The sequence below is a fragment of the Inquilinus ginsengisoli genome (genome assembly GCF_031453975.1).
Classification (GTDB): domain Bacteria; phylum Pseudomonadota; class Alphaproteobacteria; order DSM-16000; family Inquilinaceae; genus Inquilinus; species Inquilinus ginsengisoli_A.
In genome coordinates this window covers 682,238-739,908 of sequence record NZ_JAVDPW010000001.1, presented here as the reverse complement: position 1 = coordinate 739,908, position 57,671 = coordinate 682,238, and the positions used below count along the sequence as shown (strand labels likewise).

50 protein-coding genes (2 of these 50 running past the window's edge) are annotated in these 57,671 nt (G+C 67.3%); 19 read left to right on the top strand and 31 right to left on the bottom strand.

Annotated features, from left to right (window positions below; all coding sequences use genetic code 11):
* Window positions 1-418, bottom strand: the 5' portion of a protein-coding gene (locus E9232_RS03390; RefSeq protein WP_309792144.1) for a YbhB/YbcL family Raf kinase inhibitor-like protein. Its footprint begins 134 nt before the window's first position; only the first 418 of its 552 coding nucleotides appear in the window; the start codon lies at window positions 416-418; its stop codon lies beyond the left edge, outside the window.
* Between the two features lie 346 nt (window positions 419-764).
* Between E9232_RS03390 and ftsH the strand changes: the two genes are divergently transcribed.
* From ftsH to E9232_RS03370, 4 genes are all read left to right on the top strand, one after another.
* Entirely contained in the window at window positions 765-2,702 is a 1,938-nt protein-coding gene (gene ftsH, locus E9232_RS03385) for an ATP-dependent zinc metalloprotease FtsH (RefSeq protein ID WP_309792143.1), read from the top strand.
* A 12-nt stretch (window positions 2,703-2,714) separates the two neighbouring features.
* The gene (locus E9232_RS03380) at window positions 2,715-3,383 is read left to right on the top strand and encodes a BON domain-containing protein (RefSeq protein WP_309792142.1); all 669 of its coding nucleotides are present in this window, start codon (window positions 2,715-2,717) and stop codon (window positions 3,381-3,383) included.
* Between the two features lie 135 nt (window positions 3,384-3,518).
* The gene (locus E9232_RS03375) at window positions 3,519-4,013 is read left to right on the top strand and encodes an NUDIX hydrolase (RefSeq protein WP_309792141.1); all 495 of its coding nucleotides are present in this window, start codon (window positions 3,519-3,521) and stop codon (window positions 4,011-4,013) included.
* Window positions 4,000-4,857 (top strand): 3'(2'),5'-bisphosphate nucleotidase CysQ family protein, encoded by an 858-nt coding sequence (locus E9232_RS03370; RefSeq protein ID WP_309792140.1) that lies wholly within the window; start codon window positions 4,000-4,002, stop codon window positions 4,855-4,857. The genes E9232_RS03375 and E9232_RS03370 overlap by 14 nt, the downstream gene beginning before the upstream one ends.
* A 43-nt stretch (window positions 4,858-4,900) precedes the next feature.
* Here the strand turns inward: E9232_RS03370 and E9232_RS03365 are convergent, their stop codons facing one another.
* The 6 genes from E9232_RS03365 to E9232_RS03340 form a co-directional block, all read right to left on the bottom strand.
* The gene (locus E9232_RS03365; RefSeq protein ID WP_309792138.1) at window positions 4,901-5,233 is read right to left on the bottom strand and encodes a DUF1476 domain-containing protein; all 333 of its coding nucleotides are present in this window, start codon (window positions 5,231-5,233) and stop codon (window positions 4,901-4,903) included.
* 30 nt (window positions 5,234-5,263) lie between these two features.
* Window positions 5,264-6,124, bottom strand: a complete 861-nt coding sequence (locus tag E9232_RS03360) for a putative universal stress family protein (protein ID WP_309792137.1) — start codon at window positions 6,122-6,124, stop codon at window positions 5,264-5,266.
* A gap of 99 nt (window positions 6,125-6,223) precedes the next feature.
* Window positions 6,224-7,813, bottom strand: coding sequence for an MBL fold metallo-hydrolase (locus E9232_RS03355; RefSeq protein ID WP_309792136.1), 1,590 nt, complete (start codon window positions 7,811-7,813; stop codon window positions 6,224-6,226).
* 89 nt (window positions 7,814-7,902) lie between these two features.
* Window positions 7,903-8,556: a BON domain-containing protein gene (locus tag E9232_RS03350; protein WP_309792135.1), complete on the bottom strand. Its 654-nt coding sequence runs from the start codon at window positions 8,554-8,556 to the stop codon at window positions 7,903-7,905.
* 181 nt (window positions 8,557-8,737) lie between these two features.
* Window positions 8,738-9,586, bottom strand: coding sequence for a putative universal stress family protein (locus E9232_RS03345; RefSeq protein WP_309792134.1), 849 nt, complete (start codon window positions 9,584-9,586; stop codon window positions 8,738-8,740).
* A gap of 106 nt (window positions 9,587-9,692) precedes the next feature.
* Window positions 9,693-12,398 carry a bifunctional acetate--CoA ligase family protein/GNAT family N-acetyltransferase gene (locus E9232_RS03340; RefSeq protein ID WP_309792132.1) on the bottom strand — a complete coding sequence of 902 codons (2,706 nt, stop codon included), beginning with the start codon at window positions 12,396-12,398 and terminating at the stop codon, window positions 9,693-9,695.
* A gap of 214 nt (window positions 12,399-12,612) precedes the next feature.
* On the opposite strand from E9232_RS03340, the gene E9232_RS03335 reads away from it, so the two are divergent.
* Window positions 12,613-15,159 (top strand): cation-translocating P-type ATPase, encoded by a 2,547-nt coding sequence (locus E9232_RS03335; protein ID WP_309792131.1) that lies wholly within the window; start codon window positions 12,613-12,615, stop codon window positions 15,157-15,159.
* A 43-nt stretch (window positions 15,160-15,202) separates the two neighbouring features.
* On the opposite strand, the gene E9232_RS03330 is transcribed toward E9232_RS03335, so the two are convergent.
* From E9232_RS03330 to E9232_RS03305, 6 genes are all read right to left on the bottom strand, one after another.
* Entirely contained in the window at window positions 15,203-16,309 is a 1,107-nt protein-coding gene (locus E9232_RS03330; protein WP_309792129.1) for an ABC transporter permease, read from the bottom strand.
* Between the two features lie 3 nt (window positions 16,310-16,312).
* Window positions 16,313-17,434: an ABC transporter permease gene (locus E9232_RS03325; RefSeq protein WP_309792128.1), complete on the bottom strand. Its 1,122-nt coding sequence runs from the start codon at window positions 17,432-17,434 to the stop codon at window positions 16,313-16,315.
* The gene (locus tag E9232_RS03320; RefSeq protein WP_309792127.1) at window positions 17,434-19,152 is read right to left on the bottom strand and encodes an ATP-binding cassette domain-containing protein; all 1,719 of its coding nucleotides are present in this window, start codon (window positions 19,150-19,152) and stop codon (window positions 17,434-17,436) included. The genes E9232_RS03325 and E9232_RS03320 overlap by 1 nt, the downstream gene beginning before the upstream one ends.
* Window positions 19,149-20,162, bottom strand: a complete 1,014-nt coding sequence (locus E9232_RS03315; protein ID WP_309792126.1) for an HlyD family secretion protein — start codon at window positions 20,160-20,162, stop codon at window positions 19,149-19,151. Before E9232_RS03315 ends, E9232_RS03320 begins: the two co-directional genes overlap by 4 nt.
* Window positions 20,163-20,309: 147 nt before the next feature.
* On the bottom strand, window positions 20,310-22,841 hold the full coding sequence (mgtA, locus tag E9232_RS03310) for a magnesium-translocating P-type ATPase (protein WP_309792125.1): 2,532 nt from the start codon (window positions 22,839-22,841) through the stop codon (window positions 20,310-20,312).
* 33 nt (window positions 22,842-22,874) lie between these two features.
* Complete coding sequence (locus tag E9232_RS03305) at window positions 22,875-23,594, bottom strand: CBS domain-containing protein (RefSeq protein WP_309792124.1); 720 nt, start codon at window positions 23,592-23,594, stop codon at window positions 22,875-22,877.
* 154 nt (window positions 23,595-23,748) lie between these two features.
* Between E9232_RS03305 and E9232_RS03300 the strand changes: the two genes are divergently transcribed.
* Complete coding sequence (locus E9232_RS03300; RefSeq protein ID WP_309792123.1) at window positions 23,749-23,904, top strand: hypothetical protein; 156 nt, start codon at window positions 23,749-23,751, stop codon at window positions 23,902-23,904.
* A gap of 618 nt (window positions 23,905-24,522) precedes the next feature.
* Here the strand turns inward: E9232_RS03300 and E9232_RS03295 are convergent.
* Window positions 24,523-25,560, bottom strand: coding sequence for a zinc-dependent alcohol dehydrogenase family protein (locus E9232_RS03295; RefSeq protein ID WP_309792121.1), 1,038 nt, complete (start codon window positions 25,558-25,560; stop codon window positions 24,523-24,525).
* A gap of 425 nt (window positions 25,561-25,985) precedes the next feature.
* Between E9232_RS03295 and E9232_RS03290 the strand changes: the two genes are divergently transcribed.
* The 4 genes from E9232_RS03290 (at window position 25,986) to E9232_RS03275 (ending at window position 29,457) form a co-directional block, all read left to right on the top strand.
* The gene (locus tag E9232_RS03290; RefSeq protein WP_309792120.1) at window positions 25,986-27,509 is read left to right on the top strand and encodes a sensor histidine kinase; all 1,524 of its coding nucleotides are present in this window, start codon (window positions 25,986-25,988) and stop codon (window positions 27,507-27,509) included.
* Window positions 27,502-28,131 carry a response regulator FixJ gene (gene fixJ / locus E9232_RS03285; protein WP_309792118.1) on the top strand — a complete coding sequence of 210 codons (630 nt, stop codon included), beginning with the start codon at window positions 27,502-27,504 and terminating at the stop codon, window positions 28,129-28,131. Before E9232_RS03290 ends, fixJ begins: the two co-directional genes overlap by 8 nt.
* 58 nt (window positions 28,132-28,189) lie before the next feature.
* Entirely contained in the window at window positions 28,190-28,630 is a 441-nt protein-coding gene (locus E9232_RS03280; protein WP_309792116.1) for a response regulator transcription factor, read from the top strand.
* 191 nt (window positions 28,631-28,821) lie between these two features.
* Entirely contained in the window at window positions 28,822-29,457 is a 636-nt protein-coding gene (locus tag E9232_RS03275) for a helix-turn-helix domain-containing protein (protein ID WP_309792115.1), read from the top strand.
* A 46-nt stretch (window positions 29,458-29,503) separates the two neighbouring features.
* On the opposite strand, the gene E9232_RS03270 is transcribed toward E9232_RS03275, so the two are convergent.
* Window positions 29,504-29,953 carry a host attachment protein gene (locus E9232_RS03270; protein WP_309792114.1) on the bottom strand — a complete coding sequence of 150 codons (450 nt, stop codon included), beginning with the start codon at window positions 29,951-29,953 and terminating at the stop codon, window positions 29,504-29,506.
* Window positions 29,954-30,028: 75 nt separating this feature from the next.
* Here E9232_RS03270 and E9232_RS03265 point away from each other — a divergent pair, with 75 nt between their 5' ends.
* Together E9232_RS03265 and E9232_RS03260 are read left to right on the top strand one after the other, a co-directional pair.
* Window positions 30,029-30,949 carry a universal stress protein gene (locus E9232_RS03265; protein ID WP_309792113.1) on the top strand — a complete coding sequence of 307 codons (921 nt, stop codon included), beginning with the start codon at window positions 30,029-30,031 and terminating at the stop codon, window positions 30,947-30,949.
* Window positions 30,950-31,047: 98 nt separating this feature from the next.
* Window positions 31,048-33,438 carry a phosphoketolase family protein gene (locus E9232_RS03260; RefSeq protein ID WP_309792111.1) on the top strand — a complete coding sequence of 797 codons (2,391 nt, stop codon included), beginning with the start codon at window positions 31,048-31,050 and terminating at the stop codon, window positions 33,436-33,438.
* 552 nt (window positions 33,439-33,990) lie between these two features.
* Here E9232_RS03260 and uppS read toward each other — a convergent pair.
* From uppS to E9232_RS03245, 3 genes are all read right to left on the bottom strand, one after another.
* The gene (gene uppS, locus E9232_RS03255) at window positions 33,991-34,761 is read right to left on the bottom strand and encodes a polyprenyl diphosphate synthase (protein ID WP_309792109.1); all 771 of its coding nucleotides are present in this window, start codon (window positions 34,759-34,761) and stop codon (window positions 33,991-33,993) included.
* 357 nt (window positions 34,762-35,118) lie between these two features.
* The gene (locus tag E9232_RS03250; RefSeq protein WP_309792108.1) at window positions 35,119-35,676 is read right to left on the bottom strand and encodes a cytochrome b/b6 domain-containing protein; all 558 of its coding nucleotides are present in this window, start codon (window positions 35,674-35,676) and stop codon (window positions 35,119-35,121) included.
* Window positions 35,676-35,957 carry a PepSY domain-containing protein gene (locus E9232_RS03245; protein ID WP_309792106.1) on the bottom strand — a complete coding sequence of 94 codons (282 nt, stop codon included), beginning with the start codon at window positions 35,955-35,957 and terminating at the stop codon, window positions 35,676-35,678. The genes E9232_RS03250 and E9232_RS03245 overlap by 1 nt, the downstream gene beginning before the upstream one ends.
* Before the next feature lie 130 nt (window positions 35,958-36,087).
* On the opposite strand from E9232_RS03245, the gene E9232_RS03240 reads away from it, so the two are divergent.
* From E9232_RS03240 to E9232_RS03215, 6 genes are all read left to right on the top strand, one after another.
* Entirely contained in the window at window positions 36,088-36,384 is a 297-nt protein-coding gene (locus E9232_RS03240) for a PepSY domain-containing protein (protein WP_309792104.1), read from the top strand.
* Window positions 36,384-37,049: a response regulator transcription factor gene (locus E9232_RS03235; protein ID WP_309792103.1), complete on the top strand. Its 666-nt coding sequence runs from the start codon at window positions 36,384-36,386 to the stop codon at window positions 37,047-37,049. The genes E9232_RS03240 and E9232_RS03235 overlap by 1 nt, the downstream gene beginning before the upstream one ends.
* Window positions 37,046-38,404 (top strand): ATP-binding protein, encoded by a 1,359-nt coding sequence (locus E9232_RS03230; RefSeq protein ID WP_309792102.1) that lies wholly within the window; start codon window positions 37,046-37,048, stop codon window positions 38,402-38,404. The genes E9232_RS03235 and E9232_RS03230 overlap by 4 nt, the downstream gene beginning before the upstream one ends.
* A gap of 6 nt (window positions 38,405-38,410) precedes the next feature.
* On the top strand, window positions 38,411-39,436 hold the full coding sequence (locus tag E9232_RS03225; RefSeq protein ID WP_309792101.1) for a VIT1/CCC1 transporter family protein: 1,026 nt from the start codon (window positions 38,411-38,413) through the stop codon (window positions 39,434-39,436).
* A gap of 459 nt (window positions 39,437-39,895) precedes the next feature.
* Window positions 39,896-40,108 carry a ParB N-terminal domain-containing protein gene (locus E9232_RS03220; RefSeq protein WP_309792100.1) on the top strand — a complete coding sequence of 71 codons (213 nt, stop codon included), beginning with the start codon at window positions 39,896-39,898 and terminating at the stop codon, window positions 40,106-40,108.
* Between the two features lie 446 nt (window positions 40,109-40,554).
* Window positions 40,555-41,490: a LysR family transcriptional regulator gene (locus tag E9232_RS03215; RefSeq protein ID WP_309792098.1), complete on the top strand. Its 936-nt coding sequence runs from the start codon at window positions 40,555-40,557 to the stop codon at window positions 41,488-41,490.
* On the opposite strand, the gene E9232_RS03210 is transcribed toward E9232_RS03215, so the two are convergent.
* The 13 genes from E9232_RS03210 to E9232_RS03150 all read right to left on the bottom strand — a co-directional run bounded on the left by E9232_RS03210 (window position 41,385) and on the right by E9232_RS03150 (window position 56,735).
* Window positions 41,385-42,848 (bottom strand): MmgE/PrpD family protein, encoded by a 1,464-nt coding sequence (locus E9232_RS03210; RefSeq protein ID WP_309792097.1) that lies wholly within the window; start codon window positions 42,846-42,848, stop codon window positions 41,385-41,387. The two genes, E9232_RS03215 and E9232_RS03210, sit on opposite strands and share 106 nt — an antisense overlap.
* A 14-nt stretch (window positions 42,849-42,862) precedes the next feature.
* Window positions 42,863-43,915, bottom strand: coding sequence for a serine hydrolase domain-containing protein (locus tag E9232_RS03205; protein ID WP_309792096.1), 1,053 nt, complete (start codon window positions 43,913-43,915; stop codon window positions 42,863-42,865).
* Window positions 43,912-44,700, bottom strand: a complete 789-nt coding sequence (locus E9232_RS03200; protein WP_309792095.1) for an ABC transporter ATP-binding protein — start codon at window positions 44,698-44,700, stop codon at window positions 43,912-43,914. Before E9232_RS03200 ends, E9232_RS03205 begins: the two co-directional genes overlap by 4 nt.
* Entirely contained in the window at window positions 44,697-45,563 is an 867-nt protein-coding gene (locus E9232_RS03195; protein WP_309792094.1) for an ABC transporter ATP-binding protein, read from the bottom strand. Before E9232_RS03195 ends, E9232_RS03200 begins: the two co-directional genes overlap by 4 nt.
* Window positions 45,556-46,476 carry a nickel transporter permease gene (gene nikC, locus E9232_RS03190; RefSeq protein WP_309792093.1) on the bottom strand — a complete coding sequence of 307 codons (921 nt, stop codon included), beginning with the start codon at window positions 46,474-46,476 and terminating at the stop codon, window positions 45,556-45,558. Before nikC ends, E9232_RS03195 begins: the two co-directional genes overlap by 8 nt.
* Before the next feature lie 8 nt (window positions 46,477-46,484).
* Window positions 46,485-47,555, bottom strand: a complete 1,071-nt coding sequence (locus tag E9232_RS03185) for an ABC transporter permease (RefSeq protein WP_309792092.1) — start codon at window positions 47,553-47,555, stop codon at window positions 46,485-46,487.
* A 9-nt stretch (window positions 47,556-47,564) separates the two neighbouring features.
* Entirely contained in the window at window positions 47,565-49,199 is a 1,635-nt protein-coding gene (locus E9232_RS03180; protein ID WP_309792090.1) for an ABC transporter substrate-binding protein, read from the bottom strand.
* Between the two features lie 42 nt (window positions 49,200-49,241).
* Window positions 49,242-50,876, bottom strand: coding sequence for an ABC transporter substrate-binding protein (locus tag E9232_RS03175; protein ID WP_309792089.1), 1,635 nt, complete (start codon window positions 50,874-50,876; stop codon window positions 49,242-49,244).
* A 115-nt stretch (window positions 50,877-50,991) separates the two neighbouring features.
* Entirely contained in the window at window positions 50,992-52,419 is a 1,428-nt protein-coding gene (locus tag E9232_RS03170; protein ID WP_309792084.1) for a M20 family metallopeptidase, read from the bottom strand.
* A gap of 15 nt (window positions 52,420-52,434) precedes the next feature.
* Window positions 52,435-54,231: a S9 family peptidase gene (locus E9232_RS03165; RefSeq protein WP_309792083.1), complete on the bottom strand. Its 1,797-nt coding sequence runs from the start codon at window positions 54,229-54,231 to the stop codon at window positions 52,435-52,437.
* The gene (locus tag E9232_RS03160; protein ID WP_309792081.1) at window positions 54,228-54,527 is read right to left on the bottom strand and encodes an alpha/beta hydrolase family protein; all 300 of its coding nucleotides are present in this window, start codon (window positions 54,525-54,527) and stop codon (window positions 54,228-54,230) included. Before E9232_RS03160 ends, E9232_RS03165 begins: the two co-directional genes overlap by 4 nt.
* Before the next feature lie 1,318 nt (window positions 54,528-55,845).
* Window positions 55,846-56,088 (bottom strand): biotin/lipoyl-containing protein, encoded by a 243-nt coding sequence (locus tag E9232_RS03155; RefSeq protein WP_309792080.1) that lies wholly within the window; start codon window positions 56,086-56,088, stop codon window positions 55,846-55,848.
* Window positions 56,089-56,450: 362 nt separating this feature from the next.
* Window positions 56,451-56,735, bottom strand: coding sequence for a GNAT family N-acetyltransferase (locus E9232_RS03150; protein ID WP_309792079.1), 285 nt, complete (start codon window positions 56,733-56,735; stop codon window positions 56,451-56,453).
* A 419-nt stretch (window positions 56,736-57,154) separates the two neighbouring features.
* Between E9232_RS03150 and E9232_RS03145 the strand changes: the two genes are divergently transcribed.
* Window positions 57,155-57,671: the 5' portion of a DMT family transporter gene (locus E9232_RS03145; protein ID WP_309792078.1), read on the top strand. 539 nt of this gene lie beyond the right edge of the window; the window shows 517 of its 1,056 coding nt (coding positions 1-517); the start codon lies at window positions 57,155-57,157; its stop codon lies beyond the right edge, outside the window.

Sequence of the window (57,671 nt, the reverse complement as noted above, 5' to 3'; positions counted from 1 at the left end):
CCAGCCGTCGTGCGGCTCGCTCGACATCGCGGCAACTGGGTTCGCGTGATAGCGGAAGCCGCTCGACCTGGAGGGCGAACAGTCGGAAATGATAGTGGTGGGCCGATCGCGCCGGGCCCAGGCAGGGGCCACCATAGCCGAGATGGCCGAGGTCGTTCATGGCCTGACGCACACCCCGCACGGCATTCACCTGGGGCAGCCCTTCGCAGAGGGCCGCCTGTTCGCGCGGGATATCGTAGACCGCCCAGTGATGGCACGGATGTTCGGCCGCATCGGGATCAGCACAGACCAGCGCGAAGCTTCGTGTTTCCCGAGGCGCATCCCGCCAGGCCAATGGCGGCGAGAGATTTTCGCCATCGCGCGTGCACTCCAGCGGCATCTCGGCGCCATCCGAAAACCAGGCTGAACTGATCTGCATGTGAACCTCCCGGCCTGCCAGGCCGATACAGTGTGGGGCACCTCGACTGCGCGGCCGATCGTGACCTGCAGTTCCAAGGCATGAAATCGAGCCTTGGCGCGGCGCGATCGAGCACCCGGCCCGCGAGAACATCCCTGCCCGATCTTCCGCTGGCCGGGAGTAGCCTCGACCGCGCCGCAACTTGAACGGTATGGCCGGGCAGCCCCTCGCGCATTGACGCAGATCAAGCCTTCGATCGGGAGCCAGATGTCATCGCGGCCTTTTGCGCTGGATCAAGGCCGACTGGGCCCGCACCGGCGATGAGTCCCGGCGGCGAGATGCGCCGATGAGGGATCGGAGACGGGTTATGGAGATCAGGAAGGAACATCACATCAATTTCTGGTATATCATCGGCTCGGTCCTCGCGATCCTGCTGCTCCAGGATCTGCTGTTTCCTTCAGGCCGCAGCGAAGTCATCCCGTACAGCACCTTCCTGGAGCTCGTGCGCGATGGGAAGGTGGCCGATCTGGTTGTCGGCCCGGCGAGAATCTCAGGTGCCTATCGCGAGGCGCGCGCCGGGAAGCCGCAGGAATTCTCGACCATACGCGTGGAACCGGGAATCGCGGATGCACTCACCAAGGCCAATGTCGGCTTTTCCGGCGAGGCTGAACCCGGCCTTCTGCAGACGATTCTGGGCTGGTTGCTGCCCACGATCGGCTTCGTCGTCCTCTGGCTCATCCTGGTGCGCCCCTTCATCAGCGGCCAGGGCGCCGGCGGCCTGCTGTCGATCGGCAAGAGCAGGGCCAGGGTCTATGCGGAGCAGGATGTGGGAGTCCACTTTGCCGATGTCGCCGGTGTCGATGAGGCCAAGGAGGAGCTCAAGGAAGTTGTCGCCTTCCTGAAGGACCCGGCCGGCCACGGCCGACTGGGGGCTCGCGTACCGAAAGGTGTGTTGCTGGTCGGGCCACCCGGGACGGGCAAGACCCTGCTGGCCCGCGCCGTCGCCGGCGAGGCGGGAGTTCCTTTCTTCTCGATCTCGGGTTCCGAGTTCGTTGAGATGTTCGTCGGCGTCGGCGCCGCAAGGGTCCGGGACCTGTTCGACCAGGCGCGCCGGAACGCTCCCGCCATCGTCTTCATCGACGAGCTGGACGCACTCGGCCGTGCCCGGGGGGCATTCCTGCCCGGAGGAGGCGGCCATGACGAGAAGGAGCAGACGCTCAACCAGCTCCTCTCCGAGCTCGACGGCTTCGACTCGAGCGTCGGCGTCGTGCTTCTGGCAGCCACCAATCGACCGGAGATCCTGGACCCCGCGCTTCTTCGCGCCGGGCGGTTCGACCGGCAGATCCTGGTGGACCGCCCGGACAAGAAGGGCCGCGTCGACATCCTCCAGGTGCATCTGAGGAAAGTCAAAATCGCCTCCGACGTTCCGGTCGAGGCGGTTGCCGCGTTGACGCCAGGCTTCACCGGTGCCGACCTGGCCAATCTCGTCAACGAGGCCGCCCTTCTGGCAACGCGCCGCGGCGCCGCGTGCGTCACCTTCGACGACTTCACCCAGGCGATCGAGCGCATCGTCGCCGGGCTGGAGAAGCGTAACCGGCTGCTGAATCCGCACGAGCGGACCGTGGTCGCGCATCATGAGATGGGCCACGCCATCGCCGCCATGGCCCTACCCGGAATCGACCCCGTCCAGAAAGTCTCGATCATCCCGCGCGGTGTCACCGCCCTCGGCTACACGATGCAGCGGCCGATCGAGGACCGGTTCCTGATGGACCGGTCGGAACTGACCAACCGGATGACGGTCCTGCTCGGTGGCCGGGCCGCGGAGAGCTTGGTGTTCGGCGAGATCTCGACCGGAGCTGCCGATGATCTGGCCAAGGCAACGGACATCGCCCGGAGCATGGTCGCGCGCTTCGGAATGGACATCGGCTTGGGGCAGGTCGCCTACGAACCGGAGGCTCCATCATTCCTGTCCGGCCCGACCGTGCCGGAGTGGCAGCCCCGCCGCTACAGCGACGCGACGGCTGCAGCGATCGATACGGCGATCCGGGATCTCATCGATACAGCGTTCCGGCAAGCCACAACCATCCTGGTCGGGAATCGTGCCCTGCTCGTCACGGCCGCTGCCGAGCTTCTGGTCAAGGAGACGCTTGCGGGGGACAGCTTGCAGGCGATCGCAACCGCGGTCGTCAAGCCGCATGCGGACGAGCAGCCGCACGCGGATCTTAGCAACGCCGACCGCGGCTTGGTTCGGTTTGATCCGGATCACGGTCACCGGCCGCGCCGGGACGTCGTAACAGCAGCCTAAGGAGTGACGCCGATGGACATCGACAAGCAGTTGAAGCGGATGGTCATGGAGGAGCTCGACTACGAGCCGAGCGTTGACGCCACGGCGGTCGGCGTCTCGGTCACCGACGGTGTGGTCACGCTGTCCGGCCATGTCGCAAGCTACGCCCAGAAGCTGGCGGCCACCGATGCCGCCCAGCGGATCAAGGGAGTGAGCGCAGTCGTGCAGGACATCGTTGTCCGGCCGCCCGGCGACGCGAAGCCTTCCGACGAGGAGATCGGGATGCGGGCGGCGGCGGCCTTGAGGTGGCACAGCAGCCTTCCTGGCGACCGCATCCGCATCGCGGTCGGGCATGGTGTCGTTCGTCTGACCGGCGACCTCGACTGGCAGCACCAGAAGCGCGAAGCCGAGCACGTGGTGCAGGGGCTGAAGGGCGTCATCACCGTGATCAATGCCATTCACGTCAAGCCGGCGCACCACATGGCCTCGGTGCCGGAGGTGCGGAACGAGATCGAGGCTGCCCTGAAGCGGAGCGCCGGCATCGACGCCTCGCGCGTCATCGTGGCGGCGTCGGATGGGAGGATCACCCTGTCAGGCACCGTACGCGCGAGCTTCGAGCGCGATGTCGCCGAGATCGCGGCCTGGTCGGTTCCCGGCGTGATCGATGTCGAGAATCGCATCGCCCTGCAGCAGGCGCCATGACCACGGCAACCCCGGGCGCGTGGTGGCGCAGAGCGGGTCGATGAGGACATGCACCAGCTTCCAGCTCAAATGGGCTTGATGCAGTGTCTTGCGATCGGTGGCCTCGCCCGGCCACCTGCTGGAGCAGCCACGCGCATGGCCACGGAAAGTGCCGGGATCCTGATGCACAAGCGGCTGGGCGGACGGTTGCTCGTCCTGCTCGTGCATCCCGGCGGGCCGTTCTGGCGCCGTAAGGATCTCGGCGCCTGGTCGATCCCGAAGGGGGAACTGGCTGAGGGTGAGGGCGCCGAGGCCGCGGCCCGGCGTGAATTCTCCGAGGAGCTCGGCGTCGAGATCCCAGGGCCGTTGCGGCCGCTCGGCCGGATCCGCCAGCGCGGCGGCAAGCAGGTTTCGAGCTTCACGCTCGAGGGCGATCTTGACGTCGATCAGATCCGGAGCAGCGAGTTCCAGTTGGAATGGCCGCCGCACAGCGGGCGGATTCAGTCTTTCCCGGAAGTCGATCGGGCCGAATGGTTCGACCTGCCAACCGCCCGCGAGAAGATCCTGGCCAGCCAGCGTCCTCTGCTCGACCGCCTGGAGGAGATCAATGTCGCGAATCCTTTCGCCGGATCACTTGATGCCCATCAATGAGAACCTGCTCCCGGCCATCGAGCACCCGGTCTGCCCGGCCGAATTTTCGAGCCCGCGGTTCCTCGACGAGTTGACCGCCCTCGCCTCGCACGCTGCAACCACGATCCTCTCGTTTGATCGATCCCATATCGGTTGGCGAAGCAAACCTGATTCTTCCCCAGTGACCGCTGCCGATGAAGCGGCCGAGGACGTGATCCTTGCCGGGCTGTCGTGTCTTCTGCCGGGAATGCGGGTGGTGTCCGAGGAGCCGTGGGATCCCGCCGGGACGGATTCGGGCGAGGCAGATTTCATCCTCGTCGATCCCCTGGACGGCACCCGAGAGTACCTGGCCGGCCGGAGCGAGTTCACGGTGAACATCGGCCTCATCATCGGCCATGTCGCGACGGTCGGCGTGATCGCCGCGCCTGATCTGGGCAAGATCTGGCGGGGCGTCCTCGGCAAAGGAAGCGATCGGCTCCGTCTTTCGCCGGGCGCCGGCCCGACCCATGGAGGCACGCCCGTTCCGATCCGCACACGGAAGCCCCAGCCGGGGCGCGTCGTCGCCATGGTCAGCCGCTCGCATTTCGACCCCAGGACCGATGCCTTCCTCAGTTCGCGATCGGTGACCGGACGCGTTGCCTGTGGATCATCCCTGAAGTTCTGCCGAATTGCCGAAGGCCGAGCCGACCTCTATGCGCGGTTGGGACCCACATCGCAATGGGACATCGCCGCTGGCCACGCCATCCTGGCCGCGGCAGGGGGCGCAGTGACGACACCGGATAGCGGTCTTCTCAACTATGGGTTCGGGCCCGCCGGTTTTGCCGTCCCAGGCTTTGTCGCCTGGGGACATCAGCCCGCTGGATGAAGGGGAACCATTATCCAAACTAAGCGGATAGTCTGGCTTCTGCCTAGGCCTTATCGGTCTCGCCAACGAGCTGATGGCCGGCGAGCCGTTCCAGGTTATCCAGCTTGTGGTTCAGGCGATAGGTCGACAGCTTGATACCGTGGGCCAGGAGATCCTCCTGAACTTTGCGGACGACATCCCGTTTCTGTGGTTGTTCGACACCTATCGTCACGAGTTCTGCGGCATAGGCATCGGCTGCGGCTCCGACCAGGCCGATCAGTTCGGCCACCCACAAGCCGAGCAGGCGGTTCCGACGCGTCCGAATGCGGAACGCTAGATCCTGGTCGTGCCGGAAGGCCGCCTCGATCGCCTGTTCCCGCGATCCAAAAATCGTCATGGTCGTCTCCATCAGCGTCGTGGCGGCCGGTCAGCTCGACCACAGGACAAGCGTGCGCGCATCCCGCATCACCTCGCGCGTCGTGCCGCCGAAGATCCTCTCCCGCGTCCGGTCATGCGAGTAGGCACCCATGATGAGCAGATCGGCATGGGCCTCGTCCGCCGCCATGATCAAGGTTTCGCCGATGGTCAGGTCGTCCGCCTTGCGAACTTCCACATCCGCCCGAAGCCCATGGAGCGCGAGATAGGCCTGGAGCGGCTGGAGCGGGGGAGCCACACCGTCCTCCTGGACCGCGAGCAGCTTGATCTTCCAGCACCCCTTGAGAAGAGGGAGGGCGCCGGCGACCGCCCTCGCCGCCTGGGGACTGTTGTTCCAGGCGATCACGGCGGACGCGCAATGGTTCATGACATTCCGGCCGGGAACGAGGAGAACGGGCCGCCCTGTCGTCAACAGAGCGGTCTCGAAGATCCGGTCGGCGACCGAGGGTCGTCCCCGTTCCGCCTTCGCCACCACGATCAGGTCGGCGGCGTGGCCGGCTGGCCCAACGGCTTCGCCGAAGGGCAGCGGACACTCCGTCCAGCGGACGGGCCCCGGCGCCGCCGGGTCGTGGCTGTGCCGGCACCGGATCCGGTCCCGTTCGCGCCACTCCTCGAACCAGATCCGGGCGCGGTCGGCCGACGCACGCATCTCCTTGCTCAGGGTCTCAGTGAAATCCTCCGTCCATCCCGGCGCGAAGATTTCGCCGAAAAAGCGGTCGGACCAGTCTGCCGGCCGGCAGAAGTAGAGGCACTCGAGTTCCGCCTCATGCCGACGGGCGATCGCCGCCGCGACATCCAGCATATCGTCCCGCGGCATGCCCGCGAAGGGACACAGTATCTGGCGGATCGACATGGCAGGTCTTCTCCTGTTTGGGCGAGGTGTCGTGGTTCGCCGCTCTCCTCGATTCACCATCTCGCCCCAGCCGGAGCGTTGATCCAGATCAACCGGACCTCAGCTTTCGTCCAAGGCATTCCGGAGATGGCGGAGGACCGCGCTTCGGGCGCGATCGTGGTTGGCCGCCTCGAGGCGGGCATCGATGTCGAGCAGGAGCCGGGCGCGTTCATTGTGCCAATCGAGGCTCGATACAGCCTCCGGCAGGATCCGAGGCCGCTGGGACATGGGAATCAACTCGGGGCCACCGGGCTGCAGCCGATAACCGTCGTCAAGCTGTGGCAGCAGCACCGTCGGCGGCGGATCCACGCCTTCCACGACCCGTTCCTTCATGGCCGCCAGGGCCAGACGCTCCCCGTGCACGAGGAAGACAGCTTGGTGGATCGGTTGGCGATCGATGATCCAGCGGGCGAGTTCTGGCCCGTCGGCATGGCCGGAATAGTCTTCGATCATGCGGATCCGCGCGCGGACCTGGAAATCCTCGCCCTGGATTCGAACAGCTTTGGCGCCGTCCTGCAGCAATCGGCCAAGGGTCCCCTGGGCCTGAAAGCCAGTCAGGAGGATCGTGGCGGCCGGGTTCCAAAGGTGACGCTTCAGGTGATGCCGGATGCGCCCCGCGTCGCACATGCCGCTCGCGGCGATGACAATCCTGAATCCGTCGATGTCGTTGATCGCGCGGCTCTGGTCCGGCGTCTCGGCGAAGTGGATTTGCCTCGACTTCAGCGCCCGGGCGAAGTCTGGGCCGTCCTCCAGCGCCAGATGGTTGCGCAGGAAGACGTCAGTGGCCCGGATCGCGAGCGGCGAGTCGACATAGATCGGTGACTTCGGGACGATGCCCTGGTCCATGAGGCGCACCAAGTCGAGGATGAGCTCTTGCGTCCGCTCGACCGCGAAGGCAGGGATGATCAGCACGCCCTGGGGCGTCATGGCCTTCCTGACTTCGGAAGCAAGATGCTCGCGCCGCGTCTCCGGCGTGATCGCCGGCCGGTCCACGTCGCCATAGGTCGCTTCGCAGACCAGGATGTCGATATCCGCAGGCGAGCGCCGATCGGTCTGGAGCATTCCGACGTCCGGCCCCAGGTCGCCGGAGACGAGCAGGCGGAGCGGTTTGCCGTCTTCGCCGGCCAGCTCGATCTCGATCGAAGCCGACCCCAGGATGTGGCCCGCGTTCCAGTACCGCGCGCGGACGCCGGGCAGCGGCTCGAACCACGTCTCATAGTCGACGGCGCGGAAGGCTGCGAGGGTCGCCTGCGCATCCGCCACCGTGTAGATCGGCGTCACCTTCGGCTGGCCGCGGCGCTGGTTCCGCTGATTGAGCGTGAGCACCTCCGATTCCTGGATGTGCCCTGAATCCGGCAACATCACCCCGCACAAATCGATCGTGCCGCGGGTGGCATAGACCGGACCGCGGAAGCCGTCGCGAGCAAGCTTCGGAATCAGGCCGCTGTGGTCGATGTGGGCATGGGTCAGCAAGACGCAGTCCACCTGGGCCGGCCGGAACGGAAAGCCGATGTAGTTGAGGCCCTTGAGGGTCTTCGACCCCTGGAAGAGGCCGCAGTCGACCAGCATCCGGCCGCGACTGGTCTCCAGCAGCAGGCAGGATCCGGTAACGGTGCCGGCGGCGCCGTGGAAGTGTAGGGCGGGAGCCATGGCAGCAGCCTCGATAGGGGATGCGGGGACGCGCCGATCGCGACTTGGGGACAATCGGCGCGTCGTTGCGGTTGTCGGGATCGCCGCACCTACCCGATCAGCAGATGGTCTTCGACGGCGGTGACACCGGCCGCGGACCAGGCGGCCCGTTCCGCGGCGTTGCGCTCCGCCCAGTTCCGGACGCGGCCGTTCAACAGGACGGTGCCGTCAGCCGCGGAGATCTTGATCTCGCTGGCGTCGAGCGCCGCATTCCGCCGGAACGCATCCTCGATCTTCTGTCGGACATCCGCGGCGCGAACCGCCGGCTTGATCACAATGAGGTTGGTCACGCCGACGACGCCGCTGAGCTTCTGGACATCGGCCGCCGCCGCACCCCGCTGGTAGTTCCAGTCGACGGTACCGGTGAGGGTCACCCAGCCCTTCTCGACCTTGACCGTGACGCGATCTGCCGGCACCGAGACATCCCATTGCAAGATGCGAACGGCCCGTTCGGCGATCTCGTCGTCCTTCGTCTTCTTGGCAGTGGCCGGCCGCACCTCGATCTCCTCGGCGATGCCATGCACGCCGACGACGCGCTTGGCCGCCCGCTCAGCCGCGATCTTCTCCGCGTAGGTTGCGACGTGCCCGGTGAGGGTCACCACACCCTGGTCGGCCGCGACGCCGATGTGGGTCGCGTCAAACGTCGGATCCCACGCCAGCTCGTTCAGCACGTTCCGACGAAGCTCTTCATTCTTGCCGGTCATCACCAGCCTCCTGTGCAAGGGTTGACAGGAGATTCCTAGGGCCTCCGACGCGCTTCAGCCTTGACCCAGATCAATAGGATCTCCAGCGAATGGGGGCTTCCGTTCCGGCTCGCTCTCCATGCGAAACGGACCCTGCGCCGGTCGGCACAGGGCCCGTTCACGGATCGGTCCGCCGGATAAATCAATGTGCCAGGACAACCCCGATCCGGGATTGCTCGAGAATGTCCCGGGTGGTACCCCCGAAGACCATCTCCCGCACTTTGCTGTGGGTGTAGGCGCCCATCACCAGCAGACCGGCCTGCATGCGGTCCACCTCGTCCAGGATCGCCTGGCCGACGAGACGGCCGTCGAGCGGCTTCGCCTCGGTCTCGACCATGATCCCGTGCCGCTGGAAATAGGCCTTGATCGGATCGAGCTTCACCTCCTGCCCAATCTCGTCCAGGAAGGTGACGACCTTGATCCATTTCCGATCGCTCAGCAGCGGCAGGGCCCCCGCCACCGCCCGCGCCGACTGGACGCTGTCGTTCCAGGCGATCAGGACCGTATCGGTGCGGCTGAGGAACGGCGTGTCGGGCACCATCAGGACCGGCCGGCCGGAGGCCAGCAGCGCGCCCTCGAAGACCTCACGCGCCCAGGCCGTGGCGGTGTTCTCGGGACCGCGGGTGACGATGAGGTCGCACACCCGGCCGGCCGCGCCGATCAGATCGGCGTCGATGCCGGTCTGCTCCCGCCAGGCGACCGCTGGCGCATCGGACTCGCCACCGAGATGATTTCGGTGACGCCAGCCATCGAAGTAGCGGTGCGCGGCGGTGGCGGCCTCCTGCACCGAAGCTTCGATCGAGGCCTGGTACTCCTCGCTCCAGGCCCCGTAGTCGAATTCCCAGCCGGGAAAGTTGCCCACAACGGAGGGACGCAGATAGAGCAACTCGATTGCCGCGGACTGCTCCCGCGCCATCGCCAACGCGGCATCGAGCAGACTGTCGTCGTTCAGCTTGCCCGTGACGGGCACCAGGATCTTGCGGATCGGCATGGCCATCTCCCGAATTCCAAGCAATGCGCCGCACGGTCTGCCGCAGAGGTGCCGCCGGTCGCAAAGGCATCCTGCCCCGCGCCGAACGGCCGGGCCTTGAGATGGATCAAGCGTCGAGGACAATGGTCACACGCACCAGCCCGGGTTCCTCCGGCACGTCTTCGCGAGCGAAGCCAAGCTCCTCGACCATGCGCAGCATGGTGGTGTTCTCACGCAGGACCTCGCCGAAGATGCGCGCCAGCCCCCGGCTGCGAGCATAGGCGATGATCTCGGTCATCAGCCGGTAGCCCAGCCCCTGCCGCTTCAGGTCGGAGCGCACCATGATGCCGTATTCGGCGGATATGTTGTCCGGGTCGGCAATGATGCGGACCGCCCCGAGGAGCACGGCGCGACCACCCTCCTCCGCCTCGGCCACCAGCGCCATCTCGCGATCGTAGTCGATCTGGGTCAGCCGGGCGGCGAATTCATGGTCGAATGTCCGCATAGGGCCGAAGAAGCGCAGCCGAATGTCGTCCGGGCTGGACCGCTGCAGCATCTCGCGCATCGCCGACTCATCCTCCGGCCGGACCGGACGCAGCGTGACCGCCAGCCCGTCGTGAAGGGCGAAGCACTGCACCAGGTGCTGCGGATAGGGGCGGATGGCGAAGCGCGGCGTGCCGGGCGGCAGCGGCGGCTGCACCCGGATTCGGGCGTCGAGCGCCAAAACCCCATCGCCGTCGGCGAGCAGCGGATTGATGTCGAGCTCCACCACCTCGGACAGGTCGGCGGCGAGCTGCGACAGCTTCATCAACGTCAGGACCACAGCATCGAGATCGGCCTTAGGTCGGGACCGGTAGCCTTGGAGCAGGCGCCACACCCTGGTGCGCGCCATCAGGTCGTGGGCCAGCACGCCGTTCAGGGGCGGCAGGGCCACGGCGCTGTCGCGCAGCACCTCGACCGCGGTGCCGCCATGGCCGAACAGGATGGTCGGACCGAACAGGCGATCCTGGCCGATTCCGAGGATCAGCTCATGCGCGTCGGGCTTGCGCGCCATCTCCTGCACGGTGAATCCGAGCAGCCGGGCATCGGGCGCGGCCTTTCCGATCGTCGCAAGCATCTCACGCGCGGCAATGCAGACCTGCTCTGCCCCCTGCAGATTCAGCCGGACCCCGCCGAGATCGGATTTGTGAGTGATGTCGGGCGACAGGATCTTCAGCGCCACCGGGCCTGAAAAACTACTCGCGGCCTCTGCGGCTGCCGCCGGGTCCGCCGCGACGCTCCGGGTCCGGATCACCGGGATTCGATAGGCCTCCAGCACCTGCTTGGACTCGGGCTCGGTCAGCATCGTCCGCCCCCCGGCCAGGGCCGCGGCAATCACCGCCCTGGCGGCCGCCGGATCGGGTGCGAAGTCCTGCGGCAACGCCGGCGGCGTCTCCATCAACAGCTTCTGGTTCCGCCGATAGCGGGCGAGGTGCATGAAGGCCCGCGCCGCCTGTCCGGGCGTGGCGTAGCTGGGGATCCGGTGCTCGGCGAACAGCCGTCGCGCGGCTGCGGCGGCACCCTCGCCGAGCCAGCAGGTCAGCACCGGCGGCCGCGCCCCATCGCGCGTCGCTGCGTTGTTCACCGACTGGACCACCGCCCGCGCCGCATCGATCGGGTCGGCCACCGCGGTCGGGCAGTTCATCACCAGCACCGCGTCCTTGCCGGGATCGGCCAGCATTGCATCGAGCGCGTGGGCATAGCGCTCGCCCGTCGCATCTCCGACGATGTCGACCGGGTTGCCGTGACTCCAGGTCGGCGGCAGCACCGCATCCAGCCGAGCCATGGTCCCGGCCGCCAGCTCCGCCATGGTGCCGCCGGACTCTCCCAGCGCCTCCGTCGCCAGCACACCGGCACCGCCGCCATTGGTCATGACCGCCAGCCGATCGCCATCAACATGCAGGCGGCTGGCCAGAGTCTCGACCGCGTCGAACAGCTCGGCCAGGTCGAACACCCGCAGCATGCCGGCGCGGCGGAAGGCAGCGTCGTAGACCGCATCCGATCCGGCCAGGGCGCCGGTGTGGCTGGCGGCGGCCCGCGCCGCGGCCTCGGTGCGGCCGGCCTTGATCGCCACCACCGGCTTGGTCCGGGCGGCGATGCGACCGGCCGACATGAACTTGCGGGCATGAGTCACGGCTTCGACGTAGAGCAGGATCGCCCGGGTGCGGCCATCGGCGGCCAGCCAGTCCAGCAGGTCGCCGAAATCGACATCGGCCATATCACCGAGCGAGACGACATGGCTGAACCCGATGCCCCGATGGGTGGCCCAGTCCAGCACCGCCGTTGCGATCGCGCCCGACTGGCTGACGAAGGCCAGGTCACCCGGCAGCGGCGAGATATGGGCGAAGCTGGCGTTGACGCCGTGGTGCGGTGCCATGAGCCCCAGGCAATTCGGCCCGAGGACGCGCAGCAGATGCGGCCGGGCCGCGTCCAGCACCGCCTGACGCAGCGCCACACCATCTGTCTGACCAGGGCCTGCGCCGAAGCCGGCGGTCACAACCACGGCGGCGCGGGTGCCCCGGGCGCCGAGTTCGGCGATCAGGCCGGGCACGGTCGCCGGCGGCGTAGCGATCACCGCCAGATCCGGCGTCACCGGCAGGTCGGCGACCGACGCATAGGCCAGCGCACTGCCGATCGACCGCGCCTGCGGATTGACCGGCATCACCGGCCCGTCGAAGCCACCGGCGAACAGGTTGCGGGCCAGCACCGCGCCGACAGTGCCCGGGCGCCGGCTGGCCCCGATCAGGGCGATCGAGCTTGGGCGGAACAGGGCATCCAGATTGCGGATCGACATCGCATCCTCTCGTCAGCTGCCGTGCTGAGCCGGGCTTCGGGCAGGATCCCCCGGACCCTCGCCGGCGGGATCCTCACGGTCGCCACCCCGTCCGGCCTTGATGCAGATCAAACACGAAGGTCCCAGGCCGAACGGCTCGCTTGATCTGAATCAGAGCGGTGGGCGCCCCGGCGAACGACAATCCGGCATCATGATCCAGCGAATGGAAGCCGTCATGAGCACCGCCGAATCCGTCGTAGCCGAAGGCCTCACGGCAGCCGAGGCGAAGGCCCGCCTCGAGACGGAGGGTCCGAACGCCTTGCCCTGTGGTCCGCGCCGCACGTTGTTTCGGATCGCGCTCGATGTCGGCCGCGAGCCGATGTTCCTGCTGCTCATCGCCGCCGGCGCCCTGTATCTGGTGCTGGGCGAGCGGACCGAGGCTTGGGCCCTGCTGAGCTGCGTCATCGTCACCATCGGCATGGCTATCGCCCAGGAAAACCGGACCGAGAGGGCGGTCCAGGCGCTCGAGACCCTCGCCACGCCGAAGGTCGACGTGCTGCGCTCCGGCCGGCGCCAGCGCATCGACAGCCGCGACCTGGTGCGCGGCGACGTCTTCAGTCTCACCGAGGGCGAGCGTGTGGCAGCCGATGCCGTGCTGGTCTCGGGCCAGGACCTCCTGCTCGACGAGTCCCATCTGACGGGTGAGTCCGTCCCCGTGCGCAAGCGCCACGCCGATCGGCCGATGCCCATGGGCGAGCCCGGCGGTGACGACACGCCGTTCGTCTTCTCCGGCAGCATGGTCGTGCGCGGCAGCGGGCTGGCGGAAGCCGCCGCGACCGGCATCCGCAGCCGGATCGGGCGCATCGGGCAGGCCCTGACCACATTGGAGGCCGGCACCAGCCCGCTGGCCCGCCAGACGCGCCGCCTCGTGCAGGTCTTCGCGATCGGCGGACTGAGCCTCAGCATCACGGCCGCCCTCCTGTACGGGATCCTGCGCGGGTCCTGGCTGGAGGCGGCGCTGGCTGGAATCACGCTGGCCATGGCAATGCTGCCGGAGGAGTTTCCGCTGGTCCTGACGGTGTTCCTGATCATGGGGGCCTGGCGCATTGCCCGGGTGCATGTGCTGACCCGACGGGCTCCGGCGATCGAGACTCTCGGCGCCGCAACCGTCCTCTGCACGGACAAGACGGGAACGCTCACCCTCAACCGGATGTCGGTCGGCGAGCTTCGTGCTGCTGGCGAGACCTTCCGGCCTCGCGAGGACGATGGAGAAGTCTTGCCCGATGGGCTGCGCCTGGTCCTCGAGACCGCGGTCCTGGCCAGCGACCGCCACCCCTTCGATCCGATGGAACAGGCACTGCAGCGGGCGGAAGGCCGATATCTCCCGCAAGCCGCGGCCGGCCACGAAGGCTGGCAGCCGGCGCACCACTACGGCTTGCGGCCCGACCTCCTCGCTGTGACCCGCGTGTGGCGCGTTCCCGGCGAGCCAGCCTGTCTCGTCGCCACCAAGGGTGCACCAGAGGCCATCATCCAGCTTTGCCGGACCGATCCATCCCTGGCAGCTCGAATCCGGCGGGATGCCGAGGCCATGGCGGCCCGGGGCATGCGGGTCCTGGGTGTCGCCCGGGCCTTGTCCGGCGGTTCGGACTGGCCGCCGACGCCGCAAGGCTTCGCGTTCGAGTTCGTCGGGCTGGTCGGCCTTGCCGACCCTGTCCGCCCGGGCGTCCCCGAAGCCATCCGTGAGTGCCGGCGGGCAGGAATCAAGGTCGCGATGATCACCGGCGACCATCCGGTCACGGCGCAGGCGATCGCCCGTGAGGCCGGGTTCGACGACACCCTCGGCGTGATGACGGGGCAGATGATTGACGATCTGTCCGATGCCGACCTCGCCGGCCGGATCGCCAATGCCGGGATCTTCGCCCGGATCATGCCCGAGCAGAAGCTGCGCCTGGTCCAGGCCTTCAAGGCACGCGGCGAGATCGTCGCCATGACAGGCGACGGGGTCAACGATGCCCCGGCGCTGAAGGCGGCCCATATCGGAATTGCCATGGGTGGCCGGGGCACAGACGTGGCGCGGGAGGCCTCTGCCATCGTCCTGCTCGACGACGATTTCGGCTCGATCGTCCAGGCGATCCGTCTCGGCCGGCGGATCTACGACAATCTGCGCAAGGCGATGGGCTTCATCCTGGCGGTCCACATCCCGATCGCGGGGCTCGCCCTGCTGCCGCTGCTGTTCGGCTGGCCGATCGTGCTCGAGCCGCTCCACATCGCCTTCCTGGAGCTCGTCATCGACCCTGTCTGCGCCCTGGTCTTCGAAAGCGAGTCCGAGGAAGAGGACGTGATGGCGCGTCCGCCCCGGCCGGCAGCGGCCCCGCTGCTGTCTCGCGACCTCCTCGCCTGGGGCGTGCTCGACGGCCTCACCGCGCTGCTGCTGGTCGGCGCGATCTACCTGATCGGACTGCACAACGGGCTGGCCACGGCAGACCTCCGGGCGCTGACCTTCGCCTCACTGGTCCTGGCCAATTTCGGGCTGATCCTCGTCAACCGCTCCTTCAGCCCCACTCTCCGCTCCCTGCTACGGCCGAACGTGGCTTTCCGCTGGGTTGTGGGTATCACCATGATGATGCTCGGCCTGGCCGTCTACCTGCCATTCGCCCGCGACCTCTTCGACTTCGGCACGCTGCACCTCGACGATCTGGCCCTCGTCGCTGCTGCAGGCGCCGCTACCGTCGTGGTGCTTCAGTTCGTCAAATCCACCCGGCTGCTCGATCTCAGGCGCTGAACGCAGTGACTGGCGCCCCAATCCGGGGGCAGCCCCCGCTGAGCTACTCGAGCCGCCCACGAAACAGCCAGGTCGCGGTGATGAGCGTGGCAAGGCCGATCGCGGCCATCGGCCAGATCTGGCCGGCCGCGACATCCCAGGCCATGTCTTGCAGGAATACGCCCCTCGCCACGACCAGCATGTAGCGAATCGGGTCGAGCAGCGTGAGTGCCCGGCACCAGCCGGGCATGTTCTCGACCGGGGTGGCGAAGCCGGACAGGATCATCGCCGGCGCCAGGAACAGGAAGACGCCGAGGATCGCCTGCTGCTGGGTCTTGGCGACCGACGAGATCGCCAGCCCGATGCCGATGCCGGAGAGGAGGAAGATGGCAAGCGACAGGACCAGCAGGGCAGCACTGCCGACGAAGGGGACACCGTAGGCGACGACCACCACCGCGACCAGCAGGGCGGCCTCGGAGACACCGATTGCGAAGGTCGGAACGGTCTTGCCGATGACGATCTCCATCGGCCTCATCGGTGTGACCAGCAGTTGATCGAACGTGCCGAGTTCGCGCTCGCGGGCGACCGAAAGCGCAGTCGTCAGCACCACGGTGACAAAGCTGAGCAGCACGACGAGGCCGGGAAGGATGAACCAGCGGCTCGACAGGTTCGGGTTGAACCAGGCCCTCGATACCACCGCAACGCCTCCCGGTCGCCGGGCGAGGGTGGCCAGGTCCTGGGTGTAGCCGTCGATGATGGACTGGGCGTAACTCCCAACGATCATCGCCGTGTTCGACCGCCTGGCGTCGATTATTAGTTGGAGATCGGCGGCCTGACCTGAGAGCAGATCGGCCGAGAAGCGCTGGCCGAGATGCAGGACGGCAGTGACGTGCTGCTCGGTGATGCCGGCGGCGACCTCCTCCGGCTGGTCGTACACCGCAGTGAGATCAAAGGCCGGCGACCGGGCGAAGCGGTCGATCAGTTCGGCTGCCGGCCGGCTGCCGTCTTCGTCCCAGATTCCGAGGGAGACGCCGGCGATCTCGAAGGTTGCGGCGTTGGCGAACAGCACCAGCTGCAGCAGCGGCGGCACGATCAGAACCAGCCGCATCCTGCGGTCCTGCAGCAGAGCCCGAAATTCCTTGACGATCAGCGCGCGGATTCGACCATACATGGCTCAGTCCAGCCGGCGGCGAGTGTTGATGAGCGTGACGGCGAAGAAAAAGGCGGCGAAGCCGCCCATTGCTGCGAGATCCGGCAGCAGCACGGGCCAGACGTCGCCGGCCAGGAACAGTGTCTGCAGGGCATCGACGTAGTAGCGTGCGGCGACCACCCGGGTGACGGCCTGGACCCATCCGGGCATGGAGGCGATGTCGAACAGCAGCCCCGACAGGATCACCGCCGGCATATAGGTGACGATGAAGGCGATCTGTGCGGCGACGAATTGGTTGCGCGCCCAGGTCGAGATCAACAGTCCCATGCCGAGTGCAGACAGCAGGAACACGGCAGAGACCAGGAGAAGGGCACCTAAGGAGCCACGGAACGGCACCTGGAACAGGAAAATGGCGAGCGCGAGCGAGACAGCCAGCCCAGCCAGGCCGAGGCCGAAATACGCGATCAGCTTGCCCAGCTGCAACTCGATGGTGCGCACCGGGGTAACCAATAGCGCCTCCATCGTTCCCCGCTCCCACTCGCGCGAAACCACCAGCGCCGTCAGGAGCGCGCCGATCAGCGTCATGATCAGCGCGATCAGCCCGGGAACGATGAAGTCCGTGCTGCGCAGCTGCGGATTGAACCAGTTGCGCAGCTCCAGGATCAGGGGTGCCGCTGCGGCCCGGCGGCCCTCCAGCCCGCCCAGCCACACCCGGATCGCGCCGCCGGCATAGCCTTCGACCAGCCGCGCCGTGTTGGCGTCCACCCCGTCGACGATGAGCTGGATCCGGGCCGGCTCCTGCAGGGCGACGGCCTGGCGGCTGAAATCCCCTCTCAGCACTGCAAAGCCTCGGATCTCCCGCGACGTCAGCGCCGTTTCCGCCTCCCCGGCAGAGCGGTAAGCCGTCGCGCGCAGGTAGCCGGAATTCGCAAAGGCAGCGTAGAGCCCGGCCGTGTCCGGCGAGGGGCTCTCGATCACCACCCCGAAGGGCACGTCGCGCGCGTCGAGCGACAGGCCGAAGCCGTTCAGGAGCAGCAGTACCACCGGCATCACCAGTGCGATCATCACCGAGGATGGATCGCGCAGGATCTGCAACACCTCCTTGCGCACCAGGCCGGCCAGACGCTGGACGGACAGCCCGGCCATCACGCCGCGACCGCCTGGTCCTGGGCCGTGATCAGCCGGATGAAGGCCTCTTCCAGCGTCGGATCCGGCTGCTCGACCGTCGCGTTCGCCGCCTTGATCGCATCCGGCGACCCCAGGGCCGCGATCCGCCCGCGGTAGATCACGGCCAGGCGGTCGCAATACTCCGCCTCCTCCATGAAATGGGAGGTCACCAGAACTGTGACACCCTGATCGGCCAGGCCCCCGATCCGGCTCCAGAATTCGCGCCGGGTCAGCGGATCGACGCCGCTGGTCGGCTCATCCAGGAACAGGATCTGCGGATCGTGGATCAGCGCGGCCGCGAGGGCGAGCCGCTGCTTGAAGCCGAGCGGCAGCTCCGAGGGCCGGTCATTCGCCGCGGCGGCAAGATCGAAGCCGGAGAGGGACCGATCGATGGCAGCAGCGAGACGCACCCCGGACAGGCCATAGGCTCCGCCGAAGAATTCCAGATTCTGCCGCACGGTGAGGTCGCCATAGAGCGAGAAGCGCTGGGCCATGTAGCCCAGGCGACCCCGCGCCTCCGCCCGCCCACGGCTCAGGTCCATTCCCGCAACCTTCGCAACTCCCTCCGAAGCAGCCAGGAGCCCACAGAGGATGCGGAAGATGGTAGATTTCCCGGCCCCGTTCGGCCCCAGGAGGCCGAAGATCTCGCCGCGCGCCACGGCAAAGCTGACGTTGTCCACCGCACGAAAGTTGCCGAACCGGCGGACCAGGCCCGATGTCACGATCGCCGGCTCGGCGTCCGCGGCCAGGGCTTCGGCCGGCGCCTCGGCGGCAGGCATCGGCCCTCGGTCCCGTTGCCTTAGCACTGTAACGAAGGCGTCCTCGAACCGCGGTGCGACCGGCGCGGCGGCGATGCCATCGGGCAAGATGGCTTCGGGCGCAAGGAGCAGCCGGACATTGCCGCCCTGAATCACTGCATCGAGCACCCCAGGCGCGCGCAGCAGGCGCCGCTGGAGGGCACGCCGTCCCGTCGCCTCGGCCTTGATCAGGAAGCTCCGTCCGACGATCGATGCAGTAAACGATTCCGGGGTTCCAGCCCCGACCAGATGGCCTCCGTCGAGCAGAAGCACCTCGTCGCAGCGTTCTGCCTCGTCGAGATAGGCGGTGCTCCACAGCACCGGCACGCCATCGTCGACCAGCCTGCGGACAATCTGCCAAAGCTCCCGTCGGGAGACCGGATCCACACCGACGGACGGCTCATCCAGCAGCAGCAGGCGTGGCCGCGAGAGGAGGCAGCAGGCCAGCCCCAGCTTCTGCTTCATCCCGCCCGAAAGCTGACCGGCCAAGCGGCTGCCGAAACGTGCCAGATCGGTGAAGCGGAGCAGTTCCTGCACCCGGCCCTCCCGGACCTCCGCGGACAGCCGGTGCAGATCGGCATAGAGCCGCAGGTTCTCATCGACCGTGAGATCCTCATACAGGCCGAAGCGCTGCGGCATATAGCCGATCTCGGCCTGGTTCTCCGCCGCTTGTCGGACACCGTCCCGTCCGAGCACGGTGATCTGTCCGCCATCCAGGCGGATCAGTCCGGCCACCAGCCGCATAAGGGTCGTCTTGCCGGCGCCGTCCGGACCGACGAGACCGGTGAGCCGACGATCCGGGATCCGGGCGGACACCTGGTCGAGCGCGACCACCGCATTACGACCGCGAGAGAAGCGCTTGACCACGGCATCCAGGGTGATGACCGGAGTGTCGTTCACGGCGCGTCCTCCTTTGCGGGATCGAGCCGGATCGTCACCGGCATGCCCTGCCGCAGGCCATCGTCAGGTGCCGTGACGAAGATCCGCAGGCGATAGACAAGCTGGGTGCGGAGTTCGGGTGTCTCGATGCTTTTCGGGGTAAATTCCGCTGTTGGCGCGACGTAGCCGATCCAGCCGTGATAAGCGGTGCCGGGCCGGCTGTCCGTGTGGACGCTCACGCTCCGGCCGGGCACCGCCTGACCAAGCGCAGCCTCCGGCACATAACTGCGCACCCAGACGCGATCGGTCATCGCCAGCGTGTAGACCGGAGAGGTCGGTGCGAGGATCGCCCCAGGTTCTGCGATGCGTGAGAGAATGACTCCATCTGCTGGGGCATGGAGCTTGGTCCGCGCCAGCCGGTTCTCGGCCAGGGCCAGCGCTGCCCGATCGGCCTGCAATGCCGCCCGGGCGCCGTCGATGTCCTCCTGCCGGCTGCCGAGACGCATCACCTCCGCCGCCTTGTCGACGGCCAGTGTCCGGGCCGTCGCTTCATCGAACGCCGCCTTGGCGTCGTCATAGGCCTGGCGCGACCCGCTGGCGGTGCTCAGCAGCTCGGCCTTCCGTTGGAAGGTGATGCGGTCATTCTCCATCGTCGCCCGCGCCGCCGCGGCATCGGCCTGGGCCCGCTCGATATCCTCCTTGCGGTTCCCCGCGAGGGCCTTGTCGAGCGCGGCTTGCTGCGCGTCGACCCGCGCCGAGGCCAGGGAGACGAGGTTCTCGTAAACGTCGGGTTCGAGCTCGGCCAGGAGCTCGCCCGCGCGCACGACGTCTCCCTCCTCCTTCTCGAGCTTGAGCAGCGGTCCTTCTGCGTTGAAGGCAAGGTCGACCTGACGGATGTCCACGTTGCCGTAAAGGATCAGCTCTTGGGCACCACCGCGGTGTTGTGCGAAATACCAGGCGCCGCCGGCGGCAAGGCCGGCGAGCAGAATGCCCACGATCGTTGTGCTTCGGTGTGCCAACTGGCTCTCCATGCCTTGCCATCGAGCACAGGGAGCCAGAAACCCGGCGGGAATGCCCTGATCTGGATCAACGTCGTTGGCGCTGGGGACTGAGGCCGTCGGCCAAGGGTGCAAGCTCGCCACCCTGTGCCGCGAGGGCATGGGCAGCCTTCACACCGATCAGCCCGCCGGATCGCGAAGCAGCAGCCGCTTCGCAATTTCCACGATCCCGAGATAGGCCGGCACGACCACGGCCAGGAACAGATAGAAGACCGATGGCAGGGGCGTCATGCCGAGTATGGCGCCGAGCCCCGTGAATGGCAGGAGGGTCGCCAGGCCGGCGACGCCGAGGGACAGCGCCGAGAGCAGCGGATGTGGCCGGTTCGCCCAGGGCGCGCCACGGGTCCGGATCACGAAGATCACCAGCACCTGGGTGAGCAGGGATTCGACGAACCAGCCGGTCTGGAAGGCGGCCTCGTCGCCACTGAAGAGGGCAAGCAGGACGCCAAATGTCAGGAAGTCGAACAGCGAGCTGATCGGGCCGAGCACGAGCATGAACCGGACGACCCGGGCCAAGTCCCAGCGCACAGGGCGTCGCAGGGCCTCAGGGTCCACCCGGTCGAAGGGAAGCCCGAGCTCTGACAGGTCGTAGAGCAGGTTGTTGAGCAGCACCTGGACCGGCAACATCGGCAGGAACGGCAGCAGGAACGCGGCCCCGGCCATGCTCGCCATGTTGCCGAGGTTCGAGCTGCTGCCCATCAGGATGTATTTCGTGACGTTGGCGACGGTGCGGCGTCCCTCCAGCGCGCCCGCATGGATGACGGAGAGGTCGCGGTCCAGCAGCACCAGATCGGCCGCCTCCTTCGCGACATCCGTCGCGGTCTGCACCGAGATTCCGACATCGGCCTCGTGCAGCGCGGACGCGTCGTTCGCCCCGTCGCCGAGAAAGCCGACCACGTGCCCGAGCCGCCGGAATGCCGCGAGGACGCGGCGCTTCTGCTGCGGGTTCACGCGGCAAAACAGATTGACCGTCGCCAGACGCCCCAGCAGCGCCTCGTCCGACATCCCGGCGATCTCGGCGCCGGTCAGCATGCCGATGACGGGAATACCCAGCTCGGCGCAGACATGCTGCGTGACCCGCTCGTTGTCGCCGGTCAAGATCTTGACGGAGATGCCGGCCTCGCCGAGGGCATGGATCGCGGCCGCGGCGTCCGGTTTCGGCGGATCGACGAAGGTGACGAAACCGGCAAAAGCCAGTTCGCCTTCATCTTGGAGGGCCGCATGATCCTGAGTGAGGGCGACCTCCCGGAAGGCGATACCCAGGGCCCGCTGACCATCGGCGCCAATCCCCTCGAACATCGCCGCGAGCCGCCCACGCTCGGCAGCATCCAGCGGACGCGTCTCTCCCGAGGCGGTCACGGCGGTGGTGGAGATCTGCAGGATGTCCTCCGGGGCACCTTTGACCACGAGAAGGCGGGCGCCGCCGCCCACCGGCTCGACCAGGACCGAAACCCGGCGACGCTCGAAGTCGAAGGGCACCTCGTCGAGCTTGCGCCAGGCCGAGACGTCCGGGCGTCCGTGCTCGAGGATGGCATCGTCCAGCGGGCTGCGGATGCCGCTCTCGAAGACGCTGTTGAGGCCGGCCAGGCGCAGCACCTCCTCGCTTTCGGCGCCGGTCGGATCGATGTGCCCGACGAGGCGGATCCTGGCTTCGGTGAGGGAGCCGGTCTTGTCGGCGCACAGGATGTCCATCGCCCCCAGGTCGTGGATCGCGGCGAGGCGCTTCACGATGACACGCCGGGCGGCCATGCGCCGGGCGCCCCGTGCCAGGGTCACGGTGACGATCATGGGCAGCAGCTCCGGCGTCAGCCCGACCGCCAGCGCCAGAGCGAACATCAGGGCTTCTAACCAGGGCCGGTGGAAGGCGAGGTTCACTGCCAGCACGAACAGGACGAGGAACACGGTGAGCCGGAGCATCAGGAAGCCGAAGCGCCGCACGCCGATCTCGAAGGCGTCGGGCGGGCGCCGCCGGCCGAGGCTGGCCGCCACCGTGCCGAGCATCGCCTCCCGGCCCGTCCGGCAGACGAGGGCCGTCGCCGAGCCGCTGACGATCGAGCTGCCCATCGCGACCGCATCCGCCGCCCCTGCTGGACCCTCACCCGTGATCGTCCGATCGCCGGCGTTCTTCTCCACGGGATAGGATTCCCCGGTCAGCAGGGCCTGGTTGACGAAGAGGTCGCGGCTCTCGATCAGCCGGCAATCGGCCGGGACGATGTCGCCGGCTGAGAAGCGCACGATGTCGCCGGGCACGAGCTCGTCGACCGGGATTTCTCGGTCCGACCCATCACGCCGCACTCTCGCCCGCAGCGCGACCGAGCGCTGCAGCGCCTCGACCGTCCGGTGCGCCTGGAATTCCTGCGCGAAGTCGATCGCCACGCTGATCGACAGGATCCCGAGGACGATGACGAAACTGCGCGTCTCCCCCGCCGCGAGGGACAGGCCGCTCGCCAGAAGCAGCAACAGGATCAGCGGATTCCGCAGACGGTCGAGCAGGAGCGCGGTCACCGAGGCGCGGCGATGCGCCAGCACGTCGTTGGTTCCCCAGCGCTGCCGGGCCGTGGATGCCTGATCGGAGCTCAGCCCGGACGGCGTGACGGCGAGGCGCCCGAGCACTCCTTCAATCGAGCCCGACCAGTCCTCGGCGCGATCCAACGTCCGCACAGTCCGCGTCCTGCTCACGCTGGATCAGAGCTGCCGTTGGTACACCGGGTCGAGCACCGTTCCGGTGAGCGGCTCAATCAGGAGCATGTCGTCCTTGACCCCCTTCACGCCGGGCACGTTCTCCACGGCCACCCTCAGGGCGTCGCGCACCCATTCGTCGGTGATGACGCCGCCGATCGTCACCCGCCCGTCCTGGCACTCGATCCGCATTCCCTCCACCCGGGCCCACAGCTGCTCGGTCAGTTCGGCGAAGATCCGTTCGCGGATGGCCTTGTCGTCGTGGCCGTTCTCTGCCCGGACATCAAGCAGCCCAGCCAGGAGCCGCAACAGGCTGGCGCGACTGACGAGGCCGACCAGCTTGGTACCACGCAGCACCGGAATGCGCTTGATCCGACGGTCCAGCATCAAGCGCACGATCTCATCGAGTGAGGCGTCCTCGGAGACCGAAACGACGTCCCGCGTCATCAAGTCGGCGACGTTGCGGCTGTGCGACCTCACATACTCCCTGGCAAGCCGGTCGGTTCCAGTGAAGAAGGCAAGCCAGTCCGGCCGGCGCTTCTCGGTGCCGATTTCGGCCCGGCGCAGCAGGTCGCCTTCGGTGATCATGCCGACCATGTCGCCCTCCAGATCGACCACCGGCAGGCCGCTGATCCCGCGGCCAAGCATGATGCGGATGGCGGCCAGGATCGGCAGATCGGACCGCACGGTCACCGGATTTCTGGTCATGACGTCTGCGGCGTTCATCGTCTTTCTCCTCCTTGGTGTGGAGGGAGGATGGCGAGGACAGGCGCCTGCCGCTTTGATCCGGATCAATTCCACAGCCGGATGAGGTTTGAGCTGAATCAAGGAGCGACGCTGCCGATCGCGAGAGGCTGGCCAGGAAACAAGGGAGGTGGGGATGTCGCTTCTGATCCGTCTGGTGCTGGTGGCCGCAGGGCTGATCGCGGCGCTGTTCGTGGCGCAAGAGGCGCCGAACTTCGGCGTGCTCCAGGCCTTTATCGGAATGTTGCTGATCGTCGCGTTGGTCGGCGTCCTCGCCTGGCTGCGGCGCTAGCGGGATCGGATAGGACAGCATGTGGACCTGCGCCTGGATATTGAGCACGGCCGTGCTCTTCCTCTTCTCCCTCGTCGTCGCGACATGGCTGGTGCCGGAGGTGGATCACGCCGGAGAGGATGGTTCCCCGCGATCGGCGCCCGGAGCCGATGGCCGATCGCTGCCCCCCTGAAGCAATGCCGCCGCTGGTTTCCCGGCGACGGCGCTACATCTCCCAGACCTTCGAATTTGCAGGCCAGACGGCCCAGCGACCGCAGGCCTCAGCCCGCTCGCCGACTGCGCGGACGCCCGGCCGGCGTCACGCCTGCCGTAGAAGACTGCTCGGCCTTTGCCGGGCGGGGAATGGACGAATTCCTGCCGTGCCGAGGCTTCTTCGGCATGCGGCATCCAGCCCCGGGGAGCGGCACGTCGACAAAAGGTTGGCCCGGATCGACCGTCCTCGTGTCCGGGCTGTTGGGGTTGCTTTTGGGGATCGACATTGTGTCCTCCTTGTCGGCGGAGGCTGGGCCGCTGACCCACCCGCCGGGTTCATCGGAATGAAAACTGCCGTCGTCGTGCCGGTCGCGGTGCGTCCCGGTTTGTGTTCCTGGTCGGCCTGAGCCTCGACGCCCCCGATCCTCACATCGCGATGATCACCTTCAGCGCCTTGGTGTCGGCGGCGCGGCCGAAGGTTGCATAGGCGTCGAGGATCCGATCGAAGGGAAAGCGGTGGGTGACGAGGCGGGCAGGGTCGATCTTCCCGGACTGCACCGTCTTCAGGAGCATGGGCGTCGTGACCGTGTCCACCAGCCGTGTCGTGATCGTGATGTTCTCCGACCAAAGCCGCTCCAGATGGAGATCGACCTTCTGGCCATGCACGCCGACATTGGCGATGGTGCCTCCAGCGCCGACGATGTCCTGGCAGAGCAGGAAGGTAGCGGGCACGCCGACCGCCTCGATCGCGGTATCGACGCCGCGGCCACCAGTCAGAACCCTGACGTCCTCGGCAACGCCGCCGCCGCGGCTGTTGACAACATGGGTGGCGCCGAACTGCTTGGCGACAGCGAGCCGGTTGTCGTCGAGGTCGATCATGATGATCTGGGCAGGTGAGTAGAACTGAGCCGTTAGCAGGGCGGCGAGTCCGATCGGGCCGGCCCCGACGATCGCGACGGTCGAGCCCGGCGCGAGCTTGCCGTTGAGCACGCCGCATTCGAAACCGGTCGGCAGGATGTCGCTCAGCATGACGAGCGCCTCCTCATCCGCACCGTCCGGGATCGGATAGAGGCTGGTGTCTGCATGCGGGGTGCGAACGTATTCGGCCTGCGTGCCGTCGATCCGGTTGCCGAGGATCCACCCGCCGGTCGTGCAATGCGAATACATGCCGCGGCGGCAGTTCTCGCATGTGCCACAGGACGAAATGCATGAGATGAGGACCCGGTCGCCCGGGCGGAAGTTGGTGACACCGGGACCGACGGAGTCGATGACGCCGACGCCCTCGTGGCCCAGGATCCGGCCTGGGGCGCAAGTCGCGACATCGCCTTTGAGAATGTGAAGATCGGTGCCGCAGATCGTCGTCTTGACCATCCGCACGATCGCGTCGCCCGGGGCCTGGATCTCGGGCTTGGGCCGGTCTTCGACCGCCTTGGACCCCGGCCCGCGGTAAACGAATGCTCTCATGGAATTCCCCTGCAATTCATTGCCCTTGAGGGCATGGCTCGGCTCGACACTCGATGCGCATGTCGGTCGCGCCGGTTCAGAGCAGAAAGAGCCACCAACCCGGCTGCCGCTTTGATTTGGATCAAGCGACTGTTGGGCTTCGGAATTCACGGGGGATCGGAGATGGAGACCGCCCCCTATGATCGGAGTACGAGCGGGCTCATCGATGTCTGCAAATCATCTGATTGCAGCCTTCCGGGTATCCGGCGGCCTCGTCCCGCCACCGCGCCTCCCAATTGCCCGGCCACCGACCCGCTGCTACCCTTGGGATGCACTGGCCCAGGCGGTGGTCGAACGCCTGCCCAAATGGCTGGCGCTGGTCCCGCAGAAAGGCGAAATGAATTGGCGGCCGGCTCTGATGAGCGGGCTTTTTGAGGGGCTGTGTGATGAAATCGTCGCCCGACTTCAAATACCATGGGGCGATCCTCGATGCCCTTCCGGGGCAGATCGCCCTCCTCGACGAGGACGGCACAATCGTCGCGGCCAACCACAGCTGGTCTGTCAACGCGCCACGGAATGCCGTCACGGGAGCAGCGGTCGGCGCCGACTATGTGGCGATGTGCAAGATCGAGGCCGACAGGGGCAATCCGGATGCCGGACGCCTGTTGGACAGGCTCCGATCGATGCTCGACCGCCGCAGCGACAGCTTCGTACTGGAATACTCTTTCGATGGCTCCGAAGGGAAACAGTGGATCCGTTGCACCGCTGCTCGCCCCTCAGATAGCTCGCTGAAAGGCGTCGTCATCCTACATGCCGACATCACCGCCGCACGAATCGCGCAGGCCACGGCGGAAGCCGGCGAGGCCCATCTCCGCTCGATCCTCGAGACTGTCCCGGACGCAATGATCGTCATCGATGCGCAGGGCATCATCCAATCCTTCAGTACCGCGGCCGAGCGCCTGTTTGGTTACACTTCCGAGGAGGTCCAAGGCCATAACGTCAACATGCTGATGCCCTCTCCCTACCGGGGAGAGCACGACGGCTATCTCGGGCGGTATCTGGCAACAGGGGAGCGCCGTATCATCGGCATCGGCCGCGTGGTCGTCGGACAGCGCAAGGATGGCGGCACCTTTCCGATGGAGCTCTCGGTGGGAGAGGTCTCGCCTGCGGGCCATCGGCTGTTCACCGGCTTCATTCGAGACCTGACGGAGCGGCAGGAGACCGAGGGGCGCCTGCAGGAGCTGCAGTCCGAATTGCTGCACGTCTCGCGCCTCAGCGCGATGGGTCAGATGGCGGCCACTCTGGCCCACGAGCTCAATCAACCCCTGACGGCGGTGACGAACTACTGCCAGGCCATGCGGCGCATGCTCAGCGCCGGCGACGCGCCAGACCTATCTCGGCTTCGCGAAGCGGTTGACCTGGGTGCCGAACAGGCCCTGCGAGCCGGACAAATCATCCGGCGCCTGCGCGACTTCGTGGCGCGAGGCGAGACTGAAAAGCATGTCGAGAGCGTCGCCAAGATGGTGGAAGAGGCCAGCGCCCTGGCTCTCGTCGGCGCCAAGGAACATGGCGTTAAGGTGCGTTTGGCGATCGACGCCCGGGCACGGCACATCATCGTCGACAAGATCCAGATCCAACAGGTGCTTCTGAACCTGATGCGCAACGCGATGGAGGCCATGGAGGGCAGCGCCAGGCGCGAGCTGGGGATCGCCGCCGCAGCGCGCAGCGATGCGATCGAATTTTCCGTGATCGACACGGGTCCGGGCCTCACCCCGGAGGTCGAAGAGCATCTGTTCCAACCCTTCATCACGACCAAACGTCACGGCATGGGCGTGGGCCTTTCGATCTGCCGTACGATCGTCGAGGCCCATGGCGGACGGCTCTGGGCGGAGCCGACGCCGGGCGGCGGCGCAACATTCCGGTTCACGGTTCCCTCGGCCGCCACGGATGAGAGCAACGGCAATGGCTGAAGCAGCGATCGTCCACGTCATCGACGACGATGAAGCCATTCGCCTGTCGCTGTCCTTCCTCCTGGAGACAGCTGGTTTCCAGGTCAAAGTGTACGATTCCGCTCTCGCCTTCCTCGACCGTCCCGATCTGCCCCGGTCCGGTTGTGTGGTGACAGACGTGCGGATGCCGGACATGGACGGCCTGACCCTGCAGCGAACGATGATCGAGCGGAAGGTGATGCTTCCGGTGATCGTCATGACCGGCCACGGCGACGTCCCCGTTGCGGTCCAGGCGCTGAAGGCGGGCGCCGCAGACTTCATCGAGAAGCCGTTCGATGACGAGCTTTTGATCCGTGCGATCCACGCGGCCCTGGAGCGAAACAGGCGGGAACGGGAGGAGCACGACGAGGCGGCGGCCGTTGCGGCCCGGCTGTCGGTGCTCACGCCGCGAGAGCTCGAAGTCCTGGCTGGCCTGGTCAAGGGGCACCCGAACAAGACGGTCGCTTACGATCTGGGAATCAGCGCCAGAACCGTCGAGGTTCACCGTGCCCGGGTGATGGACAAGATGCAGGCCAGAAACTTGTCGGAGCTGGTGCGGATGTGGTTGTCGCACCGGGCCCGAAGCGGCGATTCCGGCGACTAGCCGAGGCAAACTTGCGCTTTGATTCAGATCAAGTCGGACATGGCATCGCCAGGATAGCGTGATCGGCCCCACGTCCAACCGACTGGCGCCGCCCGTGCCCACGACCACATTAACGCATCCCCGTCCGACGATCCTTGTCGTCGACGACGATTCGGCCGTGCGCCTTTCGTTGGGCTTTCTGCTGGAGACGGCTTCGTTCCCGGTGCGCCTTTTTGCGTCTGGACAGGAGCTGCTGGCGGCTTCGCCGCTTCCGGAGTCCGGCTGCATCCTGATCGACTATGACATGCCGGGGCTGGGCGGCATGGAGCTGCTGCTGCAGCTTCGGCAGCGTCGAGTTGCGCTTCCCCGCATTCTGATCACCGGCAAGCTTGACGACGGCATCCGACGGGCCGCGATCGCCGCCGAGGCTTCCGCTGTGCTGGGAAAGCCGTTCGACAGCGAGGATCTGATCCACGCAATCCATGCGGCGCTAGCGCCGCTATCGTGGCCGGATACGTAGAGTCCCGTACGTATCCTTCACAATGATGCCGGGGATGGCCGAAGCGTAAGACCACTGCACGTCCAACGACGAAACGACGAGCAGGCAGGGCCATCATGCAGACGCAACACGCCACCAACCGCCCCATGCTTCGGTCCGCATTGGCTCAGCCCCCTGCCGTGGCGATACGCAGCCATGGCGCCGACGATGGGATGATCGAGCTGGCCGCGCTCGGCACCGTTGTCACGCTCGGTCGGGGAACGGCCGTCTATCGTGAGGGGGACGAGGCCCCGCACTGGTATCGGGTGCTCTCGGGAACCGGCTGCACCAGCAAGCTGCTGCCCGACGGCCGGCGCCAGATTGCGGCCTTCCTTCATGCCGGCGACTATTTCGGATTCGAGGCGCTTGGCGAGCATGGCTTCGCCGCGGAAGCCATCACCGACATGGTCGTCGTCCGCTATCCGAAGCTCCGGACCGAGGCCCTGGCCCGTACGGACGGCACGGTCAGCCGCCGCTTCCGCGAGATCGCCTGTCGCTCCCTACTCGCCGCCTATGAACGTCTGATCACGCTCGGGCGGAAGACCGCCGGCGAGCGCGTCGCCACATTCCTGCTCGAACTGGCCCGCACAGCGCCGGACGGCAAGACGATCGGCCTGACCATGTCCCGCACCGACATCGGCGACTATCTGGGCCTGACCCTCGAAACCGTCAGCCGGACCCTCGCCGCCATGAAACATGACGGGCTGATCGAGATGGCGGGTCCGCACCACGTGCTGCTGCTCGACCGTCCCGCGCTGGAAGAGATGACCGAGGGCGACGAACCCGCCCTCCGGGTCGGGCGCGCCTGATCCCGATGCCGCCCGACGGTGTCCTCCGTCGGGCGGCTTCCCCTCGTCACCCGGCCGCCAACAGTCGCTCGATCTCGTGGACCGGATGCTTTGTCAGGTCCTTGCCGATCTCCGCCACCACCGCAGCCGATGCCATCGGGCACAGTGCCCGGCGCAACGCGCCAAGGATGCGAGGCGGGGCGACGAGGATGACAGACTGCGCCGGGTTCTCCCGGGTCAGCCCGTCGATCTTCCGGGCGATCTGCATTGCGAAATTCTGCTTTTCCAGGCGATGCCAGTCGGTCTGCTCGATCGCGCTGGCAGGGCCGGATCGGTTCTGCAGCCGTCCCGGCCGATCGGTTCCCAGATCCGAACTCCGATCGGTGCCGGGGGCCTCGATCTGCTCGACCAGGCGCAGGTCGGGGAAGAACTGGTCGCCGCTGTTTTTCAGGAACAGTGCCTTGGTCGCATCGCAAACGACGACCCAGGCATCATGGGGCAGGCGATATGCGGTCATGGTTTGTCCTCATCTTGAAGACCTCCACCGCACCACAGCCGAGCGGCATCGGCCTTGATCTGGATCAGGACGCCGATGGCCGCGCCGCACTTGATCAGGATCAAAGCCCCGGCGGTGCCGTCCGATCACCATACGGATGCGAGGCCACGGCCCCGGCATTTTCCAGGAAAGGCCAAGACGATGTCCTATAAAGATGTTCTCGTTCATGTCGGTGCCGCCGAGACGCCGGCACTCGCCGCGGCCATCGGCTTGGCCCGCCGCCACGATGCAAGGCTGATTGGCCTTGGTGTCGAGAGCTTTGCGTATCTGGGCATGTACGGCGTCGAACCCGTCCCGCCATCGATCGTCGAAGCTTTCGAGGACGCGGCGGCTGCAGAACTGGAGGCGGCCAAATCACGCTTCGACAAGACCGTCGAGCAATACGGCTATGCCGGCAGATCGGAATGGCGCTCCGAGCGCGGCATCCTGGTGGAGAGCATCGGGTTCAACGGGCGCTACGCGGATGTGATCGTCGTCGACCAGACCGATCCCAGCCATAGCCATCCGCCGTTCGGGCTTCCGGCGGAGCTCGCACTCGGCAGCGGCCGTCCGGTCATGATCATCCCGTTCATCGGGACGCGGAGCCCGATCGGCGATCATGTCGCGGTCGCGTGGAACGCCAGCCGCGAGGCCGCGCGGGCGGTCGCGGATGCGATGCCGATCCTCGTAAAGGCCCAGCGGGTCGACGTTCTGGCGGTCGACCATCATCGAACCGACCGCATGCCCGGCCTCGACATCGCCCGCCACCTGGCGGCCCACGGCGTGACCGCGAACGTCGTCATGCGGGAGAAGGTCCTGGATCCGGCGACGGAGATCCTGAATTTCCTGGCGGAAAATGGCTCCGACCTCCTGGTCATGGGCTGCTATGGCCATGCCCGTCTGCGCGAAGTGATCTTCGGCGGCGTCTCACAGGCCATGCTCAAGTCGATGACGGTGCCCGTCCTGATGTCGCACTGAGCTTGCGGCCCTGCTCGGACAGCGCCTTTGCCCCAAGTCGAACGCCCGAAGATCTGCGGCGTCGCCTGTTTGTCATACAGCAGCCATAGGCTCGAACATTGCCCCAGCATTCCCAGGCCACGGATCAGGACCTGCGCCTCCTTGACGCCTATTGGCGTGCAGCGAACTATCTGTCGGTCGGGCAGATCTACCTGCTCGACAACCCGCTGCTCGAGCAGCCGCTGACGATCCAGCACGTCAAGCCCAGGCTGCTCGGCCATTGGGGCACGACGCCCGGGTTGAACTTCATCTATGCCCATCTCAACCGGGTCATCGCCCGCGACGATCTCGACATGATCTTCATCTGCGGCCCCGGCCATGGCGGGCCGGGCGTGGTTGCCAACACCTATCTCGAAGGCACCTATTCCGAGATCTATCCGGAGATCGCGCGGGACCGCGACGGCATCCGCCGGCTGTTCCGCCAGTTCTCCTTCCCCGGCGGTATCCCCAGCCATGCGGCGCCGGAGACCCCGGGATCGATCCATGAGGGCGGCGAGCTCGGCTACGCCGTGGCCCATGCCTACGGCGCCGCCTTCGACAACCCCGACCTGATCGTCGCCTGCGTGGTCGGTGACGGCGAGGCGGAGACCGGGCCGCTGGCGGCGTCCTGGCATTCGAACAAGTTCCTCAGCCCCCGGATCGACGGCGCCGTGCTGCCGATCCTGCACCTCAACGGCTACAAGATCGCCAACCCGACCATCCTCGGCCGCATGACCGATGAGGAGCTCCTGCGCCTGTTCGAGGGCTATGGCTACGAACCGCATTTCGTCGAGGGATCCGACCCGGCGCTGATGCACAAGGCGATGGCGTCCACCCTCGACATCGTCATCGACCGCATCCAGGAGATCCGGCGGGCGTCGCGCGAAGACGGTGCTGCCTCACGCCCGCGCTGGCCGATGATCATCCTGCGCAGCCCCAAGGGCTGGACCGGGCCGAAGGAGGTCGACGGGCTGAAGACTGAAGGCTTCTGGCGCTCGCACCAGGTGCCGCTGTCGGGTCTGGCCCAAAATCCGGCCCATCTCGCCCTGCTCGAGACCTGGATGCGCAGCTACCGGCCGCAGGAGCTGTTCGATGAATCCGGGCAGCTGATCCCTGAGCTGCAGGCCCTGGCACCCAAAGGCACCCTGCGCATGGGGGCGAACCCGCACGCCAATGGCGGGCTGCTGCGGCAGGAGCTGGTGCTGCCCGATTATCGCGACTTCGCGCTCGACGTGCCCCACCCCGGCGGCAGCAACGGCGAGGCCACTCGGGCGATGGGCGAGCTGCTGCGCGACGTGATCCGGCTGAATGCGGATGCCCGCAACTTCCGCCTGATGGGGCCTGACGAGACCGCCTCCAACCGCCTGGATGCCGTGTTCGAGGTGACCGAGCGGGTGTGGATGGAGGACATCCTGCCCGAGGATGTGCATCTGGCTGCCGAAGGCCGGGTCATGGAGGTGCTGAGCGAGCATCTCTGCCAGGGCTGGCTCGAAGGCTACCTGCTGACCGGCCGGCACGGTCTGTTCTCGTGTTACGAGGCCTTCATCCACATCGTCGATTCCATGGTGAACCAGCACGCGAAGTGGCTGAAGGTCAGCCGCGACCTGCCGTGGCGGCAGCCGATCTCATCCCTGAACTACCTGCTGACCTCCCATGTCTGGCGCCAGGACCACAACGGCTTCAGCCACCAGGACCCGGGCTTCATCGACCATATGGTGAACAAGAAGGCCGACATCGTCCGGATCTACCTGCCGCCGGACGCCAACACGCTGCTGGTGGTGACCGACCACTGCCTGCGGACCTATGACCGCATCAACGTCATCGTCGCCGGCAAGCAGCCGGCGCCGCAGTGGCTGGACATCGACCAGGCCATGGCCCATTGCGCCGCCGGCATCGGCCGCTGGGACTGGGCCAGCACCGAGGGCGACGAGGAGCCGGAGGTGGTGATGGCCTGCGCCGGCGATGTGCCGACGCTGGAGGCGGTTGCGGCGGTCGAACTGCTGCTGGCCCATCTGCCCCGCCTGCGCATTCGCTTCGTTAACGTCGTCGACCTCATGACGCTGCAGTCGAAGACCGAGCATCCGCACGGGATCGAGGACGATCACTTCGCGGCGCTGTTCACACGGGACAAGCCGGTGATCTTCGCCTTCCACGGCTATCCCCAGCTGATCCACCGCCTGACTTACAAGCGGCCGAACCACGACAACTTCCATGTCCACGGCTATCGCGAGGAGGGCACCACCACCACGCCGTTCGACATGGTGGTGCTGAACGAGCTCGACCGCTTCCACCTCGCCATCGCCGCGATCGACCGGCTGCCGCAACTCGGCGCCGCGGGCGACCGGGCCCGCCGGCTGCTCCAGGGGCGGCTGGCGGAGCATCGCGATTACATCCGGCAGCACGGCGCCGACATACCCGATGTCGCCGACTGGAGCTGGCCCAGCCGCGGCACCGCCGCATCCTTCGACTGAGGTCGCGCAATGACGCGGACTCTCCTGGCCCTCAACGCCGTCCTCGATCAAGATCGGCCTGCGTCACGCTCCAGGACCGCCGAGCAGCGAGGCACGCCAGGCCGGTATCGACCTGAGCCGATCCCACCCAGCCTACGGATCGGGCCGTGGCTCATCGTGGCATGCGGCCGTCGACACCCATAACGGCAAAGCCGTGCATGAGGTGTTCGATGGCTGCCTACAGACTCCGGACAGTCGCTTCGGCTGCCCGACATCGCCCTGGCGCAGCATCGGGGGTGCATGGCGGCGACCTGTTCAAGCTCGATCAGCTGGGCCGCGACCGTGGCGCAGTGGCAACCGGCGATCGGGTCGGCGGCGAGATAGGCCGGGGTAACTTCACTTTCCCGTCCAGATGCCGCCAGCGATCAGGACGAATGCGCTCCCGGTGGCAGGAATCGAGGACGCGCAGGACCGGCAGGACGAGGAGCCCGCCAGCATGCCATTCCTTAGGCACTTAAATGGATCGGCTTTCGTGCCGCATGCGGACGTCCCGGTGACGCATGTAGGCGGCCGTCAATGCCCGAAGCGGCGCGATCGTTGCTGAAATGCGCGGACCGCTCGCAGGAAATCGACCTTGCGGAACTCCGGCCAGTTGACGTCCGAGAAATAGAACTCGCTGTGGGCGCTCTGCCACAGCAGGAAGCCGGATAGGCGGATCTCGCCACTCGTCCGGATGATGAGGTCTAGCTCGGGTAGCCCGGCCGTATACAAGTGCTCGTCAATGGCCGACGGGGTGATCGCCTCGACGATGGCGTCGATGCCAGCCCCGCGCCGCGCTCGGTCGCGGATCAGATTGCGAACGGCATCGGCGATCTCCTCGCGCCCGCCATAGGCAATCGCGATGGTAAGTGTCAGGGCATCGTGGCCGGCGGTGATCTCCTCGGCGCGACGGATCACGGCGGCGGTCGAGGACGGCAGAAGATCGAGGCGCCCGGCAGCCTTGACCCGGATGCGGTGCCTGTGGATTGTGGGATCCTGAGCCAGAGCCCCGATCTTTGCCTCGACGGCCGCCAGGATGGCCGCCACCTCGACCTGCGGCCGCCTCAGATTGTCGATTGAGCAGACCCAGAGCGTGACGGCCGGAATCTCGAGTTCGGTGCACCAGGCGAGCACGTCGTCGAGCTTCCCGGCACCCAGGTCGTAGGCCTTGCGCGGGTCGACGACCCCGAGCTTGCGGGCATGCCTACGATTGCCGTCGAGGATGATGCCGACATGGCCAGGAACCGATTGCCGCCGGATCTGGCGCCGCAACCGGCGTTCATACAGCCTGTAGAGCAGGCGCAAGATCTATCGCCCGGATCAAATCATCGCACCAGTCACGCCAACATATCATGATGATGCTCCACAGGTTTTGGTGCGGTCCAGTCAACTCCGCTCCTCGGCCCGAGCGCAGCGATAGGAATGCTGTCGATCTCATTCAGAACGCGGCATTGCCTGCGCCGCCCGACCGGGAACTCATCGGCGCCAAGTCGGTCATCTGAGTCTCCAGCATACAGCGAACCCGGTCCATCGCATCTGGGCGAACGATCTCGATGGCATGATCATCTCTGCCGTGGCGGAACATGATCGAGGCGCGCTACCCGCTGAGGGCCGGGAAGGCGGGAACCCCGCCGGGTCAGAACGCCCGGCGGGGTTCGGCGCCTATAGCCGTTTCCGGCCGGTGATCATGGCCTTCACCAGGTTCTCCCGGTGCTCGAAGCTGGCCACGGCGACGCCGGCGAGATGCAGCCCGACCAGCAGGATCAGGATGTTGGCGGCCGCCTCATGGACATCCTCCACCCACTCGACTCCCCAATAGGCGTCGGTCGTCATCATGAACCCCGTGGCGCAGGCGACCACCAGCCCGGAAAGCAGCACCAGGATCATGGCGCCACCCGCCGGATTGTGGCCGAGGTAGCGTCTCGCCCTCAGTCTCACGATATCGCGCAGGTAGGCCGCCACCGTCGAAGGCCGGTAGATGAAGTCGGTGAAGCGGGCGTGCTTCGTGCCGACGAGGCCCCAGAGAAGCCGGACCGACAGCAGGCCGATGATGACGTAGCCGCTGGCCAGGTGGACGCTCTTCACCTCGTCCCCGGTCAGCCAGGAGATGGCGAAGGCGACCACCAGGGTCCAGTGGAAGATCCTGATCACCGGATCCCAGACCCGGGTTGTGGCAGGCTGGACTTCGGACTCCGCTGCCACGTCGTCGATGGCCGTCATCAGTCCTCCTTGGAGGTGCCGACGACCTCGCCGCTGACCGGGTGGAGGAAGACCTCGACCTTCGCCCCGGTCTTGTCGACGGCGTAGGCCTCGTAGCAGCCATTCTCCGGCTTGACCCGCCGGACCTCGTAGCCGAGGTCCTTCAGCTTCGTCTTGGCCGCGTCCTGGCTCATCCACTGAGCGCGGGGCGCATCGCCGCAACTCGGATCATTGTCGGCGAAGGCCGGGGCAGTGCCCACCAGGCAGAATGCGATCAGGCCGGCCGTCATCAGAAAGCGCATGGTTTTGATCTCCAGCAAGGCGCCGGGCGATCGCCCGGCTACGATGGCAACCGTAGAGGAGTGGTGCTGACCGAACCCTGACGGGTCCTGTCAGTGAGTTGTCAGCCTGGAAAGGGCAAGCTCGCGTGCGATGATTTTGATTCGCTCCATCCTGGTTCTGTTCATCGTCTTGGCGCTGCCTCCGGCCGGCTTCGGCGACGACCATGATCGCGCGCGGGCGGCGCGCGAGCGCGGCGAGATCCGGCCGCTGGAGGACATCCTGCCGTCCGTGCGGCAACGCTTCCCCGGCGACGTGGTGCGGATCGAGCTCGAGAACGAGCACGATCGCTGGATCTACGAGATCAAGCTGATCTCCCCGGACGGCCGGCTCGTGGAATTGGACGTCGACGCCGGCAGCGGCGACGTGATCGAGGTCGAGGGGGAGTGATGCGTGTCCTTCTGGTCGAAGACGACGATCGGATCGCGGGCGACATCACGGGAAGCCTAGTCAGGGCCGGCTACGCGGTGCAGCGGGCGACGGATGGAGAGGAGGCGTGGTTCCGCGGCGAGACGGAAGACTTCGACGCGGCGATCCTGGACCTCGGACTGCCGAAGCTGGACGGCCTGACCGTCCTGAAGCGCTGGCGCGCAGCCGGACGCGGCATGCCGATCCTGGTCCTGTCCGCCCGCGGCACCTGGGCCGAACGGGTCGACGGCATCGATGCCGGCGCCGACGACTACCTGCCGAAGCCATTCCGGATCGAAGAATTGCTGGCGCGCTTGCGGGCGATCATCCGGCGGTCCGCCGGACGGCCGGGCCCGGTCCTCGAGAACGGCCCCGTCGTGTTGGACCCTCGGCAGATGAAGGTGACGGTCGACGGCGTTCCGATCGCCCTATCGCCGCAGGAATATCGCCTGCTGTCCTACCTCATGCACCACGCGGGGCGGGTCGTCCCGCAGCTCGAGCTGACCGAGCATCTGTATGCCCAGGACTACGAGCGGGACTCGAATGCGATTGAGGTGCTGGTCGGACGCCTCCGGCGCAAGCTCGGGATCGACTTCATCGAGACCCGCCGCGGTTTCGGCTATCTGGTTCCCGAGCCCACCGAATGACCCGCAGCTCGCTTCGCCTGCGGCTGCTCGTGGCCGCCGCCCTGTCCATCAGTGCGGCCCTCGTGGTGGCGGGCTTCGGGCTGGTGCTGCTCTTCGAGCGGCATGTCGAGCGCCGGATCGACGCCGAACTGGACAATGATCTCCGCCAGTTGGCCGGCGCGATCGGCTTCGATGCCGCCGGCAGCCTCGTGCTTGCGCAACGCCCTGCCGATCCGCGTTTCGACCAGCCGCTGAGCGGGCTCTACTGGCAGATAGCCGACGAGACGACGAGGCTGGACCTCCGCTCGCGCTCCCTCTGGGACACCTCGCTCAGCCTGCCGGCGGACAGTCCCGATCTGACGACCGTGCATCGCCATGTCCTGCAAGGGCCGGCTCGCGCCTCACTGATCCTGCGCGAACGTCGCGTGGCGATCCTCCAGAGCGGCCTCCAGCACATCTTGCGGATCGCTGTCGGCATCGATCAGGCCGATGTCATCCAGGCCAGCCATGACTTCGCCGGCGACATCACGCCCTCCCTCGCACTGCTCGGGCTGGCCCTGCTGGCGGCAGCCTGGGTCCAGATCCGGATCGGGCTGCGTCCGCTCGAAGCGGTGCGACGGGGTGTCGAAGCGGTCCATGCCGGCCGGCAATCCCGCCTGCCGGCGACCTATCCGGACGAAGTCCTGCCGCTGGCGAACGAGATCAACGACCTCCTCGACGCGCAGGATCGGGCAATCGCCCGGTCCCGCTCGAGCGCGGCTGACCTCGCGCACGGGCTGCGCACACCGCTCACCGTTCTGAGCGCCGACGCACGCAGGCTGCGGGAGCGCGGCCAGGAAGATGTCGCTCATGAGATCGAGGCGCTGGTCGAAACCATGCGTCGGCACATCGAACGGGCGATCGCCAAGGCCCGGCTCCACCCCCATCGCGGCGCAGCGGCCTCCCCTCGGGTGCTGGTCGATCGTATCGTAGGCATCGTCCGGCGGGCTCCGCGAGCGGCCACACTAGCTTGGGAAAACGAGGTCCCGGAGGGCCTCAAGGTCGCTTTGGACGCGGACGATCTCGCGGAACTCCTGGGGAACCTGATCGAGAACGCCGCCAAATGGGCGCATAGACGAGTCCGCGTTTCGGCGACGGCGCGGGACGGAAGCCTCGAACTCGCCGTCGAGGACGACGGACCTGGCATACCGGCGTCGCAGCGGACTTCGGTGCTCCGCCGGGGAGTTCGCTTCGACGCCGATCGAACAGGACATGGACTCGGCCTCGCGATCGTCGGCGACATCGTCGAGACCTACCGGGGAGCGCTGCGGCTGGACGACAGCGCTATGGGAGGGCTGCGCGTCACGGCGACGTTGCCAATGCGCGAAAGGGGATGAGCGGGGATGGACAAGAATGCACGGACTCGATGGACGGAGGAGATGACCTCCGCCTGGCTCTACGGAGCGGTGGCGCAAGCGGAAGGAGATCCGCGCCAACGCGCCCTGTTCGATGCGCTTCGAACGGCGGCCGAGCGACAGGCCGCCGTCATCGCCGATGGCGGGTTCCCTCCCGCGTTCGAGCCGAGCCGGCGTGCCCGCATCGTCGCCTCGCTGGTGCGGCTCTTCGGTCCGCGCCGCATGCTCCCGGTTCTGGCTGCGATGAAGATCCGCGGCCTTTCCGCATATGCCAACCGCGGGCAGGCCGACGGGCACGCAATGCCCATCTCGGTCGCCGACGTCGGGCGCAGCCACGGAGGCACCGGCGGAGGCACGTTGCGGGCTGCGGTTTTCGGGGTCAATGACGGCCTTGTCTCGAACACCTGTCTGATTATGGGCGTCGCCGGAGCGGCCTCCGACCCGTCCTTCATTCTGCTGTCCGGCGTCGCCGGCCTCCTCGCCGGAGCGTTCTCGATGGCGGCCGGCGAGTATATCTCGGTCCGGTCGCAGCGCGAGATGTACGAATACCAGATCGCACAGGAGCGAGATGAGCTGGCGCGTTATCCGACCGAGGAGGCCGAGGAACTCGCGCTGATTTATGCGGCGCGCGGCATCCCGGCCGACGACGCGAGACGCATGGCCCGGGCGCTCGTGAGCCGGCCGTCCCAGGCGCTCGACACGCTGGCGCGTGAAGAGCTCGGTCTGAACCCCGACGACCTGGGATCGCCGCTCGGTGCGGCGCTCTCTTCCTTTGCGGCATTCGCCATTGGCGCGACGCTGCCCCTAGCGCCCTTCTTGTTCGGCCTAGCCACTCGCGGCGTGCCGATCGCGGCCGGGCTTGCGGGAATTGCGCTCTTCGCCATCGGCGCCGTCCTGAGTCTGTTCTCGGGCCGCGGCGCATTTGCAGGCGGCCTCCGAATGCTGGTGATCGGAGCGGGCGCCGCAGTAGCAACATACATCATTGGAACTGTATTCGGGGCGAGCATTGGCTAGTGGGATGACGAGCCGGTCTGCCTTCCTCGGCGCCTTCCGCCCGCTTCGCACAGGTCCATCCAACATTCGGGCCTGATCCGGTCATACTGATTTTGTGTTCTCAGATGTCGGAGGTCTACGCCCAGCTCGTGTGGACGACGAAGCGCTTCGATTCATCCAGCGACGGCAGCCTTGGGATCGGCGTCTCTAATCGCAGACCTATGATCCCGCGGACGCGGGACGATTGAGGGGGCCAGCCACCCTCGGCGCAAGGGTCCGCGGCCTCACGGCCGCCAGGGCACCGGGCCTCCCCAGGTTTCGGCCACGTCCGCGGCCTGTAACGCTCCGCTGCGCTTCGCCCCTTCGCAAGCGACGGGCTGGGCGATCCCCCTCCCGCCGCCCTGCCCTTGCGCCTTCACCCCCGCGCCTCGCCGACGGGGCGTCTTCGGTCGCATGCGCAACCGAAGCAGGATGAAGGACGTGAAACAGATCCCGTTGGACAAGCTGCAGGCATCGACGCCCGCCGAGCGCAAGCATGGCGTCATCGTGGTCCACGAGCGGCCGGACGGCAGGTACGGCGTCGTCATCGGCAAGCGCTGCCTCAGGCTGCTACAAGAGCTTCACGGACGCGACCTGATCCCAGCCGACACCCCGGTTCAGTGCCTGGTCCTGGACGAAGGCGGGGATCGGTGACCGGTGTCCGGCCAGAAGTCCGCCACTCCGAGCTGTCGTTCGGACGTGGCCGGAGCGCGCCGATTCTGTTGAAAAGTCGGAGCGCCATTTCCGCGCGCAACAAGGAGACTAAAAGTAGGTGGCCGGAGCACAAAAAGATGCTAGATGGCGGCCGGATCTGCAGCAAACTTGCTCGATTTTGCACTCCAAGTAGTCGTTCGGGACTTTTTCAACGATATCCGCCATATCCGGACAAGGTCCAGACGTCCCAACACCGGACATTGCCCATCGCGGCGGAATCCACTGCTTTCCGGCTGCGTTGCGCGGGCTTAGGTTTCCATAGGCGGCCACCGCACTCGGCTCCTATCGGTGGACGGGAGCTCTGTGGCCGCTCTTTCCGTCGCGCCCCGGCCCGTCCTGTCGGGATCGCGTGCGGACCTGCCCCGAATTCCAAGCGGAGGCCCTTGATGGAAGTCAAATGGCTGGAGGATTTCCTCAGCCTGTCCGCGACATCGAGCTTCTCCCGCTCCGCGGAGGAGCGACGGGTCACGCAATCGGGCCTGAGCCGCCGCATCCGGCAGCTCGAGACCTGGATCGGCGTGCCGCTGTTCGATCGCACCAGCTATCCCGTCCGGCTGACCGCCGAGGGGCAGGAGTTCCTGCCGCGGGCGCGGAAGATCCTGGACCTCGTGCTGCAGACCCGGGCCGATCTGCGCGACCGCCACGCGGCCACTGCCGACGTGGTGACCTTCGCGACGCTGAACACCCTGTCACTGACCTTCTTCCCGAACTGGATCCGGCGCATGGAGGAGTTGGTCGGGCCCACGCGGACCCGCTTTTGCGAGACCCGGTCGACCTTCGCAGGCATCATCGCAACGCTGATCGACGGGCATAGCGACTTCCTGCTGACTTATGCCCATGACTCGGTGCCGCTGATGAGCGAGCTGGCCTATTGCGAGCACTTTCACCTGGGCGAAGAGCGGGTCATCCCGGTCTCCGCACCCGATGCACGGGGCTCGCCGCGGCATGCGATCGAGGCCGGCAATGGGCCCATCCAATATCTCAGCTACGGCAGCGGCTCCTTCTTCGGCCATGGCCTGGTCAAGCTGTTCATCGAGCGCCCGCTGCCGCTCGCGGTGGTCTACGAGAACGCCATGTCGGCCGCGCTCAAGGCCATGGCCCTGGCCGGGCGCGGCCTGGCCTGGATCCCGGAGAGCCTGATCGCAGAGGAACTGCGCTCCGGCGCCCTGGTCCGGGCCGGCAGCCCGTCCTGGACACTCGACGTGGAGATCCGCCTCTATCGCACCTCCGCCGCCAGCCGCCCCTGCGCCGAGCGGTTCTGGTCCGCCGTGCCCGACTCGCGCGAGACGACGCCCCCGCCCCGCCGGGCCTCGGTCGCCTGACCGGCCAGCGCCAGCGCCGGTTCGAGGAAGGAGAGATCGGCCTGCGCGTCCAGCCGGTCGAGGCGGTCGTGGAGGCGGGTGGTTCCGGACGCGTCCAGCACACCGCGGCAGCAATCGGCGAATTTGGCGCGGCGGTCGGCGTCGTCGAAAGGATCGGTGATGGTGCCCTTGGCCGCGGCGCGCTCGCCCGGCAGCACCCGGCCATCGGCGAGACGGATGGTGACCCGGTGCGGCAACGGCCGCCCGGCCGCCCGTTCCGCCTCCGCCGAATGGGCGGTCATGGTGATGCGCGGCAGCAGGGCGCGCGCCGCCTCCGCCCCCACAGCCGCGGCCGTGAAGTCCGACAGCTCCAGCCGGTCCTTCAGCAGCGCCAGGGCGACGCAGTACTGCATCGAGAAGCGCGCCTGCATCTCGTCCGCGGGATCCGGATAGGCCAGGTTGCGCTGGTTGACGAGGCCGACCAGGGTCTCGACCGCCACCACCTCGGCCGCCGCGAAACCGTGCTGCGCCTTGAGGTCTAGGACGATGTCGACCGCGTTGTGGGTCGAGCCGCAGCAGGGATGGCGCTTCGGCATCAGCCCCTCGCTCTCGATCACATGCGGTGCGCCGATCGCGACCCCGTCCCAGCCGGCGGCGTCGGGCCCGCCGAACAGCTCGCGGAAGCCCTGCGGTGCCTCCAGGATGTCGGTCCGGCCGGTCATGCCGCAAGCCGCCAGCGCCGCCGCCTCGACCGCGTTGCGCGCGGCCAGCCCGGCATGCAGCGGCTTCGCCGGCGTGCCGAACTGCCCCTTCACGCCGGAGGCCATGCTGACCGCCAGGCTCATCGCCCGGGCGATGCCGGCTTGGTCCAGGCCGCACAGCCAGGCGACGCCCGCGGCGGTGCCGATGCAGCCGACGGTCGAGGTGGCATGCCAGCCGGCCGTGTAGTGCGACGGGTTGACCCCGCGCCCGACCGCGGCCTGCGCCTCCAGCCCGACCAGATAGGCGTCGACCAGCGCCCGCCCCGACGCGCCGCGGGCCAGTGCCGGGCCCAGCAGCGCCGGCACCAGCACGGCCGAGGCGTGGCTGCAGCCCGGGCGGAAATTGTCGTCGTAGTCGAGCGCATGCGCCGCGGTGCCGTTGACCAGGGCCGACAGCGCCTCCGCCGCCTGCCCGCCGCCGACCACGGTGCAGCGCGGCCCGTCCGCGATCGAGCCGGCGAAGGCGGTGCGGACTGCCCGCACCGCCGGATCCCCTGCCCCGGCCAGCATGCAGCCGATGGTGTCGGCGATGGCGTGGTGGGCGCGCTGGCGGGCGAGATCGCCGAATCCGACCCCGGATCGGCTCCAGCGCGCGATCGCCTCGATGATGCCGGCCATGCGGGCCCTCCGGTCTAAGCGGCCATGCCCGCCCTGCGGGCGTCGAGGATCAGGGCGAGCAGCCGGCCGAACTGGAACCGGTCGATCTCCGGTCCCCTCGCCGCCCCGTCGATCTTTTCAGTGTCGGCGCGATGGACGATGACGAGGTCCAGCGGCGGGATGACGACGCAGACATGGCCGCCGGCGCCCTGGGCGCTGTAGGTGCCCTCGGGCACGATCGCGCCGGGGAAGGCAATGCCCTGCCGTGCCACCCACCACATATAGCCATAGGCGCCCCGTGCCCCCGCGTCGGAATAGGGCAGCACGCTGGCCGCCGCCCAGCTCTGCGGCACCACCTCGCGCTCGCCCCAGCGGCCGTCGCGCAGGAACAGCAGACCGAAGCGCGCCAGGTCGCGGCTCGACATCCGGAACGGATAGGCCGGATGGACCGAGCACGGGTCGGGCTGCAGCCAGCCATCTTCCCGCTCCGCATCGAAGCGGAAATCCTGCATGCCCAGCGGCGCGGCGATCCGGTCGCGAAAGGCGGCGTGGATGCCGAGGCCGGTCCGCTGCGTGTAGATCGTGCCGAGCGCGTTGAAGTCCCAGTTGCTGTAGCACCACACCGTGCCCGGCGCGTGGGCGTGGCGCGGCGGCTTCAGTGATTTCATCCACGCCGTCTCGTAGCCCGCCGGGTGGAAGATGCCGGACCGGGCGGTCAGCAGGTCGTAGACCGTCGCCTGCTTCTCGCGCTCGCTCAGCCCCTCGCGGTCGTCGATGCCGAGCGCCGCCAGGGTCAGCGACAGGTCGATGGTTCCGTCGCCCTCATGCGTGCCGATCAAGGCGCTGAGGAAGCTCTTGCGCATCGAATGGCACGGATAGTGCCGGGTGACGTCGCCACGGCTGGCGATCACCCGCCCGCCCTGCACCAGCATCAGGGCGGCGCTGCCGATGCGGTCGGCATAGGCCCAGACCCGGTCCAGATGGTCGAGCGACCAGCCGGCTGCCCGGATGTCCTCGACCATCTCCCACTCGGCGCCGGGCCAGGGGTCCGCTTCGTCGGTCGTGGCGACGCCCGCATCCCACATCATGCCACCGCCCCCTCTTCCACCTCCGGCGCCGGCCGGTAGCCGGTGCTGGCCTCCAGGAAGCCGCGGGTGTAGTCGTCCTGCGCCTGGCGGGCGCGGACGCCCTGTTCCGTCATTTCCTCGACGATGCGGCCGCCATTCATCATGGCGATGCGGTCGCACAGATGGGCGATCACCGGCAGGTCGTGGGTCACCATCAGATAGGTCAGGCCGCGCTCGCGCCGCAGCGCCTTGAGCAGGTTCAGGATCTCGGCCTGGACCGAGACGTCCAGCGCCGAGGTCGGCTCGTCCAGCAGCAGGATCTCCGGCTCGATGATCAGGCTGCGCGCGATGGCGACGCGCTGGCGCTGCCCGCCCGACAGCTCATGCGGATAGCGGTAGCGGAAGGCACGGCCGAGGCCGACCGCGTCGAGCGCCGCGTCGATCCGCTGCTCCTGCCGGTCGAAGCCGTGGATCCTGAGCGGCTCGGACAGCACGGCCCGCACCATCTTGCGCGGATGCAACGAGGCATAGGGGTCCTGGAACACCATCTGCACCCGGCGGAAGAACGCCTTGTCGCGCTTACGCGGCACCTCGCGGCCGCGGAACAGGATCGACCCCTGATAGCCGGTGTTGAGCCCGGCCAGGGCGCGCAGCACGGTCGACTTGCCGCAGCCGGATTCGCCGATCAGGCCGAAGGATTCACCCTGCTTCAGGACGAAGGACACGTCGTCGACCGCGGTCATCGCCGCGGCGCCGGAGCCGAAGGTGACGCGCAGGCCGATCGCCTCGAGGATCGCGTCGGTCATGCCGCGGCCCCCGCCCGGAAGGTCGGGCCGTCGAGCCAGGCCGGGTCACGGCTGGGCACCTGCAGCGTGTCGACCGGCCGGTCGAGCTGCGGCAGGCTGTCGAGCAGCGCGCGGGTGTAGGGATGCTGCGCCCGGTGCAGCTCCTTCGCCGGCAGATCCTCCATGATCCGGCCGGCATACATCACCAGCACCCGGTCGCAGAAATCGGCCACCAGGTTGAGGTCGTGGCTGATGAACATCAGCCCGGTGCCGCGCCGGGTCACCAGCTCGTCGAGGATGGTCAGCACCTGCCGCCGCACCGTGACGTCGAGCGCCGAGGTCGGCTCGTCGGCGATGATCAGGTCCGGTTCAGGGATCAGCATCATCGCGATCATGATGCGCTGGCCCATGCCCCCGGAGACTTCGTGCGGGAACAGCCGGAACACCCGCTCGGGATCGCGGATATGGACGGCGTCCAGCATCTCCAGCGCCCTTGCCTGCGCCACGCGCGCGCCGACCCGGTGGTGCAGCCGGTAGGCCTCGGTGATCTGCCGGCCCACCCGCATCAGCGGGTTCAGCGAGAATTTCGGGTCCTGCAGGATCATCGAGATGCGGTTGCCGCGGATCGCCCGCATCCGCCGCTCCGAGGTCGTGAGCAGGTCGATGCCGTCGAAGGCGAGCCGTTTCGCCGTCACCCGCGCCGCCTTCGGCGTCAGCTTCAAGACCGCCCGGCCGGTCAGCGATTTGCCGGAGCCGGATTCGCCGACGATGCCGACCTTCTCGCGCCCGACGGCGAAGGAGATGCCGCGCACCGCCTGGATGGTGCCGCGGCCGCCGGAAAAGTCGATGCGCAGGTCCTCGACTGTGAGCAGCGGGTCAGCCATGGCGGGGATCCAGGATGTCGCGCAGCCCGTCGCCGAACAGGTTGAAGGCCAGGCTGGTGAGCAGGATGGCGCAGCCGGGGATCGCCGCGATCCACCAGCTGGTCAGCACGAATTCGCGGCCGCTGGACAGCATCGCCCCCCATTCCGGGCTGGGCGGCTGGGCGCCGAGGCCGAGGAAGCCGAGGCCGGCGGCGGTGAGGATGATTGCCGCCATGTTGAGCGTGATCCGCACCACCACCGAGGGCAGGCACATCGGCACCACATGGGACAGGATGATCCGCAGCGAGGACGCCCCCTGCAGCCGCACCGCGGCGATGTAGTCGGAGGACCGGATCGACAGCGTCTCGGCCCGCGCCAGCCGCGCGATCGGCGGCCAGGCGGCCAGCGAGATGGCGATGATCGCGTTCTGGATGCCGGGCCCGAGCGCGGCGACGAAGGCCAGCGCCAGCACCAGGCTGGGGAAGGCCAGGAAGATGTCGACGACGCGCATCAGCACCATGTCGACCCAGCCGCCGAGATAGCCCGAGGTGGTGCCGATCAGCAGGCCGATCGGCGCCACGATCAGCGCCGTCAGCACGGCGATATAGAGCGTGATCCGGGCGCCGAAGACGATGCGGCTGAACACGTCGCGGCCGAGCTCGTCGGTGCCGAGGAAATGCGCGGCCGACGGCGGCCGCAGCCGGGTGGAGAGGTCCTGGGCGTAGATGTCGTGCGTCGCGATCAGCGGCGCGAACACCGCCAAGACCAGGATCACCAGCAGGATGACCAGCCCCAGCAGCGCCGGGGGGTTGCCCACCAGCCGCAGCAGCTTGAGCCAGAGCTGCTGGGCGCGGGCCTGCATCGGCGAGGCCGGGACCGGGGCGTGCAGCCAGGCCCTGATCGAGCCGGTGCGAAGGGCGGTGTCGCTGGGCATGTCCGCGCTCATCGGGTGCGAGGGTCGAAGATGCGGTACAGCAGGTCGCACACCAGGTTCAGCGTCACGAAGATGACGCCGATCAAGAGTGTGCAGCCCACCACCGCGTTCATGTCGCCGGCCAGCAGCGTGTTGGTCAGGTAGCGGCCGAAGCCGGGCCAGGCGAAGACCGTCTCGGTCAGCACCGCGCCTTCCAGCAGGAAGGCGTAGGACAGGGCCACCACCGTCACCACCTGCACCGCGATGTTGCGGAAGGCGTGGATCCAGACGGTGCGGGCCCAGGACAGGCCCTTGACCCGCGCCGCCACCACATACTCCTGGCCCAGCTGCTCGATCATGAAGCTGCGGGTCATCCGGCTGATATAGGCCAGCGCGCTGAAGCCGAGGATCGAGGCCGGCAGGATGATGTGGCTGAAGACATTCCCGAACACCTCCCACTGACCCCGCAGCGCGGTGTCGAGCAGCAGGAAGCCGGTCATCGGCTCGATGTCGAACTCGTAGGTGAAGTCGATGCGCCCCGGCCCGCCGACCCAGCCGAGCGTGGCGTAGAACAGCACCAGCCCCATCAGCCCCAGCCAGAAGGTCGGCGCCGAATAGCCGAGCAGGCCGACCACCCGGACGATGTGGTCGACCGCGCTGTCGCGATACATCGCCGCCAGCACGCCGAAGGGGATGCCGAGCCCGGTTCCGATGATGATGGCGACCGTCGCCAGCTCCAGCGTCGCCGGGAACACCCGGGCGATGTCCTCGACCACCGGCTTGCCCGTGGTCAGGGCGGTGCCGAGGTCGAGGCTGACGATGTCGCGCAGGTAGCGCAGGAACTGGACCCAGATCGGCTGGTCCAGCCCGAGCTGGCGGTACACCGCGTCATAGGCGGCCTGGGTGGCGTTGTCGCCGAGGATGGCGGCGACCGGGTCGAGCGGCAGCATCCGTCCGATGAAGAAGGTCAGCGCCGCCAGCCCGAACAGGGTGACGGCGACGGACAGCACGGTCCGGCCGGCCGCCAGCGCCCAGGACGACAGCGGGTTCCGTCCTGGGCGGGCAAGCCGGCGGGGCGCGACGATGGGGGTGTCGACCATGGCCCGGCGCTACTTGGCGACGGTTTCGTAATAGGTCCGGAAGCCGTTCCAGCGCCAGTTCTTCAATGTCTTGCGGATGCCGGCGACATTGTAGGTCTGGAACATGACGGCGAAGGGCCCCTCCTGCATCATCTGCAGCTGCAGGTCGCGATAGAGCGCGTTCCGCTTCTCCGGATCCGGCTCCAGCAGCGCCGCCTCGACCGTCCGGTTCGCGTCCTCGGAGGAGAAGGAGGCGTTCCAGCTTGGGTTCTGGGTCAGCTTGGCCTCGGCCCGGTTGTCCGGGTTGTAGACCAGCCGCGAGGCGTTGCCATGCGCGTCGGGAACGCTGGTCTGCCACGACGACATCGAGGTCTCGAAATCCCGGCCGCGCACGCGGCTGAACAGCTGGGCGTTCGCCATCCGCTCCACCGTCAGCTCGACGCCGATCCGGGCGGCGTTCTGCTGCACGCTCTGCGCGACCGGCGCGGCATGCGGCAGGGTGCCGATGAAGACGCTCGCCTTGAAGCCGTCGGGGTAGCCGGCCTCGGCCAGCAGCGCCTTGGCCTTGTCGAGATCGAGCGAGAAGGGTTGCCCTTCGGTCTCATCCAGCGCGCCGACCGCGCCGATCTGGGCGAAGCTGGCCCGCGGCACGCCGATGTTCGACATCACGGTCTTGGCCAGGCCGTCATAGTCGATCAGGTAGCGCATCGCCAGGCGGACCTTCGGGTTGGCGAAGATCGGGTTGGCGTTGTTGAACGACCAGTAGAACAGCTGCGGCCGGAGGACCCGGACGATCGACACGTCCGGCGAGGTCTCCAGATCCTTCAGATCCTCCGGCGTCAGGTCGCGGGCGACATCGACATCGCCCTGGGTCAGCAGCAGGCGCTGGGTTCCGGCCTCCGCCACATGGCGGATCAGGATGCGCTTCAGCGCCGGCGCCTGGCCCCAATAGGTGTCGTTCGCCTGCAACACCACAGCCTCGCCGGCGTTCCACTGCGCCAGCCGGTAGGGGCCGACGCATTCGGTGCGGGTCGTCAGGTATTTGTTGCCGAGGTCGCCATTCACCTCATTGGCCAGGATGGTCTTGCGGTCATGGGTGAAGGAGACGCGGTTCGCGGCGATCCCCTGCAGCACCAGGTTGGTCGGATAGGGCTTGTCGAGCTTGAGGACCAGCGTGCTGTCGTCCGGCGCGGTGATCTGGGCGTCGACCTTGTCCTTGGTGAAGCCGTACTCGTTCAGCGTCGCCGCATTGCCGAAGCCGAGCTTGACAACGCGCTGCATCGACCAGGCCGTATCGGCCGCCGTCGCCGGGTTGCCGGAGGGGAACACCGCCCCCTTGCGCAGATGGAAGGTGATCTGCTGGCGGTCGTCGGACACGTCCCAGCTCTCGGCGAACAGCGGCACCGCCTTGGCCTCGTCCGCCGGATCGACATCGACCAGCGGGTCGCAGGTGGTCTGCACGATCTCGTTGGTCACCACCTCGCCGATCTGGGCGGGATCGAAGGTGCTGATCGCGTCGACGTTCCAGGCCATGACCAGCGCGTTCGACGGCGTGGCCGCCCCGGCGGCGAACGGCGCCGCGCCGAGGACGGCACCGCAGACCGCGCCGAGGATGAGACGAAGCGGACGGGATCCGGGCGGCGCCGGACTCGAAGCAGCGAGCATCGTGGAGCCTCCGTGCTGTGCGGAAATCGGTGTCCGGCGCCGCTACTTGCTGGCCAGGGCGTAGTAGGTGCGGAAGCCGTTCCAGGTCCAGGTCTTCAGCGATTTGCGGATTGCGGCAGGGTCGTACATCTGGAACATGATCGCCATCGGCCCCTGCTGCAGGATCTGCTTCTGCAGGTCGTGATAGATCGCGTTCCGCTTCTCCGGATCGCTCTCCAGCAACGCCGCATCGACCTTCCTGTTCGCGTCCTCGGAATAGAAGGCGGCCCGCCAGGCCGGGTACTGGGTCAGCTTGGCCTCGGCCCGGTTGTCCGGGTTGTAGACCAGCCGCGAGGCGTTGCCATGGGCGTCGGGCACGCCGGTCTGCCAGGCCTGCATCGCTGTCTGGAACTCGCGGCCGCGGACCTTGCTGAACAGCTGGGCGTTGGCCATCCGCTCCAGCGTCAGCTCGACGCCGACCTTGGCGGCGTTCTGCTGCACGCTCTGCGCGATCGGGGCGGAATGCGGCAGGGTGCCGATGAAGACGGTGGCCTTGAAACCGTTCGGGTAGCCGGCCTCGGCCAGCAGCGCCTTGGCCTTGTCGAGGTCGAGCGAGAAGGGCTGCCCCTCCTTCTCGTCCAGCGCGCCGACGGCGCCGATCTGGACAAAGCTGGCCCGCGGCACGCCGGTATAGGCCATCACCGTCTTGCCGAGGCCGTCATAGTCGATCAGGTAGCGCATCGCCAGGCGCACCTTCTCGTTCGAGAAGATCGGGTCGGCGTTGTTGAAGGTCCAGAAGAACAGCTGCGGCTTCAGCACCCTGACGACCGACACGTCGGCCGAGGTCTCCAGGTCCTTCAGATCCTCCGGCGTCAGGTCACGGGCGATGTCGACATCACCCTGGGCCACCAGCAGGCGCTGCGTCCCCGCCTCCGCCACATGGCGGATCAGCACGCGCTTCAGCTTCGGCGCCTCGCCCCAGTATTTGTCGTTCGCCTGCAGCACCACGGCCTCGCCGGCGTTCCACTGCGCCAGCTTGTACGGGCCGACGCACTCGGTGTGGGTGGCGAGGTACTTGTTGCCGAGGTCGCCGTTCACCTCATTGGCCATGATGGCCTGCTTGTCCATCGTGGCGGCGACGCGGTTCGCGGCGATCGACTGCAGGATCAGGTTGGTCGGATAGGGCTTGTCCAGCTTGATCACGAGGGTGGCGTCGTCCGGCGCGGTGATCTGGGCCTCGACCTTGTCCTTGGTGAAGCCGAATTCGGTCAGCGTCGCCGCGTTGCCGAGGCCGAGCTTGACCACGCGCTGCATCGACCAGGCGGTGTCGGCCGCGGTGACCGGGTTGCCGGACGGGAAGGTGGCGCCCTTGCGCAGATGGAAGGTGATCTGCTGGCGGTCGTCGGAAATCTCCCAGCTCTCGGCGAAGAGCGGCACCACCTTGGCCTCGTCCGCCGGGTCGAAATCGACCAGGGTGTCGCAGGTGTTCTTGATGATCTCGTCGGTCACCACCTCGCCGATCTGGGCCGGGTCGAAGGTGCTGATGGCGTCGATGTTCCTGGCCATCACCAGCGCGTTCGACGGCGTGGCCGCCCCGGCGGCGAGCGGCGCCACGAGGATGGCGGCGCCGCAGGCCGCGCCGAGGAGATGTCGGAGCGGGCGGGATCCGGGCGACGCCGGGATCGGACGGGCGAACATGGATCGAGCCTCCGTGCTTGTTCTGTTGGTGTCGTCCGGCGCCCTCCGCGACCTTGTTCCGGGTGGCCGGCCTCGTTCGTCGGGCCGGTCTGTCCCGCAGGGTCAGTCCGCCTTGTCAGGCCGCCTTCGGCCGCGGCTGCAGCGGCGGCTGCACCTCCGCCGGGATCGGGCAGACATAGGGCGTCGCCGCGACCCGCTCCTGGTGATCCTGCTTGGCCCGGGCCATCAGCAACTCGTCATTCATCACGTCGAGCGCCGTGCCGGCCATGACCTTGGCGGCATGGACCATGCCCTTATGCGCGGCCGGCGCCATGCCCTGGGCGGTGATCTGCCAGGAATGGCCGGGCGTGCCGATGGCGTGGGTGGCGACCCGCGCCTGCACCGTCGGCACCACCCAGCTGACATCGGCGACGTCGGTCGACCCGATCATCGGCTCGCCCCTGGAGTCCTTCGGCACGATGAAGTCGCACAGCGGCAGATCCTTGCGCGGCGGCACCCCGACGCGGCGATAATCGGTGAGGATGTCCTCCTCGCTCAGCGTCGCCTGGATCTGGGCGGCATAGTCGCGGTCGGCCGCGTCGAACGGCACCGGGCCGAGGCGCAGCAGATGCTGGTGCATCGCCTCCTCCAGCGGCGTGTTGCCGAGCATGTTGGAGACGGCGCTCATGATCGAGATCGCGACCGAGGTCTCGGTCATCATCGCGGCGCCGTGGGCGATCTTCTTGACCCGTTCGTTCAGCGCCAGCATGCCGGCCAGGTCGCGGGCGCGGATGGCATAGCGCACCTTGGCCGAGGCCTGCACGACATTGGGCGCGATGCCGCCGGAATCGATCATGGCGTAGTGGATGCGGGCGTCGGACGGCATGTGCTCGCGCATGTAGTTGACGCCGACATTCATCAGCTCGACGGCATCGAGCGCGCTGCGGCCGAGATGCGGCGCCGCGGCGGCGTGCGAGGCGCGGCCGGTGAAGTGGAAGTCCATCCGGGTGTTGGCCAGCGACAGCGCCTCATCGACCCGGGTCAGCGACGCCGGATGCCAGGTGATGGCGATGTCGACATCCTCGAAGGCGCCGGCGCGCACCATGAAGGCCTTGGCCGCCCCGCCCTCCTCCGCCGGGCAACCATAGTAGCGCACACGGCCCGGCCGGCCGGTCGCGGCCAGGAAGTCCTTGACCGCGGTGGCCGCCAGCAGGGCGGCGGAGCCGAGCATGTTGTGGCCGCAGCCATGGCCGTAGCCGTTGCCGGGGATCGGCCTGGGCTCGGCGATGTTGGCCTCCTGGCTCAGCCCCGGCAGGGCGTCGTATTCGCCGAGGATGGCGATCACAGGCCCGCCCTCGCCCGCCTCGCCCATCACCGCGGTCGGGATCCCGGCGAGGCTCTCGGTCACGCGGAAGCCCTGGGCCTGCAGCATGGCCGTGTGCTCGGCGACCGACCGGTACTCGGTGTAGGCGATCTCGGGCATGCCCCAGATCCGGTCGCTCAGCCCCACGAACTCCGTCCGCTTGGCGTCGACCAGCTGCCAGATCTTGTCGGAATTCTGCATGGTTCTCGCTTTCGATCAGAGATGGCGGTCGAGGAAGGCGGCGACGGCGCCGAAGACGTCGTGCCGGTTCTCACGCCGCGCGAAGCCGTGCCCTTCATGCGGCACGCGGATGTAGTCGACCGGGCGGCCCAGGCCGCGCAGGCCGGAATGGATCATCTCGCTCTCGCCCGGCGGCACGCGCGGATCGTCCAGCCCCTGGGCCATCAGCAGCGGCACGCGGATGCGGTCCAGCTTGTGGATCGGCGAGATGCGCTCGAGCAGGTCCTTGTCGGAGACCGGGTCGCCATATTCGGCCGCCCGCAGGCGCCGGCGCCATGGGCCGGTGGTCTGCAGCAGGGTGTGGAAGCTGGCAATGCCGTAGAACTCGATGCCGAGGCGCCAGAGCTCCGGGTATTCGGTCAGCGCCGCCAGCACCATGAAGCCGCCATAGGACCGGCCGAAGACGCCGATCCGGGCCTCATCGACATCGTCCCGCGCGCCCAGCGCCAGTCGCACTGCCCGGAGGTCGGCGACGCTGTCCATCCGCAGCCCGACATCGTCGAGCTGATGGTAGGGCCGGCCATAGCCGGTGCTGCCACGGACATTCGGCGCCACGACCATGATGCCCTGCGCCAGCATGTACTGGATGTCGGCCCGGAAGGTCGGGGTCCACTGCGCCTCCGGCCCGCCATGGACGATGATCATCGCCGGGAAGCCGCCGGCCGGTGCCTCGCCCTGCGGCCGGTACAGCAGGAACGGCACCTGCAGCCCGTCGAAGCTGGCGATGCGCTGCACCTCCGGCTCGACGAAGCTATCGATCAGCTCGCTCGCGGGAGCATCGGTCAGCCGGCTCGCGATTCCCGTGGCAACGTCGTAGCCCCAGATCCCCGGCGGCGTCGCCGCGCCTTCCAGCGGGAAGACCAGGCCGCTGCCGTCGGGACGCCAGGACACCGAGCCGATCACGCCGGGCGGCAGCCCCGCCACCGCCGTCTCCGCGCCGCTGGCGAGGTCGCGGATCAGGAGGCGGGTCCAGCCCTCCTCGTTGATCACATAGGCCAGCCGGCCCTGGTCGGGCGACAGCGCCATCGCCTCGACATCCTGCCCCTCGGGCGCCGCCACCCATTCCAGGCTACGGCCGGCGAAGGACAGGAAGGCGATGCCCTGGAAGTCCCGGCCCTGGTCGGTCAGCAGATAGAGGCCGCTGCCGTCCTTCCGGGTCTTGGCGGCGACGTAGCGCGCCCGTCCGTCATGCGGCAGGAACGGCTCATAGGCGCCGGTCGCGAGGTCCAGCCGGAACAGGTCCTGGTCCATCGTGGCCCGGATGGAATCGCGCACCAGCAGCGCCTGCCCGTCCGGGAAGAAGGCCATGACCTCGCGGAACAGCTCGCCCTGATAGACGCAGCGCGCTTCCCGCGTGGCGACCTCCATCACATGGATGTCCATGTGGAAGCGGTCGCGGGCGTTCGACGCGTAGGCGATCCGCGTGCCGTCCGGCGACCAGGCGCCCCAGACATGGACCACGGTCGGGTCGTCGGTCAGCGCTAGCGGCGTGCCGTCGGCGCCCGGGATCAGCCACAGCTGGTGCCGCTCGTCGCCGCCGCAATCCATGGTGAAGACCAGATCCCGGCTCTTCGGGCTGAAGGCCAGGGCGCCGACCGGCTCCGGCGTCTCCGCCGCGCGCCAGGCGGCGCCGCCCGCGGCCGGCTGCAGCCAGATCTGGGGAAAGCCGGTCCGGTCGCCGAGGAAGGCCAGCAGCCCACCATCTGGCGACAGCGCCGGGCTCTTGGCGCCGGGGATGTCGAGATAAGGGCGGATCGCGGCGTCGGGCGTCATCGGGATCTCCTCACGCGGCCGCGCACGCCGGGGGTGTCGCACAGGCGATCGCTCACGGCACCCAGCGCCAGAGTCAGGGCCGGGGCGCGGTCGGTCGCCGCGTGGCTGGTCTCGTCGACGATGGTGGAGCGGGCCTCGGGCCAGGTCCGGTGCAGCGCCCAGCCCGTGGCCATCGGGGTCACGGTGTCGTAGCGGCCCTGCACGATCCCTGCAGGCAGCTCGCGGAGATCGTCGACCTTCAGCCGACGATTCCGGGATACCGCCGACCCCGCCTGGATGGCCCCGCCATCGGACACGTGACTGCCCCCTGCCAAACTGCCGGCCGTCTGTCGCGGCCGCCCGCCCAGCAAATGGGCAGGCCTAAATTATGATCATGATGTCGGTCGGCCGGAGGGGCGGCCAATTCATAATTGTCCGACTTCTATTCCAGATCGGCATAAAGATCTCGGCCGTTTCGGAGTCAGATGCTGGCCATAGCCGCATCGGCAGTATCGCCACCGGCGAGGGCTGGAGCCGCACCCTGATTGCGCATTCCCCCCCCGATCGCGCGTTCGCGGCCTCTCGCCCGAGGGCGGCGTGGCAACCGAGAGCTCCTGACGGACTAACGGTGCACGGCTGGAGGACTTGGCGAACCCTCCGTTCAAGTGGCAGGCAGGCCGGGCCTACACCGTTCCTTGAAAGTGGCCGCCCAATCTCGAGCGATCGTCAGTGACAGGCACGGAGCACGGCCGACCCGCCCTGCCCGGCTGGGGCTTGTACTCACTACACTTGCTGAAGTGAATGACGACCCCGGGAGCTTTAGGTCGACCAGCGACGGCAGCGGCGCTCAGCCATCGCTGGTCGATCAGGCTCTTTTCGTTCTTAGTGCGGGGGCGCCATTATCAATGGAGGCGCTACAACGGAACCCCCGGAACCTGCCAGATTCATATTGCCCTGGCGAAAAAACCGTTCGGGTTTGATGCAAGCGGGATTTTGAAGCGTAACTTGGATCGTATTGCCACGAGTGCCGGTGTTCTCCGCATCATAGCCACCACTGATGGGCCCGCCCGACACCCCGGCACTGACCCAAGCATTACGATGGCCGGACTTACGTCCGCACCCACACTGACTGTATACTTGACATCTAGGACAATATTGAAAATAGCGTTGGCTTCGCACATTTACAAACCTACACGTTCATTTGGATTTTTATTCTCTTCCTCTTGTCTATATCCCGCTATCACCGCGTAAGTTTGATCCATAGCGTTGCCAATCTTTAGTTCCTCTGGGGCACCACACTCCGCGGACTTTGCGTTCCGCACGAAGAAAGGAATAGTCCGGCGGTCAACACTACGATCTTATTCATTTAGACCTCCGATGAAGGTCGTTCGTTGAAATGTGCCGCATGCCCAAGATATGCCGCTTGGGCTCGTTTGTCGGCTTCTCTCTTTGGCCAACGCCTACGTGCCAACCCGGAATCGGGGAAGTAGGAAATCGCGCGGTGGCGCTCTCCCCTCCTCCCCGGCCGACCTGAGCCGGCCGAGGTGCGCCATTTCCGGCCATTGCCGTGGCATCCCGAAACCGGACATCGTCCAGGCCGACGAAGCTCTCGGTCCGGGCGCTGCCGCAATCGGTCTACACAGCGGAGTCGTCGATCCGAGCCAATAAGCCTTCATTCGGAATGGTCGCACCCACTGGAGCAACAATCTCAACAACACGGCCGTTGCATGGGCTCGGGATTTCGCTAGTTGCCTTGCTTGTTTCGACCTCCAGGAGAGGCTGGTCCCGCGTAACCAGTGAACCTACCTGCACCAGCCACTGCTGTACTGTTCCTTCATCGATGTCTTCGCCGAGTTGCGGCATAAGGACGTCGACCATGGTACCTCCGCAGGATGAAGGGTGTGAGATCACGAGCCGCCGCCCAACATGGAGGCGTTCGACCGTGTGTGTTCGAAGGGCTTCAAAACGCCTGGGTAAATGTATCCGGTCGGCTCGACAAAAAGGAGCATATTCCCGTAGCGGCCTTGTGGCACTCGCCCCCCGCTGCAACTCCCAAGAAACTCGAGCCGGACTTACTCCTCTTGACGTCGGCGGCGCCGAGCTCCACCGAGCCGCCGATCATCCCATGCAGACGATGAGTCCGGCAGGAGCGCGCCATATCCGGCCATCGCCCTCGGCTCTACGAAGCGGACACGCCCCGGCCAAGCCAGTGCGACCTATTGCGTCAGAGCCAAGCGGCTCTACCTGGACCTCACGTAGGCGAAGCAGTCACGCGGCTCGCTGCCGACATTCGGGTGCACGATCCATCGCCGAAGCAGCCCTTCACGCTCCAGACCGGCCTTCTCCATCGCCCTTGCGGAGCCGATATTCTCGCAGTTGCAGACATCTCCGATCCGCCAGATGTCGGCTTGGTCCAATGCCCATTGCGCCGCATGCGAAAGCACTTCAGTCATCAGTCCCATCCCCCAGAACGGGCGAGCAAGGACATACCCGTATCCGACGCAGTGCCGGGCGGGGGGCGCCACAGCGCGAAGGACCCGATGACCTTACCGTCCCACTTGCCGACGAGCACATAGTTCTTCGATTGCACCTCGAGCTGGCAACGAGCGATGTGCGCCTCTGTCTCTGCGATCGTGGCATGGGTCCTCCATGTCAGAAAGCGGTTCACCTCTGGATCCTGAGCATACCCATCGAAAAAATGGCCACGGCATCGATCGGCGCGATCGGTCGAAGCAGAAGTCTGGCGGTCTCAAGGCGCTCTGGGAACATGCACGCCACCCTGCCATGAAACTGAGATCTGTCAGCCGGTCCACCGTCCCGCAGCGTCCAGCTGGCTTGGCTCGGACGTGCCAAATGCGGCCATCGCGATCAGGCCTCCAAAGCGGAAATGGCCGCATGCGAACCCGAAGCGGACTTGCTGTCCCGGTTGGGATAGGCTGGCGCCATGAGTCGCACCGGCATTTCACTCGCCCTGCTGTCCGCGATCTTGTTCGGGGCCAGCACTCCTTTTGCCAAGCTGCTCCTCGGAACCGTCGATCCCTGGATGATGGCCGGCCTTCTCTACCTCGGGGCAGGGATTGGCTTGGCGTCCATTCACCTGTCGCGGGCCGTCTTGCGGCTTCCCGAGGTCGAAGCTCCGCTCCGTCGCTCGGATATTCCCTGGCTGGGTCTAGTGATCCTCGCGGGCGGCATCGGGGGACCGTTGTTGCTGATGTTCGGCCTCGCCCGCACCGATGCGGCCAATGCCTCGCTGTTGCTCAATCTTGAGGGCCTGGCCACCATGACCATCGCCTGGCTGGCGTTCCACGAGAATGTGGATCGGCGACTTCTGATCGGTGCTGTCGCGATCTTGGCCGGCGCCGCACTGCTGTCCTGGCAGGGGAGAGCGTCCTTCGACTGGGGTGCGCTGCTGATCGCCGGCGCTTGCCTGTGCTGGGGGATCGACAACAACCTGACGCGCA

Coding starts and splice junctions, on each gene's coding strand:
- E9232_RS03330 (WP_309792129.1), bottom strand. CDS start 16,309: ATGTATGGTCGAATCCGCGCGCTGATCGTCAAGGAATTTCGGGCTCTG.
- E9232_RS03175 (WP_309792089.1), bottom strand. CDS start 50,876: ATGTTCGCCCGTCCGATCCCGGCGTCGCCCGGATCCCGCCCGCTCCGA.
- E9232_RS03315 (WP_309792126.1), bottom strand. CDS start 20,162: ATGGAGAGCCAGTTGGCACACCGAAGCACAACGATCGTGGGCATTCTG.
- E9232_RS03240 (WP_309792104.1), top strand. CDS start 36,088: ATGATTTTGATTCGCTCCATCCTGGTTCTGTTCATCGTCTTGGCGCTG.
- E9232_RS03215 (WP_309792098.1), top strand. CDS start 40,555: ATGGAAGTCAAATGGCTGGAGGATTTCCTCAGCCTGTCCGCGACATCG.
- E9232_RS03235 (WP_309792103.1), top strand. CDS start 36,384: ATGCGTGTCCTTCTGGTCGAAGACGACGATCGGATCGCGGGCGACATC.
- E9232_RS03180 (WP_309792090.1), bottom strand. CDS start 49,199: ATGCTCGCTGCTTCGAGTCCGGCGCCGCCCGGATCCCGTCCGCTTCGT.
- E9232_RS03325 (WP_309792128.1), bottom strand. CDS start 17,434: ATGGCCGGGCTGTCCGTCCAGCGTCTGGCCGGCCTGGTGCGCAAGGAG.
- E9232_RS03375 (WP_309792141.1), top strand. CDS start 3,519: ATGGCCACGGAAAGTGCCGGGATCCTGATGCACAAGCGGCTGGGCGGA.
- E9232_RS03305 (WP_309792124.1), bottom strand. CDS start 23,594: ATGAACGCCGCAGACGTCATGACCAGAAATCCGGTGACCGTGCGGTCC.
- E9232_RS03345 (WP_309792134.1), bottom strand. CDS start 9,586: ATGCCGATCCGCAAGATCCTGGTGCCCGTCACGGGCAAGCTGAACGAC.
- E9232_RS03275 (WP_309792115.1), top strand. CDS start 28,822: ATGATCGAGCTGGCCGCGCTCGGCACCGTTGTCACGCTCGGTCGGGGA.
- E9232_RS03185 (WP_309792092.1), bottom strand. CDS start 47,555: ATGGTCGACACCCCCATCGTCGCGCCCCGCCGGCTTGCCCGCCCAGGA.
- E9232_RS03340 (WP_309792132.1), bottom strand. CDS start 12,398: ATGTCGATCCGCAATCTGGATGCCCTGTTCCGCCCAAGCTCGATCGCC.
- E9232_RS03245 (WP_309792106.1), bottom strand. CDS start 35,957: ATGCGCTTTCTGATGACGGCCGGCCTGATCGCATTCTGCCTGGTGGGC.
- ftsH (WP_309792143.1), top strand. CDS start 765: ATGGAGATCAGGAAGGAACATCACATCAATTTCTGGTATATCATCGGC.
- E9232_RS03210 (WP_309792097.1), bottom strand. CDS start 42,848: ATGGCCGGCATCATCGAGGCGATCGCGCGCTGGAGCCGATCCGGGGTC.
- E9232_RS03350 (WP_309792135.1), bottom strand. CDS start 8,556: ATGACCGGCAAGAATGAAGAGCTTCGTCGGAACGTGCTGAACGAGCTG.
- fixJ (WP_309792118.1), top strand. CDS start 27,502: ATGGCTGAAGCAGCGATCGTCCACGTCATCGACGACGATGAAGCCATT.
- E9232_RS03370 (WP_309792140.1), top strand. CDS start 4,000: ATGCCCATCAATGAGAACCTGCTCCCGGCCATCGAGCACCCGGTCTGC.
- E9232_RS03165 (WP_309792083.1), bottom strand. CDS start 54,231: ATGACGCCCGACGCCGCGATCCGCCCTTATCTCGACATCCCCGGCGCC.
- E9232_RS03170 (WP_309792084.1), bottom strand. CDS start 52,419: ATGCAGAATTCCGACAAGATCTGGCAGCTGGTCGACGCCAAGCGGACG.
- E9232_RS03155 (WP_309792080.1), bottom strand. CDS start 56,088: ATGGTCGACGTCCTTATGCCGCAACTCGGCGAAGACATCGATGAAGGA.
- E9232_RS03270 (WP_309792114.1), bottom strand. CDS start 29,953: ATGACCGCATATCGCCTGCCCCATGATGCCTGGGTCGTCGTTTGCGAT.
- E9232_RS03195 (WP_309792094.1), bottom strand. CDS start 45,563: ATGGCTGACCCGCTGCTCACAGTCGAGGACCTGCGCATCGACTTTTCC.
- E9232_RS03230 (WP_309792102.1), top strand. CDS start 37,046: ATGACCCGCAGCTCGCTTCGCCTGCGGCTGCTCGTGGCCGCCGCCCTG.
- E9232_RS03335 (WP_309792131.1), top strand. CDS start 12,613: ATGAGCACCGCCGAATCCGTCGTAGCCGAAGGCCTCACGGCAGCCGAG.
- nikC (WP_309792093.1), bottom strand. CDS start 46,476: ATGCCCAGCGACACCGCCCTTCGCACCGGCTCGATCAGGGCCTGGCTG.
- E9232_RS03250 (WP_309792108.1), bottom strand. CDS start 35,676: ATGACGGCCATCGACGACGTGGCAGCGGAGTCCGAAGTCCAGCCTGCC.
- E9232_RS03300 (WP_309792123.1), top strand. CDS start 23,749: ATGTCGCTTCTGATCCGTCTGGTGCTGGTGGCCGCAGGGCTGATCGCG.
- E9232_RS03265 (WP_309792113.1), top strand. CDS start 30,029: ATGGCCGCGCCGCACTTGATCAGGATCAAAGCCCCGGCGGTGCCGTCC.
- E9232_RS03360 (WP_309792137.1), bottom strand. CDS start 6,124: ATGTCGATCCGCCAGATACTGTGTCCCTTCGCGGGCATGCCGCGGGAC.
- E9232_RS03365 (WP_309792138.1), bottom strand. CDS start 5,233: ATGACGATTTTTGGATCGCGGGAACAGGCGATCGAGGCGGCCTTCCGG.
- E9232_RS03355 (WP_309792136.1), bottom strand. CDS start 7,813: ATGGCTCCCGCCCTACACTTCCACGGCGCCGCCGGCACCGTTACCGGA.
- E9232_RS03295 (WP_309792121.1), bottom strand. CDS start 25,560: ATGAGAGCATTCGTTTACCGCGGGCCGGGGTCCAAGGCGGTCGAAGAC.
- E9232_RS03290 (WP_309792120.1), top strand. CDS start 25,986: ATGAAATCGTCGCCCGACTTCAAATACCATGGGGCGATCCTCGATGCC.
- E9232_RS03225 (WP_309792101.1), top strand. CDS start 38,411: ATGGACAAGAATGCACGGACTCGATGGACGGAGGAGATGACCTCCGCC.
- E9232_RS03380 (WP_309792142.1), top strand. CDS start 2,715: ATGGACATCGACAAGCAGTTGAAGCGGATGGTCATGGAGGAGCTCGAC.
- E9232_RS03200 (WP_309792095.1), bottom strand. CDS start 44,700: ATGACCGACGCGATCCTCGAGGCGATCGGCCTGCGCGTCACCTTCGGC.
- E9232_RS03205 (WP_309792096.1), bottom strand. CDS start 43,915: ATGATGTGGGATGCGGGCGTCGCCACGACCGACGAAGCGGACCCCTGG.